Origin of the sequence: Anabaena sp. 4-3 (genome assembly GCF_001597745.1) — a bacterium.
Lineage (GTDB): Bacteria > Cyanobacteriota > Cyanobacteriia > Cyanobacteriales > Nostocaceae > Trichormus.
The window spans coordinates 57,672-115,342 of sequence record NZ_LUHJ01000026.1; the positions used below are offsets into that span (position 1 = coordinate 57,672).

Genomic DNA, 57,671 nt, shown 5'->3' on the forward strand with positions numbered 1-57,671 from the left:
TAATCAACAATCTCAAATAGTTGAGAAAGTTACAATATTTTGTATGTATTGCTAACTAGCTATCCAGAAATAAATATACTTATGCAGCTTTGCATTGGCAGAGGAATACAGTCTTGGGGAAACCCCAAGGGTAGTAACTGCCTTGATGGGAAAGCAAAAACATAGAAACTACTCAGACTACTACCTTAGTAAAAAATACTAGCCTCTAATGCCTAATTTATGTTTCCTACTTAGCAGGATACAAAGTCGAAAATGCTTGATCAAAAGTTAAAGTCTTCTGTTGCAACATTATTAACAATATATAAAGAACATAATGCTTGAATTAATCATGTTTTCGTTTGTCTACTGTAAATAAAATAGAATTTTCCTCCCGTCAAAATATAAAAAAACTTGATTTTATACGACAGAAGATATTTTCTGTCGTCGTTTTTGTGTTTAATAAAATAAAGTTTTATCTACAGCAGTTTTATGATTTTGAATCAAAAAATAATCAAGAAAATCGAAAAATAAATCATAGATTTATCGTGGAGATCGGTTATATTTGAATTGTGAGGAGAAACAAACAAGCTTCTCACGAAAAAGCAAGCAAAAACAATAAATTGTTTGCTAGAAATAAATCTCATTTTTTCAGGAGAAACCAATGATTATTTCTGATTTGAACTATTTGGAAACTGCTAATCAAGAAGTTTTCGGTGGATGGGGTGGAACTGTTGTCAATTTCGACAAAGATTTAAACACCCATATTGACACAGATATTGATTTCGATTTTGATAGCTATATCGACCAGGACTTCTACAAAGATGGACATATCAACTTCAACGTTGATGTTCATGGTAATTCAGCTACCTTAGCCGTTGACAACGAAGCTTATGGTTACGATACCCTTGTTGAAGCTATTGCTGGACAATTAACCATTGAAAATAAATTATCTAGCCAATACTTCAAGCTAGTTTCTGCTGTTGACTAATCTTTAGAAGAGCTAGTTAGTTTAAATCATAATCATATACAATTATATGTATGGTTTAAACTGCTAGTTATTTCTTCTCAAAGCCTAGGCAATTGGATTTGCATCAAAGTTGAGTGTACCTTGATGTCAAAAGTTTTCTCATAGCGAGCCAAGTTTTAGTCATCAGGTAGAAGGAATCCAAAAATGTGAGTTTTTGGATTCCTACTCAATTTTCTATTAACAGAGTAATCAGTGATGTAATTAATAATAAAAACGAATATTTTACTATTAAAATTAAAGATGTTTCATATCTGTATACTATTAATTTTCTATGTTGTAAAATAGCAATTGTTCAGATATAGGCTGATATATCTTGTGAGATATTCATGAGAGAAAAAGATTTTGATTTGATCAGCCATTAGCTGGCAGTCATTCACAATGAATATAGCTAATTATCGCCTGGCAACCAGACTTTACAGATGCTGATCACAACTTAAGTTTTACACTACAAACACAAGGTAAATCACAAAAAGCATCTGTCTGCTATCAAAAAGCTCAAAACTTAAATATCCACTAGATACCAGATTATTTTGAATGAGATAGCAAAACCTGGGTTGATATGGTTAATCAAATGCCAAAAATCCTGAGCAACTTTTCAAAATTCTCAAATACCTCAACCAGACTACTGGGTTGATAAACAGAGTAGTTATCTGTGCAAACAACAACAACAGTTCAATCATTGCAAAGATTTTAAATTGGAGGAGATATTTTATGGTTTTCATCAGAGGAACTGATCAAGATGATACTCTTTTGGGTACATCAGGTGCAGATCCGATATATGGCCTCAAGGGAAATGACAGATTAACAGGATTAGGTGGTGGCGATATCATCCGAGGAGATGAAGGTGATGACATCATCTTTGGTGATCAACCTATTGACTTAACAAGCCCTAACCCCAACTTTTTTGAAAACCCTGACGATGGCGACGATATCCTCAACGGGGGCGATGGTAATGATTTTATTTGGGCTGGGGGTGGTAACGATGTCCTCAATGGAGGTAATGGAGATGACATCCTCATTGCAGGAAGTGGTGATGACATTCTCACGGGTGGTAACGGCAACGATTTCCTTGATGGGGGTAATGGCAACGATATCCTCAATGGGGGTAGTGGCGATGACATCTTAAAAGCTGGTGATGGCGATGATATGCTGATTGGCGGCTTTGGCAACGATAAAATGGATGGGGGTAGTGGCGATGACTTACTCTCAGGCGGCTTTGGTGATGACGAAATGTACGGGGGTAGTGGCAATGATTCTCTATACGGGGGCATTGGTAATAACACCCTTGTAGGCGAAGGCGGTAATGACTTTATTACTGCTGGTAGCGGTGATGATCGAATTTTTGGCGATCGCGACTCTTTTGGATCTGCCGACGGTAATGATGAAATTTATGCTGGTGGCGGCAATGACACTGTATTTGGTGGTGGCGGTAGTGACACCATCTATGGTGGCGATGGCAATGACTACCTTGACGGTGGTGATAATATTCCTGGCTTTGCTGTCAGAGACTTGGGCAGTAACGACCAACTATTTGGGGGCAATGGTAATGATATCTTAGTTGGCGGGTTGGGTAGTGACACTCTCAATGGTGGTGGTGCTTTACCTGGTGAGTACGATGTCTTAATCGGTGGTTTATACTTCGATCTCAACGGTGATGGTCAACCAGAATCAATCTTTAGTGAAGGTAGGGCTTTCCGTCTACCTACTTCAGATACCTTTGTGGTTGGAAATAGCAATGCTAATTTCTACACTGCCGGTTCTGCTAGCATATCCGGCATTTTAGGAGGTGTTGTGATAACTGGTTTTGGCGATCGCGCTGATATTGTAGACTTCGAGAATGGTGTAGATAAAATCCAAGTCAATGACCCAAATTCTCTCAGATTTCTCACCCTCGGCGCAAATACACTGATTGGAGTTACCGTTAACAATAACTTTGAAGTGATTGCTCAAGTTGTTGGATTTAATCAACCTTTTGCAGCTAACACATTTATTACTGAACCTACAAGCACTGTATAGGTAAGTCTTCATTGCATTTTCAGTACCAAATAATTCGTAATTTGCCGTTGATAATTCCCAATTACGATGTCTTGGAATAATTGATTGATTTGGGATATAAGCTCTTCAATTCATTGAGCCAAAGATAAGAAAATCTCAATATTCCAGCACCCGAATGCGCGGTTTAGGGTAATAATTGCGTACCTGATATCTTACACCATTTTTAATCAAAGTCGGGTAGGCAATGCCCACAACTTAAAAATCTATCTTTTGAGCGAACTTTTAGCTGTGCATCGCCGCCTTGTAATTGCCCTAACCCAACTGATGAAAGATATCAGGTACTTTGATTATTGTGCCAATGAGTATTAGCAATTCTCAATTTATATTTGCTGAAAGCAGTAAAAATTTTCTGGAAATCTTTCCTTTTGAACCACAAAATTCTTTAAGACTATGACTTCAGATACTCTGTTTTTACAACCACAAAAATCTCCCCGAAATGGTGATAATTCTGTTAGTAACTTCGTCAGTGCAACAGGAAGCGGGTTCTTGTACAATTTTAAGGGAAACCCTTTAGGTACTTCTAATTCTGTAGACGCAGACAACATCATCAAAGGGGGAGTAGCAACAGCCATTACTGAATTTGACGCTACAACTGGCCAAGAAACCTCATTTAGTGTTTTTGATAGTCAGAATAATATCTTTGGCATAGACGGTGCTTTTCAAGGCAATAGTCAGATAAATCTTCAACTTGTCAACACTTTTTCTGTTGCCTCTGGAGAGTTATTTTCTTTTGATTTTTTAGCTGAATTAACACTGAGAAATCAACAAATAGAAAATCAGAATGCTCATTATAATGCAGCTAAGTCTAAACTAGGTTTCCTAGTAGTAGATATATCTAATCCTAATCGAATCCAGGTTTTAGATAGATTTCTCATTCGAGGTGAATTAGATTCAGAACGACAAAAAGGTAAACTACGTATAACCGAAAGTAATAAAGTTACCATTATTGACAGTGAAGAATTCACTGGTCTTGATAGTAATAATGGTACAGGAGTTGTGAGAGGTCAAGCTATCGGAAATTATCAGAGAAAGTTTTATTATGATACTCAAATCGCTGTAATACAAATTAATTTCAGTGACGTTAGCTTGATAGGAGACGCGTTAATTGACAACTTGGGTGAAGATGTTATCTATGGCACAATTTCCCATGATAACCTCAGAGGCACCGATGGCGCAGACAAAATGTATGGCAGCTTGGGAGATGACTTAATCAGAGGAAAAAGAGGCGATGACATCCTCGAAGGCGGCCAAGGCAATGATACTCTGTTAGGAGGTAATGGTAACGATAAACTGCATGGTAGTTGGGGTGATGATATCTTGATTGGTGGTCGTGGTAATGATGTCTTAGTTGGTGGAGAGGGAAGTGATAAATTTGTTTTTCACCGTTTTGATAGCTTGCTTAAGGGTGAGTTAGATGTCATTGAAGATTTCCAGGTTGGTAAGGATCAGATTGTTTTCCAATACTGGGGTAGTGTTAATCCTATGTCTCACGTTAACATCACTGATACTGAAAATGGAACTCTTTTCCAGTTTAATGTGGCATGGAATCAAGGAGCATTCCTAATTAAAGATGTACATTCTAGCCAAATTACACCTGACTCCATAGCATTCGCATAAGAAACGCTCACAAATTTACTTTTTGAACTCCCTACTCCCTCATCCCGACAAAATTACAAGCTTAAATCTTCTGGAACTCCCAACATAATATTAAGATTCTGGACTGCGGCACCTGATGCGCCTTTACCTAAGTTGTCGAGACGCGCCACTAATAAAGCTTCTTTGGTAGCATCGTTAGCAAAGACGAACACCTGTACAATATTGCTGTCGTTCATTGCCATTGCATCTAAAAATGTACCATCTCGCAGGAGAGTAGCATCTTGAAATGGGGCTACTTGTACAAACTTTTCACCTTGATAATAGTCTGCGATCGCCTGATGAATCACTTCACCTGATGGCGGATTTTCCAGCGTCCACAAAGGTAAAGGTATTTGTACTAACATCCCCTGTGCAAAATCTCCGACTGCGGGAACAAACAACGGTGGGGATGCTAACCCTGAATGCTGGTGCATTTCTTTAACGTGCTTATGCCCAAACTGCAAACCATAAATCCCATAGGGATAAAGAGAATTTGCTCCCGTTTGCTGTTCATGAAAGCTATCATACTTCTGGATTAAATTCTTACCACCGCCAGAGTAGCCAGACACAGCATTAATCGTGATGGGAAAATTAACAGGAATCACACCCTTAACTATCAACGGACGAATACAAGCCAGAAATCCTGTAGGATAACAACCAGGATTACTGACAAACTGGGCATGAGCAATTTTTTCTCGTTGTTCAGGGTTTAATTCTGGAAAACCATAAACCCAATCTGTTGCTGTACGATGGGCTGTACTAGCATCCAAAATTTTCACTTGATTATGAATAACTAAGCTAACAGCTTCACGGGCTGCATCATCAGGTAAACATAGAATCACAACATCGACAGCATTAATTAATTTGGCTCGTTCAGTCGTATCCTTACGCTTAGATGGCTCAATACTGACTAACTCAATGTCATCACGTTGATTGAGACGTGAGTAAATCTGTAAGCCTGTAGTTCCCGATTCGCCGTCAATGAAAATTTTAGGTTTATTCATAATCTTATCTTTAAATTTTGAAACAATAACTCTTGTACAGACGTAATTTATCGCGTCTTTACAGGTTAATTTTTGAATTTTACCTTGTGCAGTAGTTCATCTTTGATGCGGTTGAGAATTGAAGTTTCATCCAGAGTGGACAAAATCCGATTAATCACAGCTTTAGGCCCGTCTGGCCCCCATGTTGCACCATTAGCTAAATAAACTTTAGTCACTTGTCCAATTCCATAGGAAGATACACCAGCTACCCCCGCTTGGGTGAGAGCGACTGAAATATAGGGGGCGATCGCAAGTCCGGCTGTGGCTGATGCAGAGATACCAAGTAAAGTTTTTAACCCACTTAACCCCAAGTTAGCTAATAATTCACTGACACCGATACCGCCCATACTGATGGCGATTTTTTGTAGCAGTTGCACAGCACCAGCTTCAGTCATGGGGATATTATAGAGTTTAGATAAACCTAAGATTAAAGTAATATCAATCACTATACTACTCAGAATATCTACGACCGTAACCGGATTGAGAGCGATCGCTACAGCTTTAGTCATCACCGCCTTCCAAATCAACTGATTAGCGTTCTGCTCCCGAATCATCAACTTACGCTGCACCAGTTGCTCATTCACATTATCAGCATACAGCATACTGTTCAACGCCACTAAAGCCTTGCCTTCACGCTGCAAAATCTCTAAAATCTTCAGCTTCAACTCTGCCACTTGAGCCGCACCCTGACGCAACTGTAAACCCCTACTACCATCAGCACGATAGACAGCCGTCTTTACCAGTGGTGAGGCTGCGGACATAACTATTTCTAGCGGTGTGAGTAATTCCCGCACCCTTTCATCCCGGATTTTTTGGTAAATTGCCATCCGGTCAGTTTCAGGATATTGGTCTACTTTATTAAATACCAGGATAATCGGTTTACCAGCTTCCCGTAATTGAGATAAAGCTTCATGCTCCACCTTAGTCATATCACCCGCAATCACAAACAGAATCAAATCCGCCTGTTTTGCTATTTGTTCCGCTAATGCAGCGCGGGTTTCTCCATCGATTTCATCTAAACCTGGGGTGTCAATCAATTCCACCTGAGATTTACCAACAGCAGGTAAAGTCACCCTCAAAGCCCGTTCTGTTTCACCAATGGCTTCTTCGCTAATAGTCCAATTGACACTTTGAGCCGCACGGGTGACACCATGTAAAGGGCCAGTTTCAAACACTGATTGTCCCACCAAAGCATTTAACAGAGAAGACTTACCCCGTCCCACCATGCCAAAAGCCGCAATTTGAACCACCATACTGTCTAATTTTGCCAGCATAGTTTCCAAATCAGCGATTTCTGACTCTAAACCCGCTTTTTCTTGGGAACTCAGGTCAAGATTTTCCACCAAGTTACGTAATGCGGTTTGAGCTTGTTTATAGTTGAGTTCCGCTTGAATATCTTCAAAGCTAAAAATAGCATGATCTAGTTCTTCCTCCCAGTTGGGTGAGTTGCTGTGATGCGGTTCAGGCAATATGGAAGTCACCTCGCTGCGCTCCAAATTCAAAATTTAAAATAGCCTACGGCATCGCGTAGCGTCCCGTAGGGAAGGCTTACGCCTACAAAAGTCAAAATTAACAATCCCTCTTGATCCTAGTTGGTTGTGGGTCAATTCGTCATCGCCCAAAAATTCATCCCACACTGCCCTCCGGGTCAGATGTGGGGCTTCTTTTTGATTTAGCTAAGAAAGCAGCTAAACAGACGAGAATATTACTATCAGTGATTTCCCCAGTCCCTTCCATTCCCCATTCCCCATTCCTAATTGCATCGGTTGATCCGAAAAAGTAGTACAGTGAAAATTGCATCTAGTAGCGTTAGGAACTTGACTAAATCACCTGTGCGAAAAATCGTTATTGCCGGTAACTGGAAAATGTTCAAAACCCAGGCAGAATCTCTAGAGTTTTTAAAAGGGTTTCTGCCTGCATTACAGGAAACCCCTGAAGAACGGGAAGTCCTGCTGTGCGTTCCTTTCACTGATCTGAGCGTTTTGTCCCAGAATTTACACGGTAGCCGTGTACAACTAGGAGCGCAAAATGTCCATTGGGAGGAAAGTGGCGCGTACACTGGTGAAATTTCCGGCCCCATGTTAGTAGAAATTGGTGTACGTTATGTAATTGTCGGTCATAGCGAACGACGGCAATACTTCGGCGAAACCGACGAAACAGTGAATCTACGCCTGAAAGCTGCCCAAAAGTGTGGTTTAACTCCGATTTTGTGTGTAGGTGAAACTAAACAGCAAAGAGACGCTGGGGAAACTGAATCACTAATTACTAGCCAACTACATCACGGCTTGGTAGGCGTTGATCAAGATAATTTGGTGATTGCTTATGAACCAATTTGGGCAATTGGGACTGGTGACACTTGTGAAGCGACGGAAGCCAATCGAGTTATAGGCTTGATTCGCAGTCAGTTAAAAAATGTTGATGTGCCAATTCAGTATGGTGGTTCAGTAAAGCCAAATAACATTGATGAGATTATGGCGCAACCAGAAATTGATGGTGCGCTTGTGGGTGGAGCAAGTCTAGAACCTGCTAGTTTTGCTCGCATTGTCAATTATCAGTAAAGAGTCATCAGTCCTTAGCTTGAGTTTTGAGAAGGAATGACTGTTGACTATTACCTTTTGTACAGACGCGATCAATCGCGTCTCTACTATTGTTTAACTATATGGGTAGTAAACTAATTATACGCGATCGCTGTTTCGAGTGGGGACAGTGTACTTATATCATGGGTGTGTTGAATGTCACGCCTGACAGTTTTAGTGATGGTGGTGAATTTAATAGTCTGTCTGCGGCTCTCTCCCAGGCGCAAGCTTTGGTAGCGGCTGGTGCTGATATCATCGATGTCGGTGGTCAATCAACTAGACCAGGAGCAGAACAAATCAGCTTAGAGACAGAATTAAATCGGGTAGTGCCAATCATCCAGGCATTACGACCGGAAATTTCTGTACCCATATCCGTAGATACCACTAGGGCTACTGTTGCAAAAGCATCTATAGAAGCAGGTGCAGATATAATTAATGATATTTCTGGTGGGACATTTGACCCGGAAATGTTGCCGACAGTGGCGAGTTTAGATGTACCAATTGTGTTGATGCACATCCGAGGTACACCCCAGACAATGCAACAAATGACTGACTATGAGGATGTAGTTGGAGAAATTGCCAGTTTTTTAAGGCAACAGATAGCAATAGCCACGAATTTGGGTATAAATGCCGAAAAAATCATCATTGACCCTGGTATTGGTTTTGCTAAGAACTATGAGCAGAATTTAGAAATACTGCGCCGCTTGCGTTCCTTGCGATCGCTCAATTGTCCTATCTTAGTAGGAGTATCCCGCAAAAGTTTCATCGGTCGCATTTTAAATCAACCAGAGCCAAAAGCCAGAGTCTGGGGAACGGCGGCGGCGTGTTGTGCGGCGATTGTGAATGGAGCGGATATCCTCCGAGTTCACGACGTTAAAGAAATGTCTGATGTATCTCTAGTTACAGATGCACTATTTCGCGCCTCCCAATAGGTGATTTTGTCTACCAACCACTCCCTACTCCCTATTTCAACTATGCTCAGGATTTCTACTATTACCTTCAGTATTAGCTGATTCAGCAATCATTTCTTTCATCAATTCACCTGTTTTGCCAGGATCAACAAATACAACTTTGGCATTTGTGCTTTCTCCCAACTTATAGCTAGCATTGATATAATCTTGAGCTACCAAATAACGCAAAATTTCCTTACTTTCGGGATTACTCCGTAAACCTTCCGCAATTATCTGCATTGAAGTCATAGTACCTTCTGCCTTCTTAATAGCAGCTTGTCTTTCGGCTTCAGCTTCCGTAATCAAAGCCCGTTTTTTAATTTCCGCCGCTCGCTCTTCCTCCATTGACTTGCGTACACTCTCCGGTGGTGTAATTCTTTGAATATCCAACCGAGTAATATCAACACCCCAATCTGCTGTGATATGATTCAACTGGTCTAAAATTGCTTTGTCCATCTCGGCTCTAGAAACATTGGTTTCTTCTACCGTATTTTGGGCGATAACTTCCCGGAGTGTGGTTGTAGCCAGTTGATTCAACGAACCTTGCAAGTCTTCAATAGCATAAAAGCTTTTCTCAATATCTTTAATCCGCCAAAACAGCACCGCATCGACTTCTAGGTAAATGTTATCTTTAGTGATTACATTCTGCGGCTTGATGTCTATGTACTGTTCGCGTGTGGTGTCTTCCATCACCACCTGATCAACCAAAGGCACTATAAAGTTTAAGCCTGGCTTGAGTGTGCGGTGTCTTCTTCCCAAACGTTCAACTAGGGCTGCATTTCCTTCATTGATAATTTTTGTAGATGCGAAACCATAACCCATGAGTGCTAAAACTATAGCAATAATTGGCTCCATATATACTCCTAATTAGCTGTTAAGGAGATTTTAGTTGATCGGACATCCTACTACCATTTTTTAGTTGAAATTTCATGTTTTCAGGATAGCTATGGCATAGTAGAGCCTTAATTATTCGCCCTGTCAACCAGTAAAAACCACTATTCAATAAAAATTGGGGACTACAAGCATTAACTTGTATCCCCAATCACACAGTACATATAAAGTTAAAATCCGAACAATCTCAAAAGATTAACGATAATACCTAGAGGCCCAGCTACAATGTTGAGACTATCACCAGTTCTGGCAAGAGTAGAACGGTTAACTATGATCACATCATTATTGCGGAGAATAGGATTAGTTTGCTCGTTAATTCCTTGGCTCAAGTTAACTTTTACTTCCCGCTTAGTAACTGAACCGTTAGGGTTCAAACGCACCAATTCTACAGTTCCGGTACGCGCTCTAGCATCATTAAATCCACCAGCAGCGAGTAGGGCTTGGTTTAAAGAACTATTGGGTTGTAGTTCTACCGCACCAGGTCGTTTAACTTCACCCACTACACCAACTTGAATACTGGCAGGTGATAGAGTGGTAGTAGCTAATTGAGTAGCTTCTGCTGGGCTAATCTCTGTAGCTGTGGGGATAATAATCGTATCTCCATCTTGCACAATCACATCTTGATTGACATCACCACTTTGTAAAAGTTCCCAAAGATTGATATCGATAGTTTGTTCTGAACCTGTTCTTGTGGGTCGGCGTAGTTTAATATTCCGAATATCTGCTTGGGATGTGATCCCACCAGCTAATTGTAAGGCTCGTGACACATTGGGTAAACCACCACCTCCAGCCTCTGTGCCACCTGCTGCGGCGACAACATACGCGCCTGGGCGATTAACTTCACCAATTACGGCTACTGTGCGGGGTGCAGTTGGGCTAGCAGCAAAGTTAGCCGCAAATAAATTACGTGCTTCTGCAACGTTAAAGGTGGTTGCAGTTGGTACAACAACTACATCTCCATCCCGTAAGGTAATATCTTGGGCTGTATTACCTGTTTGAATTAAGTCCTTGAGATTGAGAGTAACAATTTGCTCACCACCTGCTGTTTTGCGCTTGAGCTGTACTTGGGTGACATCTGCCGCCAAGGTAACACCTTGAGCTATGGTCAGTGCAGCTAATACAGTGGGATATTGTACCCCTGGATTATTACCTGCGCCTCCTTGCAGGCTCAAAGTATAAGCTCCTGGGCGTGTTACCTCTCCAGCAACTAAGATATTAATCGGACGTGGGGATAAAAGATTGATCGAAATTTGGGGACGTTTGAGAAATCGGCGGTATTTTTCCGTAATGATATCAGCTGCCTGTTCTGTTGTTAAACCCTGAACATTAACACTGCCAATTAAAGGGAGGTTAATCGCTCCGCCTGGAGGAATTTGGTATTCACCTGTATATTCTGGTACTTCAAATACATTTACACGGATAAGATCGCCGCCTCCCAATAAGTAATTCGTATCTGGTTGTTGTGTTTGTCGAGATACTGGTTGACTACTCGGAGGTATTGTTTGTGTATTTGGGAAGACTTGCGCTTGACTGGGAGTTACAGTTTGTGAATTGGGAAATGTTGCTGGTTGATTTGGCGAAGTTGGTCGTCCCTGAGCTATGCTGGCAGATGGCACAATGAGATGAACAGCCGTTAATAAAGCCGCACCCACAGCTGGCTGGGTTGGAAATTTCAGCGAACCTGTGTTAAGCATATTTACCTTAAACTCTGAGACTATGATCGGTAAAGTATTGTCTAAACCTTTTAATCTTGACTATACTTAAGTATTTAAGTTGCCCGACCATCTAATTTTCCTTGAAAACCAATCTTTTTCGGAAGAATATTTTTTGTGGTTTTTAAATTTTTAGTAAATTTAGCTTAAAGTTTTACAGGATTAACTATAAAATAACTATTCACCTCACTGGAAAATTAAATATTTTGCTATGGGTTTTGTATTCTGAAAAAAAGTAGCAAAAAAAACTAATCTCTGCCTAATCGCTAGGTGATGACGCATGATTATTAATTAATGGTAATTGTGTAAATCCATACAAAATTCTCAAGTTAATATTTGGATTTTATACATACCGAAACTTAGTGAAGTTGTTTTTGTAGCTGTTGAATGAAAAATTCTTCTAGGGATGGACGAGATAACTGCATAGAAATAATTTTCCCGCCCATCAAGCGGAGACTGGAGAGAAAATCGTAGTAATCTTCTGGCAGTATACCGTGCCAAGATCCATCAGGCTCAAATACTAGATTAGATAGCCATTTGTTGAGAATAGCAGCATCACCACCTTCACCTTTAACGTGATATGTTTGATTGCCACCCAATAGTTCGTCAAGAGAACCCATACAAATTAATTCACCGTGAGCCAGAATGGCAATGCGATCGCAAATCTGTTCTACTTCACTGAGTATGTGACTGTTAAAAAAAATTGTTTTTCCCGCCGCTTTCAAAGATAAGATAATTTCCCGCATCCGGTAGCGTCCTAAAGGATCTAATCCAGACATCGGCTCATCCAAAAATATCAATTCTGGATCATTAATTAATGCTTGTGCCATTCCCACACGTTGTAACATTCCTTTGGAGTAGCGGCGCATTTGTTTTTTTTGGGCATCCCGTACCGATAAACCCACTAAATCCAGTAGTTCAGGAATGCGTTGACGTTGCACACTGGCAGGAATTTGGAATAACCCAGCAGCTAATTGTAAAAATTCCCAACCAGTAAGATACTCATACAAGTAAGGGTTTTCACTTAAGTAGCCAATGCGTTGCTTAACGGTGCGATCGCCTAAAGGTTTACCTAACAATAAGCCTCTGCCAGTCGTAGGGCGGATAATCCCTAGCAACAGTTTTAACAGAGTTGTTTTACCAGCACCATTAGGCCCCAGTAACCCAAAAGTTTCACCCTGATAAACCGTTAAAGAACAGCCCTTAAGGGAGACAACTTTTTGATTCATCCAAAAGCCAGTACGATAGACTTTTCGCAACTCGGAAGTAATGACTACTGCGGGTGTGTCTGGAGGAGTCTGGTGAGAATCAGGGTTGTCTGCTAAAGACTTCATCTCGGTTCAAGTAACAGATACTAATGGATAGAGTGACAGTTTAACTCAGTATTGGTTATAAGTTACCCCATAGGATAACTGCGATCGCCACCAATTTGTTAATTGTTGCAAAACTGGGGACTGGGGACAAATCAATTCAAAATTCAAAATTCAAAATTCAAAATTCAAAATTCAAGAATTCTGGGGAAAAAATCTCCTCTGCTTCCTCATCCCCCTCATCCCCCTCATCCCCCTCATCCCCCTCATCTCCCCCTACACCCCTACACCCCCACACACCTACACCCCTACACCCCTACCTCACAGCACTCCCTTAGAACTGGGAATAGTGCCAGCACGACGGGAATCTACTTCTACAGCCATGCGTACAGCCCTAGCGAATGCTTTAAACGTCGCCTCAATAATGTGATGGGAATTAATCCCGTCTAATTGGCGAATGTGCAGCGTCATTTGGCTATGGTTCACCAACGCCACAAAAAACTCCCGCACCAATTGGGTGTCATAAGTTCCTACACGCTGGGTAGGAATTTCTAAACCATAGCTGAGGTGAGGACGACCAGAAAAGTCTAATGCTACTTGTACTAAAGCTTCATCTAAAGGTGCTAAAAAATTGCCAAAACGGACAATCCCTTTTCTATCACCTAATGCTTTATGTAAAGCTTGCCCAAGGGTAATACCCACATCTTCATTTGTGTGGTGATCATCAATTTCCCAGTCGCCTGTAGCTTTGACATCCAAATCAATTAAGCCGTGGGAAGCAATTTGATGCAACATGTGATCCAAAAACGGAATACCCGTGGCTGCTTTACAGATGCCACTGCCATCTAGGTTGATAGTAACTTGCACATCAGTTTCACCAGTGGAGCGATGCACCGAGGCAATACGAGGGGCTGAAGATAAATTAATTTGGGGATAATCGCTGATTTGCATAATACTGGGGATTGGGGATTGGGGATTGGGGATTGGGGATTGGGGATTGGGTAAGAAGCTAGGGGCAGAATTTATTCAATTTTGAATTTTGAATACTTCGACAAGCTCAGTACAAGTTTTGAATTTTGAATTTATTTGCCCCATGCCCAAATTTTATTACATACCCGTAATTTCATATCCTGCATCCACGTACAGGACTTGTCCGGTGATGCCACTAGCTAAATCACTGGCTAAAAAAGCCGCAGTGTTACCTACTTCAATTTGGGTGACGGTACGACGCAAGGGGGCGACTTGTTCGACGTGATGAATCATATCTAAAATGCCACCAACGGCACTCGATGCCAAGGTGCGGATAGGCCCGGCAGAAATGGCATTGACGCGAATATTTTGGGAACCGAGTTCAGATGCTAGATAACGTACACTAGCTTCTAAACCTGCCTTAGCAACTCCCATGACGTTGTAGTTAGGAATTGCCCTGACAGCACCCAAATAGGACAGGGTGATGATACTTCCGCCCTCTGTCATTAAAGGTTTAGCTGCACCACTTAACTGTACAAGTGAATAAGTGCTGACATCTAAGGCTGTGGCAAAACCAGAGCGAGATGTTTGGCTAAAATCTCCACTTAAATCATCTTTGTTAGCAAAGGCCAGACAGTGAATCAAAATGTCTATTCTGCCCCACTTCTGGCGGATTGTCTCAAAAGTAGATTGAATCTGTTCGTCGTTTTGGACATTACAGGGTAGGAACAAACTGGGGTTGAGAGGTGCTACCAGTTCGGCTACTTTCTTCTCCATTTTGCCACGTTCATCTGGTAGGTAAGTAATGCCTAGATTGGCTCCGGCGGCGTGTAGTTGTTGAGCAATGCCCCAGGCGATAGAGCGATTATTGGCAATCCCTGTCACCAGAGCGTTTTTTCCTTTGAGATCCAGCATAGATATTTTTGATCTGATTCATGTGATGATTGATTAGTACAGCTTGACAGAAATCACTAGCCAGTCAAAGAGGTGAATTAGCTATGTTGGAAGATTTCTTCCCTTCTGCCTAGCCTGACGGCTTGCCGTCGGCTACTGCCTTCATGTATTAGGAGCATACTAGAATCTGAGGTACGTTTGTCTTTGTTTTATCCATGATTATCAAAAAAGAGTATTAGTAAGGGTGTTTGTTGGATTTAAAATAAATATTATTCCTTAAGATATTTTCAAGATTACTTAAGTTTTTTTCTAAAAAACCTGATGGTTACAGCAAGCAGAAGTATCTATCAAGAACTGCTAGCTAAAAATAGCAAAAATTAGGTATCATTATGAACAAATAACTCTGAAGTTAGCGGTTTGAGTATAGGAAAGTACAGTAAGGTTAACGGTGTCTGATTGAGTTTTCAGGTGTATTCTTAGGTAATTAGTTTTTAGTTTTTTGTTGTTCTGGCATTGGGTAGGGGAAGGGAGATGATCGTGACACAAGATAAGGCCCTAGCAAATGTTTTTCGTCAGATGGCAACTGGAGCTTTTCCGCCAGTTGTCGAAACGTTTGAACGCAATAAAACGATCTTTTTTCCGGGCGATCCTGCCGAGCGAGTTTATTTTCTTTTGAAAGGTGCTGTAAAACTGTCCAGGGTGTACGAGGCAGGAGAAGAAATTACAGTGGCACTACTGCGGGAAAATAGCGTATTTGGAGTGCTGTCTCTGCTGACGGGAAATAAGTCGGATCGGTTTTACCATGCGGTGGCATTTACACCTGTAGAATTGCTGTCAGCACCAATTGAGCAAGTGGAGCAAGCACTCAAGGAAAATCCAGAATTATCCATGTTGATGCTGCGAGGTCTGTCTTCGCGGATTTTGCAAACAGAGATGATGATTGAAACTTTAGCTCACCGAGATATGGGTTCAAGATTGGTGAGTTTTCTGTTAATTCTCTGTCGTGATTTTGGAATTCCTTGTGCAGATGGGATAACGATTGATTTGAAGTTATCCCATCAAGCGATCGCGGAAGCAATTGGTTCGACTCGCGTAACCGTCACCAGATTACTAGGGGATCTGCGTGAGAAAAAGATGATTTCAATCCACAAAAAGAAGATTACTGTGCATAAACCTGTGGCCCTGAGCAGACAGTTCACATAAAAATCAAGTGGAAACAGAGGAGGTGGCGCGTGTTATATTTCAGTTAACACCATAGTTTGGAAGTCAATCAAAAATCTTGAGTAATTTCAGCTATTGCCCACCTCCTATCCTCCACATACCTCGACTGAAAGTAGTAGGCTGTATCTGGAAACCTTTCGGTAGCTGAAGATGACCACCGGGTACATCCTAATAGCAGCAATTTTAATTTTGGGAGGAGTAATTGCCACGGTTGGCGATCGCATCGGCACCAAAGTCGGCAAAGCACGCCTGTCTCTCTTTAAGCTGCGTCCCAAAAATACGGCGGTACTAATCACTATCCTCACAGGTGTGTTAACTGCGGCGACAACTCTAGCAATTCTGTTTCTGGCTGACGAAGGACTCAGAAAGGGAGTTTTTGAATTAGAAGATATTCAAAAAGACCTTAGACAAAAACGAGAACAACTCAAAGTTGCTGAAGAACAAAAAAGTCAGGTAGAAACTGAGTTAAAGAAAGCTAATCAGCAGCTACAAACCACCATAACTGAGAAAAGACAGGCAGAAACTCAGCGAGAACAAGCTAAAAAAGAAAAAGTCATAGTGCAGCGAGATTTAGCGCAAACTCAAGCTAAACTCCAACGGACTCAAAACCAGTATCAACGGGCAATAACTGAACTCGGCAAAGTTTACAATCAAATCAAATCTCTACAAACAGCGATAGCACAACTGAGGGCAGAACGGGAACGACTGTATGCAGAAGCGAAAAGAGCCATAGAACAGCGCGATCGCGAATTAGCCAATCGTCAAGCCGCTATCGAACAACGCGATCGCGAACTATCTAACCGCCAAGCTGCCATCGAACAACGCGATCGTAAAATTTCTCAACTCGACAAACTCATTCAAAACCGCAACTTAGAAATTACCGCACGAGAACAGGTAATAGCCAAACGCGAAGCCCGTCTTAAAGAATTAGAAAGACAACAGGATTATTTAGAGCAGGAAGTCGCAAGACTAGAAAAATATTACCAATCATACCGTGACCTACGTTTAGGTAAACTGGCTTTAGTACGTGGTCAAGTGATAGCTTCTGGTGTAGTGCGGGTAAATCAAGCTAATGAGGCTCGACAAGTGATCATGCAACTGCTGCAACAAGCCAACCGCAATGCTAGCATCGAATTAGCTGAACCTGGAACCAATTCAGCCACAACAGAACTACTACGTGTGACTCCAGACAGGATTGAGCAACTAATTCAACTAATTGATGATGGTAAAGAATATGTAGTCAGAATTTTCTCGGCTGGGAATTATGTGCGGGGAGAAAAGCAAATAGAATTTTTTGCTGATACAGCCAGAAATGTTTTAGTATTCTCCGCAGGTGAGGTCTTAGCAACTACTAATGCTGATCCGAAAACAATGACCTCATATCAAATCAGACAACGATTAGATTTACTCATTTCTGCTTCCCAATTCCGCGCTCGCAATGCAGGTATTGTGGAAAGTGTACAAATAGATGGTACATTTATTCGCTTTGTTTCCCTATTAAGTCAGTTTGAACAACCATTAGAAATTAAAGCCGTAGCCGCAGAAGATACTTACACAGTCGGGCCTTTGAGAGTGAAACTGATAGTAGTTCAAAATGGCAAAGTTGTTTTAAGTACCTAATTTATTTTTAAATTTTAATTTTTTAATTAATCATGACTTTTAGTGAATTTTCCCCGACACAACCAGTGATTTTAGGCTTTGACCCTGGTAAAGATAAGTGTGGGTTAGCAATCATGGGATTAGATCGACAATTGCATTATCATCAAGTCGTTCCTTCTCAAGAGGCTGTTACCACAATAGGTGTATTATGTCAACAGTTTCCTGTTTCCTTAATGGTGATGGGAAACCAAACCACAGCCAAACGCTGGAAACAGCAATTAAATCAAGAATTGGTAGAACCATTAAATATTGTTTTAGTAGATGAGCGTTATAGTACCTTAGAAGCCCGCGATCGCTATTGGCAGATGTACCCCCCCAAAGGACTAATAAAACTACTACCGCAGGGGATGCGCCAGCCTCCACGCCCCATAGATGACATTGTGGCCATTTTACTGATCGAAAGATACTTAAATCGCCTCACCGAGCCAATCAACAGTTAACAGGGAACGGGGAACAGGGAACGGGGAACAGGGAACAGGGAACAGGGAACGGGGAACAGGGAACAGGGAACAGGGAACTCGTCTGTGTAGACACGCTATGCACGGTTTCCCGGAGGTTAGCCTGACTATCACGCTGACGCTACGCACCACACAGGCTAGAAAACCTTGGTTTTACATTAGTCCGCACAGGCAAAGCGTCAAAGCTAATACCAATTTTAAAAAAGAATGCCACAGATACACACGCCCAAACCATTGTGATATCTATCTTTCTTCATTTTGAATTTTGTAGGCGTAAGCCTTCCCTACGGGACGCTAGGCGATGCCATAGGCTATGCAAGAATTTTGAATTGGTATAACTGCTACCTATGCCAATGATCATCCATCTAACAGGGGACAAAAACAGGTGACAATGGGAAAGAGTTGAACTTTGAACCAGATGGGGAAAAGTTAGTGCTGATGTATCTAAGTGGACTATGAGCGATCGCCCTTTAAAATTATTATTAGTTGATCCAGACACCATCTTCCGTCTAGGGCTACGGGTAGCTTTAGAAGCAATTCCTGATTTGCAAGTGGTAGCAGAAGCAGCAACAGATACGGAAACTTTGCAGATACTAGCAGAAATTGGACAAAAAGACCCGCATCAAGTGAACTTGGTAGTTCTGGAATTAGGTGACAGTCGCTCGCCAGACAGTCAACAACAAGGTTTGCAACTGTGTCAACAACTCAAAGCTTTATATCCCACCCTACCCATTTTGTTACTCAGTTCTGTACAAGCACCAGGAATATTAATGGCTGCTAGGGCTTTTGGTGTCAATGGTTACTGTCCTAAAGGTACACCTATTTCTGAATTAGTCACCGCAATGGCAGCAGTAGCCAAGGGGAATTCCTATTGGTTAAAAGAAAAAGTTAGTACAGAATTAACTCCTCCCCCTCCCCCAATCTCACCACGCTTACCTTTGGCAAAGGTGCGGCAGAATTTACATTTATCAGGAATTGGTTACATTGATACTGCTCTCAAAGCAGTCACAGCACAATTACAAATTCCTGGTTTACCAATTTTAGACCGGGCAGTGCTAGCAGGACAACGGCGAGAACTCTTAACAGCACGTTGGTTGCTGAATCATTTACTCGTTTCACCCTTAGAAAGACAACAAGAACAGCTACAGGAATTCACAGCAACACCCCAACAAACATTACCTGTGATACAGCCACCTAGTGTGATTATCACCTCAGATACACAAACAAGTTTAACCTCGCCGCCGTTACTGAGTCCCAGAACACTGCAATCTAATTTATTTGCTGCTTGTATTAATAAACTGCAATTCTCTTTAAAAAACGTCTCAGATAGTCCTTTAGAAATTGATATCTTGCGCGAAGAGAAAAAACGAGAATTACTTTACCTAATTTTGCAGAGATTAGCTCAACAGCTAGATGAACTGCGTGATGCCCAAATCACAATTAATCAATTAGCAGAGTTGAGGAATGTAATTTTAAAAGATTTGTGGCAAACCACAGTTAGTGAGTTTTTTGGGAAATTCTCCCAAATGCGTGTAGGCGATCGCCACATAGAAATTGTGAATGTATTATTACAAAATCCTGCAATCATACAAGCGGCAATTCTCAATAAAATTCCGATGACTACGGAATTATGCGCTTATTTATTATTCCAAACAGATTTGCAAGTTGATAATAACTACTATCCGGCAGGTAGTTCAGAAGCCAATTCACAAGCTGAATTACTTTTAGAAAACTTATTGATTCAGGTAGCTAATGGTGTGATACAACCATTACTTAACTATTTAGCCGATGTAGAACAAATCAAGCAAAACTTTTATGACCGTAAATTGATTTCTACGCGAGAGATTGAGAGATTTAGAAATGATTTATCTTGGAAATACCGTTTAAATAGATATGTGAATGAAGCTAGAGAAATCTTTGAAAGCCGTTATCATTTATTTGTATTTGCGCCTCGTGGTATTGCCACAATATCGATTTATGCGCCTCGGAGAGAGGAATTAGCACAGTTGTCTGGTATTCCTTTAGTAGTGACATTGGTACTAGAATTTAGAGATGCGATCGCGCCTAGATTACAATCATTATTAGCTTTTTTCGGTAGTGGTATTGTCTTTGTCCTCACACAAATAGTAGGGCGTGGTTTAGGTTTAATAGGTCGTGGGATCATCCAAGGTATTGGTAGTGTATCTTTCTCAGAAAAAAACTTTAAGCGTAACAGTGAGCGTTATAAATAATTTTTAATAAACTACAAGGAGGAATGGAAGCATAACTATGTGGAAAAAATTGCGGGGTGGATTTTTGATAGGGGTTGGTTATATGCTGTCTCCCCTTTCTTGGTGGAATGATTTGTTTTTTAATCTACCAATTGCTTTGCTTTTAGGTTATCTAGTCAGTTTCATAAATCAAGATTGGTTTCTCCCCGGTACGTTAATTGGTTATTGGCTGTCTAATGTCTTAGGTATTTTAATGATGCAGTTTGGTGCAATGGATATGTTTTTAAAAACAGAGAAACGTCACCTGAAGAGAGACGTTTTAATTGGTTTAGGTAGTTCAACACTTTATACTTTAGTAGTTGGAGCTTTAGTTTACTATCATCTGTTAGAAATACCTTCCTTTCTTAATGCTTTTTGAGAACAAATTAAATTGATAACTGATAACATAAAAATTGCAATTGTCACAAAAATTCAGTCAGTTATAAGTAGAACAGCGTCAATAATTAAAGGTTCGTAGTAAGGACTAAAGTCCTTACTACGAACTCGATTTCCATAAATTTACATTACTTAAGATAGTTATATTTATTCCCATCGACTTACTTAACTGACTTACACTATGATATTCGGAATTTATTCCGAGGCAACTGATAGGCGCAAGATATCTTGATCGCTGTGCTAATTTATGCCACTTGAAAAGAATCACCTAGCATTTTTATTTCTGGTAAAGGTTCACCATTTTCTAATGCTGTTTCAATGAGCATTTCTAAAACCTCCTGAGCATTTTTCAACGCTTCTTCATAACTATCGCCATGAGTGCAAGGCTGCATTATATTGGTAAACTCAGGTAAAAAAACCACATAACATTGGTCTTCCTCTGAGCATTGAAGAATTATTGTGTATTTCATTCTTCTGTTTCCTCCCCTGCTTCGATGTTCTTTAATTGTGCCAGTGCTTCAGTTATATTTTGCACCAGTTCCTACCTTAGTATGCTAAATTTTTTATTTTTTAACGCAGAGGGGTGCGGAGGTTTTTTATTTTTAAGAGATGAATATACAAGCTTGCACTGGTTCATAAATTCCAATTGCGGCGAAAATAAAAGAAACCTTCTAGCCAGTCTTGTAAGGCTAGGTTGCTATTTAATTTTTGCTCACTCCATAATTGGGCTGTTTGTGCGATAATTTCTGAAAAGCTAGGATAAATAGCTGATAAATTTCCTAAGTTTTTGATATTAATTTTTTGGGACATTGCCAAAGCAATTAGATTAATTAATTCTCTGGATTCTGCTCCTAAAATAGCTGCTCCTAAAATTTCACCGTTACGTCGGACAATTAATTTACAAATACCTGTAGTTTTATTGGCTAATTGGGCTGCTGCTATTGATTTATAATAATGTTTTAGGACTAAAATATCTTTGCGTCCAAATTGTCGCTGTGCTTGCAGTTGAGTTAAACCAACTTGTGCCATGTTTGGCTCAGAAAATATTCCCCAAGGTATATGTTGATAGTTAACTTTTAATCTGGGTAAAAATAGTGCATTTTTGATGGCAATTCTCGCTTCATAATTAGCCAATTCAGGGAATTCATAACCACCGATTACATCACCACAAGCATAGATTCTGTGGTTAGTAGTTTGCAGTTTTTCATTGACTAGCAACCGATTTGGATACGATTTTACTTTGGCGGCGGCTAAATTTAAAGTTTCTAGATTTGGTTGCTGTCCAGTAGCCACTAAAATTTCATCAACTTCTATGGCTTTATCTCCTGCCTGAATCCATTTTTTACCATCAATTCGCCTGACTTGAGTTACTACTGTTTCTGTGAGGATACGCACCCCATCAGCTTCTAATTGTGCTTGTAGTAATTGGGAAATTTCTGGTTCAATATGAGGTAGCAGGTAAGGATATTTAATGATTAAAATTACTCTGCAACCTAGTCTCACCAAAGTTTGTGCTATTTCAATACTTTGGGGAACACCGCCAATAATTACCCAATCTTGAGGCGGTGTTGATTTTTGCAAAGTTTGCCAAATATTTGATAAAGTTAGATAGTCGGTGGCTTGTAACCCCTCAATTTTTGGAATGGCTGGACGAGAACCACTCGCTAATAAATAAGTGCGTCCCCGCAGTAAGCGTTGATTAACTGCAAATGCCAAACGGCGAGAACTTTGGAATTCACCCCTACCGACAATAACATCGACTCCTTGGGCGGCTAATACAGCCGGAGAAGTCTGTTCTTGGATAGTGGAGGCAACGCCTTGAGCATACAGCATCGCCTGTTGCCATTCTACAGATATTGGGCATTTTTGGGCAGTATCAGCCTGTGTGGTGTGAACACCAAAACCGACTAAATCACCGAAATGTTGGGCTAGGTTGCCAATTTCGCCCATAGCTTGGCGATAAATTAACCCGGTATTCACTCTAGTTTCAACTAATGCTACTTTGGCTCTGTATTGGGTGGCAGCTAAGGCGGCGTAACGTCCAGCTAGACTTCCGCCTACGATTACTATGTCGTAGTCAATGGTCATTAGTCATTAGTTATTAGTCATTAGTCATTGGGCATGGGCGTAAGCAGTCTGTAGAGACGTTGCATGCAACGTCTCTACAAGTTATTCTCCTCTCCTCAGTCCCTTCCAGTCCTCAGCACTAAGTTTAACGCTGTTATTAGGCGTTGGTTATCAGAGTTAGTGCGTACAGCTACGCGGAAGAAGCGATCGCCTAGTTCTTTAAAACTCAGGCAATCACGAATTAAAATCTGATGATGTTGGAGTAGTTGTTGTTGTAACTGCAAACTCGATTGTTCTGTTTCTACGAGTAAAAAGTTAGCCGCAGCTTGTTGGAGTGTTAATCCTGGGGTGCTGGCTAAACCTTGAAACAGTTGCTGGCGTGCAGGTGCTAGCCATTGCCAAGTTTGTTGTTGAAATTCTTCATCCTGGAGGACAGCTACAGCCGCCGCCGCCGCCAGGGTGTTGACAGGCCAAGGATCACGCCATAACTGCCATTTACGGAGGCGGTCAGGGTGAGCGATCGCATATCCTAGTCTCAGACCGGGAAGACTGTAAAATTTTGTCAGCGATCGCAACACTACCAGATTTTCATACTCCTGCACCAGCCCAATCAGGCTTTGTTCCTCATCGGGAGGTACAAAATCCATAAAAGCTTCATCCACCACCACCAAAGCAAACTGCTGCAAATAAGGCAAAACTTCCTCACGGGTAAACAGTTTACCTGTTGGGTTGTGGGGATTATTTAGCAACAAGGCGCAGTTAGTAAACAGTGCTGAGTTCTGAGTGTTGAGTAATTGCTGTAACTCAGCACCCAAAACTCGGTTCTCAGCACTCAGAAGGTTACACTCCAGAACTTGAGCGTTATACGCCGCTAGGGTGCGGTAGTAGTCGCCAAACGCTGGAGTGATTAACACGGTTGCGGCTAGTTCAGCTAATTCCTTACCTGCCAAAGTCAGTAATTCGGCTGAACCGTTGCCCGGTAGAATCCACTCAGGCGGCACTTGGTGGAAGTTCCCCAGAGCTAATCTCAGATCACTGTAATCTGGGTTGGGATAGTGCCTGAGATTTCCCATTTGCGATTGAATAGCAGCGATCGCACTGTTGGGCGGCCCCAACGGGCTGATGCTCGCAGAAAAATCCACAATAGCATCAGGAAGGCAGCCAGCTATTGCTGCTGCCCAAGCTAAATTTCCCCCATGAGCCGGTTGCCGCATTACATCCAGATTCCTAACAACAGAGTCTATGCTTTTGGGGGCGCAACTCTTTCTCTAAAGAGCTTACCAGCCGAGAAAGCAGGAACTTTGGTGGCGGGGATTTCCATCTTTTCGTTAGTTTTGGGGTTACGACCTTCACGAGCCTTACGTTCCCGTGATTCAAAGGAGCCAAATCCTACCAGCGTCACTTTATCGCCAGAGGAAACAGCTTCAATAATCGTTTCCAAAGCAGCAGTTAAAACCGCATCTGCTTGTTTTTTAGTCACGCTAGCCTTTTCAGCTACTGCATCAACCAATTCACCCTTGTTCATTTGGAACTCCTTGAGGTTTACTTGAGATTTCTTCTAGATGCACCATGTCGCATCTTCACTGAAACCTCTGTTTTGAGCAATACAAAAGTCGTCTTTGGGGAGTATTTCTACTCAAAATCGCTGTAAATCCCATCTACTCGACTTTTCAATGAATCATTCTAAGGTGAACTAGCCAGAAGTGGATAGATGAAACCGTTAATTTATATGGATTTCAGCATTTTTTTTATTTTTGGGGTCATTGTTGCACTCAAAACCACCCCAAAATTAGGAATAAATACTTATTGTCAGCATAGGGCAGGGGTGCAGGGGAGGCAAGAGAGCAAAGGGGAAAATCTCATGCCCAATAACTGTTGACTTTTGACTTGATTTGTGTATTAGTAGTGTCAATCCAGTAGGGTGCGTCAGTACGAGTAACCCTAGCCATACTAAGAAAATATTCATTCTGACGCACCCTACTAACTGAGGAGTGTCAATCTTCGATGCGATAACCTAACTCTGACAATCTGAAGCGAGAGTGTCGCCATTTGGGTTGGACTTTGACGAATAATTCGAGATAGACTTTACCAGAAATGAGTTTTTGAATTTGCTCCCTTGCTGCACTACCAATTGCTTTGAGCATTGAGCCACCTTTTCCAATTAAAATTCCTTTTTGAGAATCGCGCTCAACGTGAATAGTTGCTAGTACACGGGTGATGCTGGGTGTTTCTTCAACTTGATCAATGGCGATCGCTACAGAATGGGGAACTTCTTCACGGGTTAACAACAAAATCTGTTCGCGGATCAATTCCCCCATAATAAACCGTTCTGGCTGGTCTGTTACCAAGTCGGGCGGATAGTAGAAAGGCCCATAATCTAAATTTTCAACTAATAATGTTTGCAGTTGGGGTAATCCTGTTCCTGTCTTGGCGGAAAATTTGACTATTGGCCATTGATAAGTATTTGCTAACTCTTGATAACTCTCATCAATACTTTGATAATCTGTGGGTTGTTGATCAACTTTATTCACACCTAAAATTACTGGTGTCTGGCTGCGAGTCACTAACTCCGCAATAAAGCGATCGCCTGCACCACAAGCTACTGTTCCTTCTACCACAAACAGCACTACATCCACCGAATCAATCGCTATTTTGGCGTTTTCCACCAAAATCTCACCTAATTGATGATGGGGTTTGTGTATTCCTGGTGTATCTACAAAAATGAATTGAGCCTCTGATGTGGTGACAATTCCTCTTAAACGATTGCGCGTAGTTTGTGCTACTGGTGATGTAATCGCTATTTTTTGCCCCACTAATTGATTCATCAAGGTAGATTTACCGACATTGGGACGGCCTATAATGCCAATAAAACCAGATTTGAACTCAGGAGGTGCTTGGGGAATCGCTACATCTCCTGAAAAAGATAAAATGTCATTGTCAATGCTAGCCACTGTGAGTTCTACCGTTATAATTTATAGCTGAGATAAGTTTTTACTAAGTCACGCCACAAAATATCAATTCTTCCTGAGATTTGCGCGGAACCATCTTTGTTTAAGTTTAATCTACGACTAAATATATTTTGCTTTCCTCTCAAAAAAAATGAGATAGAAATACACCACTATCTCAAATCTTCTACCTTTGTGAGTATTGCTGTTTCAATCCTATGATGTTCTTTTAACTCCATTTAAGTGGATTGGTTCATAAAACTTGAGCAGCCAGTTCATATTTCATGAAGAATTCCTAAAACAAACTCACCTTGATTCACCGCTTGATTTGTGGCAACGTCAAATACTAATCCATCTTCACCCGCACAGATATCAATGACTGTAGGTAGTTGACTTTCTTTATTAAAACTGAGAATTTGATAGAGTCTTTCGCCGGCTTTTACTTTTGTACCTAATTCTACTCTAGATTGAATCATCCCCCCAGCGATCGCATAGTATTTTTTCCGCTTGCTACTCTGAGCAAAGTACATCTGATCAGATTTATTGGCAGCTAAATTTAAGTTAGTATTTGCCAATACACCCTTCTGTAATAAATAATTCTTCACACCTGCCACACCTTTATTTACAGAATCAGGATTCATTTGCATTCCTGCACCTAATTCTAATGTCCAAGCTTCTACATCAAATTTTACTGCTCTCCCTAATTGTTGAAAACATTCCTCTAAAGCTAGCCAGGGTTTAATAAAAGCTTCGTCAAAAGCATCTCCATCATATTTATCCAGTAAAATACCCAAATCTAATAAAAAATATTTGGCAGTTTCTTCACGTTGTCGGAAATAATAAACATAGTCTAAACCTTGATTATTAGAGCTATGTAAATCAATTAAGTAATCTGCATCAAGACACAGGGATTGGAGTTGATACCGAAAAATCTCAGTGTAAGGTACACTACTAGGAGAATTGATTTCAGCTAAATTTTGCGCGAATTGTTGTTTAATGATAGTTAAGTAATTCTGGCGAATTGTTTCTAAACTCTCATGCAAATGAGATTTAGCAAATTCTAATAAACCATTGGCTGCTTTTTCATAATCCCAAAAAATCCGATTCCAGTCTTTAAATTCATAAGCACAATGTCGCCCTGGCGAAAAATGTTGAGCGCGTTCATTAGTCCCCATCGGGTTACACACGGGAACTAACCAGATTTCTCCTAATAAATCAGTGTCTTCAATTGACGATAAAAACTCAATTAGTTGATGAATAACTGCATTACCAGCAATTTCTGCACCGTGTAAATTCGATTGAATGTAAACCTTTTTACCAGGGTTAACACTGATGAATTTGTATACTTGTAAAAACAGGCGATCGCCTGAAGCCATTTGACGCAGTGGAATAGTAGAAATCACAGGAAGCATAAGAGGCTACTGGGAAAAGTTGAGGGAGCAGAGGCAATAGAGGAAGTAGCATATTAGTAGGGTGCGCCAGATATCAAAAATACGTTTATTGACAGCATTTAAACAGTCTGACGCACCCTACAAGACATTTGTCATGTCACACTTGCGTAAGTCCTCTCCAATATCAAAATTATTCGTTAGTATTGTTTCGGATTTATTGGTGGTGGAGTGTTAATTACTGTGTGGCGTAAATATATTGTGATTGCTCCTGTGAGTGTGAGCATAATTTTTCTAGCTACTGGTTGTATGGAAGATAAAGCTTCTCAGTGTCAACGACTAATTCAAGTCGTGAATGCGGGTAATGCTTTAATAGATTATAATAAAGGTCAACAAGTAACAACAAGTTTACAATTATCTAAGGATTTAGTAGCAATCACACAATCTTTAAGAGAACTCAACTTATCAGATCCTAATTTAAAAGAGATTCAAAGCGGATTTAAGAACGTTTTCCAAAATCTCAGTCAAGCGATCGCCAAAGCATCAAATGCCCTAGGTGACGCTAAAGCAGCCGAAGCATCACCATCTGGTAGAGAAACATTACAAAAAGCCAGAAAAGAAATTGAAACCGTACTCACAGGAGCCGCTACAACTGCTGGTAAGGAGTCTGATGTACTCGTCAAACGACTGAATCAGTATTGTACTCAGCCAGAATAATTGAGGGTGATCTGTGCCAAAATTCTGGAATCCAACCTAACCAGATTGTAACTTATTTTATCGCTAGGAACAGAGCAAGATTGAGACAAATATCTATTTGAAGTTCTTGGTAGGAGAATTGACTACTAAGAACTTCTTTTTCTTAAAGATTATTTATCAAGTAAAAATATAGATATATTGCCATTAAAAAGTTATGACAGCAGAATTAATAACCAAAATTTTGCAGGTTTTAAGTAGAAACATGAGGTGGATGACTTGGAATCTATTTCTAGCTTTTATACCTTTAGCTTTAAGTGTTTGGCTGTTTCGCACTAGACGCGGACGCTCTTGGGTATGGTGGTTAGGATTGTTAGTTTTCTATGCCTTCTTACCAAATGCTCCGTATTTATTAACTGATGTTATTCACTTAATTCATGACATCCGGACAATTCAATCTGTGTGGATAATTACCTTGGTACTAATTCCTGTGTATTTACTGGTGATTTTGGCTGGATTTGAAGCTTATGTCATATCTTTAATTAATCTTGGTTACTACTTACACCGCATTGGTAAAACTCAATGGATTTTATGGATTGAGTTAATTACTCATGCTCTTTGTGCTATCGGTATTTATTGGGGTCGTTTTTTACGTTTCAACAGTTGGGATTTTATTACTCAACCAGATGCTTTACTAACTACAGGTGTAGAAGAACTGTTAGGAAAACAACCTTTAATAATTATCGCGGTCACGTTTGTTGTACTTCTAGTTTTATACTGGATGATGAAACGAGTAACCCTAGGCTTGGTGATGCCAAAAAATACAATAAGGGGAATAAACTCAGATTAAACTGATACTAATACACCCAATATAGGTTAAAAGTAAAAATTAACAGCTAATATGGCAGTCTTGTAGAGTGCGTCAGACTGCTTAAATGCTGTCAATAAACTTATGCTTGATATCTGACGCACCCTACTAATGTCTTTATCCGCGTTTATCTGCGTCCATCTGCGTTCAATTAGCTTGATATTTGCTTCTATCCAGGGTCAAATTAAACTGTTAATCATGCTCAAAATCATGATGAATTGTCACTGTTGACATAAAATCACTGGACTTACCATTTTTAATCGCATCAAAAGTACCTTTGATAGTGCCAGCGATGGGAACAGCAACCAGCGCACCCAGTAAATTTGCTATTTCATATCCCATCAAAATAGCCACAAAAATCCAGATGGGATTCAAGCCGATAAAGTTGCCCAGTAACTTGGGAGACAATAGGTTATCTTTTATCTGTTGCATGAGAATGGCAGCGATCGCAACTTGAACAGCTAACCACCAATTTTGTAATAGCACTAAAAGGGTGACAGTCCCAATACCCAGAGTAGCCCCAATAAAGGGAATAAGCTCAGAGATGCCAATGAGTACAGCAAACAATAAAGCAAAGGGTACTCTAAGAATTAAAAAAATGGGTGTCAGCACTACAACCATGAATAGTGCTAATAATATCTGACTGAGGAAGAAGTTTTGGAAATTTAGCTGTAAAGATTTAGTCAGGGGGATACCGATATTAGCAGGTAGGAGATTGATTAAACCATACCAGACGCGATCGCCATACAACAGCATATAAAATGCCAACACCACCACCAAGACAAAATTCAGCAATCCTGAGAGCAAAGTTCCCGCTAACCCGACTGCACCCCCAGCTAACTGCTGAACTACATTCTGAATACTGGCATTGATTTGATTACTCAATACCCTCAAATCAATAGGTAAGCGTCGTTGTTTTGCAAACGCTTCCAACTGCACCAAGTTTTCTTGACTACTACTTAACCAATCAGGAATTTTATTTAATAGTTGAATAGTTTGGTCAATCACCATTGGTACTAGAGTCACACCCAAAATGCTAAAAAGAGTTAAAGTAAAAAGTAAAACGATAATTACAGCTTGGGTACGACTGATTCTCGCCCGTTCAAAGAATTTCACAGGATAATTCAATAAAAAAGCTAAAATCGCCGCACAACTCAAAATAGTAATCGGGTGCTGAAAGTAACTAAACAGAACAGATAACAGCCAAACATTCAGAGCGACGATAGGGCCGCTCAGACCATAAAATAATAAACGTTGAAGGGATGGCGAACGGCGCATCTGACGCAATCGCTTTTTATTACTCCTATAGTTAATAGTCAAGAGTCAATAGTCAACAGTGATTTTCCTAGGCTCTAGTATTACCTCGCCAGGCTCCTGCCTTCTTTGATAACATATTTGACATTAAGGAAACAAATGACAATGGACAGAACCATAGCCGACCTTCGCAAAGACTATACCTTGCAAGGTTTGAGCGAAACCGAGGTTAATCCTAATCCTTTTATACAATTTAAACAGTGGTTTGATCAGGCATTATCAGCCCAACTTCCCGAACCCAATGCTATGACTATTGCCACAACTACACCAGATGGGAGTCCTTCGGCTAGAATGGTGCTGCTCAAAGATTTTGATGAGAGGGGTTTTGTTTTCTTCACCAACTATAACAGCCGCAAAGGACAAGAACTAGCGGAAAATCCCCAAGCAGCTTTGGTTTTTTGGTGGGCAGAATTGGAACGTCAAGTCAGAATTGTCGGGCGTGTAGAGAAAACTTCTGAGGCGGAATCAGATCAGTATTTTTACAGTCGTCCGGCTAACAGTCGTTTGGGTGCGTGGGCTTCTGATCAAAGTGCAGTTATCGCTAGCCGAGAAGTTTTAGAACAGCAGATGCAGGAATTGCAGAGTAAATATGAAAATCAGGAGATTCCCCGCCCACCCCATTGGGGAGGTTTGCGGGTGATCCCCACAGAAATTGAGTTTTGGCAAGGACGCTCTAGTAGATTACACGATCGCTTACTTTATACTCGTTTAGATGATAATAGCTGGAAAATTCAGCGTTTATCACCGTAATTCTACAGACGCGATTCCTCGCGTCTTTACTCAGTTTTAGGCGCAAACTGTAATTTGGGATCAGGCATAAAAGTATATCTGAGATATATGCCACCCCAAACCAACAAAATAATTAATAAGCCACCAATTCCTAAAGGACTAGGTAGCCAAAATACCACTTCTATGTGGTTGAGTTCACCGGGTTGGAGTTGCCAGACTAATTGATTACCTTGTTTCTCTGGTACGATGGCATTTTCTGTGACTGGTATGTTTTTAGCACCCCAAGGAGTGTTTAACCCAAATTCTAAATTGAGAATAGAACCAGCATCAGCTAAAACATTACCTTTGCTAGAAATTAAGGTAAGCGATCGCAAGTCTAAATCATAAATTAATTTGTTGCGTACTACTAATAAAAAATTGTTTTGGAACAAGAGAAAGTTTGACTCAATTTTGGGTAATTCCGAGTTATATTCTGCTGGTTCACCTTTAGTCTTTTGCTGATGATTAGAATTAAAGAACTCATTAAATTTAGTTTGTAATTCCTGACCATTAGTAAAAGGAATTGTTACCACAATTTCCTCGTTAGAAATACGCTTAGTCTTACCTTCTAATCTGCGAGCGCGTTTTTCTATACTATTTAACCATTCATATACATAATCACCGCTAAAGCTGGTCAGCCTTTCTCCTATTTTGATATGCTGTACGAATTCACCACTATTAGAGTTGTGAAAATTCACCCCTACATCATAATTTACACAACCAGATAATAGCAGCGATATTAACAAGATAAATGGCATAATCTTGCGACCATACAATTTTACTAACATTAATTGCAATGGTCTAATTAACGCCATTAACCATCTTGTCAACATAGAATAATTCATGAAATATGCTCCTCAGAGAAAAATCAATATTCTAGTCATTGTTGACACAAGCCCAACAAATATTAGTTTTGAATTTTGAATTTTGTAGCTTGCTTCTCTTACGAGACGCTACCGCGCTCGCGCAGCGTATCCGTAGGATTCACCCGTAGGGTATTTTGAATTTTATAGTCCTTGCCAAACCAAGTAAGAAATCGTCAAACCAATGGCAACTAACGCCGCCCAGATAAAGCGATTGTCTTTAGTATTAACCTGACTCAAATCAACAAATTCAACTTCAGCAGGTTTGCGGGCGGGAGATTTGCGGGGTTTGGCGGCTATACGGATTTTGGCTTCGTTATCAGAGAGTGCAGCTAAATCAGGAATTTCCGTCATCCAATTACTGGGACGTTTTAGCTTTGGTGCTTGCAGAATGTAAACTAATCTGCGGGCTTGCTCACGAGTCTCTGAGTGGGGATGACGACGGAGTTGTTGACATAGTGCGATCGCATCTTCTGTACGTCCAGATGCTTCATAGGCTGTCACTAACCATATATCAACTTCGCCACCCAAACGGGAGTTACGCTCTAATAAAGCCCTTGCTTTTTCGAGATTTTCGACAGATTCACGATATTTGCCATTTTCAAAGGCGATTTTACCTGCTTGATATCTCGTTCTAGCTAATTCTAAACTTTCTGTACTCACCACTGTTTACTCACCAATCAGCACTGCTTTCATTTTGCCAAGGCTGTGAATGTTGTTGATATCTTTCTTGGGGACTGGGGACAAATCAATTCAAAATTCAAAATTCAAAATTCAAAATTAAAGAATTCTGGGGAAAAATCTCCCCACCCTCCCCTACCTCCCCTACTCCCTCATCCTCCTCATCTCCCCCATCTCCCTCATCCTCCTCATCTCCCCTAACCGGAAGTAATCTGAGAACCGAGAATCATTGTCCCGATACCGATATCTGTGAAGATTTCCAGTAATAGGGCGTGGGGAATACGTCCGTCGATGATGTGGGCTGCACGTACTCCTTGAGCAAGCGATCGCACACAACAATTGACTTTGGGAATCATTCCGCCACTGACTATCCCATTAGAAATTAACTCCCGCGCTTCCCGAATATCTACTTTGGGTATTAAAGTGGAAGGGTCTTTATAATCTTTTAAAATACCTCTGGTGTCGGTCAATAAAATTAACTTTTCTGCCCCTAAAGCGGCGGCAATTTCTCCGGCTACTGTATCGGCGTTAATGTTATAAGCTTGTCCCGTTTCATCGGCTGCAACGCTAGAAACTACAGGAATATAGCCATGAATAGCCAGAGTTTCGAGAATTTTGATATTAACATTACTGACTTCTCCTACAAAGCCAATACCTTCTTGACCTTGGGGACGGGCAGTAATTAAGTTCCCATCTTTACCACACAGCCCGACAGCCAAACCACCAGCTTGGTTAATTAAGGCAACAATTTCCTTATTAACTCTACCTACCAGCACCATTTCCACAACATCCATTGTGGGTGTATCTGTGACACGTAAACCATTCTTAAATTGTGGTTCGATGCCCAGTTTATCTAACCAACTGTTAATTTCTGGGCCGCCACCGTGGACTAAGATTGGTCGTAAGCCAACGCAGGATAAAAAGACAATATCGCGGATAACTTTGTCTTTGAGGGTGCTGTCTTTCATAGCAGCACCACCATATTTAACAACAACAGTGCGACCGGCGAATTGTTGAATATAAGGTAGTGCTTCACTTAGCACTCGTACCCGCGTCGCTTCAGTTTGCCTGATGTAATCAGTATCGTTGACCATCATGAACAGAGGTTGAGACTTACATACTTATGCAGTCAGTGTAGAAGACTTTTCCACCCGCCACAATCTTTGATTACATATCTTCTTTTTGACTCTTGAGTGGGGACTGGGGACTGTTGACTGTTGACTAATAACTAATGACTAATGACTAATGACTATTTCAACACACTGGGAATAGCCGCCATTACTTTGTCAGCAATTTGTTCTGGTTTTTCTCCCGCAACCACAGAGATTCGTAAATCTGCTTGGGCGTAAAGTGGTGTGCGTTGTTCGAGGAGCGATCGCAGTTTACCTTGAGGATCAGCATCTTGCAATAATGGTCTTGTGTTATCCTCAGCTAAACGGGTATAAAGTAACTCCACAGGTACATCTAGCCAGACAATTAAACCGTGATGCAAGTAACTCCAGTTTTCGCGCCGCAGCACAATACCCCCACCTGTAGCGACAGTCAGCTTAGTATAGGCGCAAATTTGCGCTAACACATCACTTTCTAACTGACGAAATGCTGCTTCGCCTTCTTCCGCAAATAACTGATTAATAGATTTTTTCCCGGCTTGGACAATTACATCATCGGTATCCACAAACCCATAACCTAATTGTTTTGCTAGTAATTGCCCTACTGTGGTTTTACCAGATCCCATCATCCCAATTAGGTATAGGTTAACTCCTTGCAACAAACTACTCACTCTACTTTCAAACTCCGTTTTTAGACGACTTTCTTCGGCTTGGTTTTGGTGTTGTGTTGTCCCAGGTGACTGCATAAATCAGCAGTCTTCTATTTCAACACATAAAATTTTCCTATAAAAATTTTCCTATATTAGTTACTTAGTTGTATACTCCATCAATGCTGATGTTTGAAAGAACTTGCCAGCTTGCTTGGTAATAAATCTATTACTTCTGAGATTCATCTGTGTGAGAGTTTGGACTAGCATCCTAGTGTATTATTTCTGCTGATATTTGAGCTAATATCCCCTCTAGGGTAGGTGAAAGGGGTAGCGATCGCCAAATACCATAATCAAATTCTTCTGGAATCTTTTGTCTAACTTCGCACAAAAGGCTGTTTTTCCAATCCCACCCATGCCCAAGATTAACAATAGGCGACTGTTTAATTTTTGCGATTTCTGTTTTCCCTGAAAACGTCTAATATCAATAGCTACAATCCCATTCCTCAAAGTAGCTAGTATATTTATCTGTTGTTTATGTATTTAATGTCACTTAGGCAATAGATTAATAATTTTCTGTGTAAGTCAGAAGTAATCAAGAATCAATTTTTTTCTCTTTAATTTCCTAACTTTTGTGAGTTGACGTAGTAGAGATTAATTGGTTATGGTTAGACTTAATGGAAAATTCATACAACTTGTTGGAAACTTTAAGCGTAAACTTGCCGTCAACCACAACTAGGATAACTCTAACCTGAGTAGCGCGGTTTTTTAGTGCAAATTACGCAGTTTGATACAGCACGATATGACGATTGTCAACTTTAGTTATGGCAAACTCTATCAATAAATGATTGCATCTCAAGGTGTGAAAAATGACTCAATTTCTCAAACTCTTAAAAAATTTGGTGACTTGGAAGGTTGAGGCATAAATAATACTGCATATCTTACGGTCGTTAGACCAGATTAATTTAATGTGGTGTGTAATGAGGCATCAACCATGACTCGAATTCGTGACGTTGTGCAACAAGCTTTAGTAACTGGCTATCTAACGATAGAAGCCGAAAATCAACTACGGCATCTGTTAACTACTCAGTATGACCTAGAAGATTTTAACGCCTTTATGAATTTGCAAGAAGCTGCTATGAACGGTATAGTCAAGCAAGAATCTCGCGAACGCTGCGGCATTGCATAAGTCTAGCTTTATTTGGAAGATTGATCATCTTCCCAATCATCATCTTCAAAAAATCCCCAGTCATCATCATCGGCTACATCATCAGCTACATCTTTGGCTGGTTGTTGATAGGGGGGAATAATCACTCGGTAATCAGCATCATAGACTGATTCTGTCTTACCTGCGGCAGTATTTTTTGGCTCACGGTAACTATAAGAATAAAAAGAGCCAGACTGAGAACCACTTTTGGGCTGTTGTGGGCGTTCGTAGGTAGCAGAATCTTGAAATGACTGAGCTTGAGAACTGGGTTGAGGTGCTTTCGGTGGCTGTTCTGCCACATCCCAATCATCGTCTTGATGATTAGGGGTTTCCCAATCATCAAACTCGTTATTAGTGGCGTACTCCGTTTGACTAGCTGCCTGTGAAGAATTGGATGGCGGACGTGTAAATTCTGGTTGGCGGCTAGCGGTAGTACGTCGAGAATTGGTAGTTGATTTCCAGGGGCTTTGGCGTGGTGTTCCCCCAAAATAATTAGATAAATTAAACAAGCTGGTGATTAATAAAGATGTGCCAGCACCAGCAGCTGTGCTAAACAAAATCCACATCGCCAGGGGTATCGGCTGGCTACGCATACCTAGAAATACTAGGGATAAAACAGGCGACCAATTTTGGACTAACAAAAGTGTTAGTCCTCCCATGATTGCGATTAAAAGAATTAAACGAATTAAAGTCATAAGTAAGGGAAGCAGGGGAGCCGAGGGAGCCGAGGGAGCCGAGGGAGCCGAGGAAGCAGGGGAGAAGAACTTTTACCTAGTCAACCGTCCCCCATTTTGAATTTTGAATTGATCTGTCCCTACTCCCTCTTTCATATTTACTTTTACCTTTTTACTTACTTCCCTGCCAGCGTTGAATGGGTATGCAATCAATATCCAGTTGATCTAAAGTGCGAGCCACTACAAAATCAACTAAGTCCTCGATAGTTTGAGGATGGTGATACCAAGCCGGTATGGCGGGTACAACCCGGACTCCGGCTTCTGCTAAGGTAGTTAAGTTCCGTAGGTGAATTAGGCTAAAAGGAGTTTCGCGGGGGACGATGACTAACTTGCGTCCTTCTTTGATTTGGACATCGGCAGCCCGTTCTAATAAGTCGGAACTCAAGCCTCCTGCTAACTTTGCCACGGTACTCATACTACAAGGAATCACAATCATCCCCAAGGTACGAAAAGAACCACTGGCGATATTTGCTCCCACATCACTCCAAGGATGACAGCGCAGTTTACCTGCAAGGGGAACTTCAGCTTGTTCTCGCCAGAATTGTTCTTGTGTGGTTGGTTCTGATGGCATCCGAGTTTCCTGTTCGGCTTGCCAAACCATGTATGTTGATTTAGAGGCTACTAATTCAATTTCATAGTCTGCCGCCAGCAGATATTTCAAGGCACGAACGGCGTAAATCAGTCCAGATGCTCCTGATACGCCGATAATTAAGGGTTTGTTATGATTTGTCACCGTTGCTTAATAAAAATTTACTCATCTTCAGCATAAGGTTCTAAATCATCTGGTTCAAGTTCGTTTCTGAGGTAGATATCCGCCGTGTCACCATTGACACCACCCATACCTAAACCTTTGGCTAAACCATCATTACCTACGGTGACTAAATCTATTTGCTGGCGATAGTAATCGACACTTTTGACTTGGACAGCGACGCGATCGCCTAATCTATAAGAAGCGCGATTTTTCCGGCCAAACAGTGCTTGTTGTCTAGCGCGGTACTCATACCAATCATCTTTGAGGGAACTAACGTGTACTAATCCTTCTACCCGTAAAGGTACGCCAGGACTACCTGCGGTTTCGGACTCGGTGATTGGTACTTCAATTTCCACAAAGAAACCGTAGGATTGTACGCCAGTAATCACACCTTGGAACACTTGCCCAATGCGTTGTTTCATTAATTGGGCTTTTTGTAGTCCGGCTAAATCGGCTTCGGCTTCTTGAACTTCTTTTTCCCTATCGTTGATTTGGACAATTACCCTTGTTAATTCGCTTTGTAGTTCCTGTTGTAATTCTGGCGGCAGGACGTTCCAGTTAATTTCCTCGTGGCTAGAGGAGTGACGCAGGTTTACCCGTTCTTTCACACGGGTATTACGGCGATCGCGTCCGTGTTCTAGTAGCTGATAGTACACTCTTTGCATCAGTAAATCTGGATAGCGTCGCAAGGGAGCAGTACAGTGGATGTATTGCGGTAGTGCTAAACCAAAGTGATTACCCTTGGTAGTGCTGTAAACTGCTGGCTTGAGGGTATCTTGCAACAGATAAGTCAACACTTGCTCTGAGGGAGATTCAGCAAACGCCCGGATCAGGTGTTGATAATCTAAAGGTTCAATTTCTACTTCTGATTCTAGTCCTAGTTCTACACCCAAGTTAATCGCTAACTTCAACATTTCCTGCACATCTTCTGCATCCGGTGTACCTTGTGTGCGCCAGATTGCCGGAATGCCTAAAGCACTCAAATGTTGTGCCATCAGTTGATTCGCCAAGAGTACGAATTCTGTAAATAGCGATCGCACCGGGGAATCATCCATAACTACCGCCCCCAAAATTCCTTCATCAAAATAGGGGTTTTGAGTTGAGGGTAAATTTAACTGCAAGCTACCACGGGCAAGGCGGGTTTTTCTCACAGTCTTAGAAATGCTGTACAAATTATGTAGTAGTTCAATTACCTCTGGGGATTCTTTGATGACTTCTCCTTCCAGAATTGCTTCGGCTTGTTCTTGGGTGACGGATGTATCTACATGGATAACGCTGGGTTGAATTTCCCAGTCTAAAACCTCACCTGACTGAGAAGAGAAAGTCATTAAAAACGAAATTGCCAAGCGATCGCTATTCGGCACTAATGAACAGCGTTCAGCTACAGCATCCGGTAACATAGGTAATACTAAGTCACCCAAATAAACTGATCTACCACGTTTAATCGCCTCTCTGTCTAAAGCTTCATCAGGTTGCACATAATGAGAGACATCAGCGATGTGAAAACCTAACTGCCAATTGCCGGAAACGGTTCTGGTTAAACTGAAAGCATTTTCTACTACATGAGGATCATTATTTACTTCTGTGAGCGTAATAGTAAATAAATTACGTAAATCTAGTTTGTTTTTCAGGTCTGCTTTCAGTAACTTTTTGGGTAACTTTGATGCTGCTTCTAATATTGACTCTGAGAAAGTCCGGGACAAATCATGTTTACAGGTAACTAAATCTATATCAGCTGCGGCTTCGGCATCGCTGCCGAGGATTTGCACGACTCTCCCTAGGGGCGGATATTGGGCTAGAGGATAGCGTAGCACTTCTACATGGGCCAGGTGATCGAGGGCTTCCTCTAACTTCATGCCATTAACTAAAAGTTTCAGTTCAAACAGCAGACGATCATCTAAGGGAACAGCACGGAAACCCCCTTCTACCTGTTTAATCCGTGCTAGTAAAGTATGATTGGCACGTTCTAAAATTAACTTGACTTCGCCTTCGGGAGAACGGCGACGACTACCTTCTTTGAGAACTCGGACTAAAACGCGATCGCCATTCCAGGCATTACTTAAATGACTTTCCCGAATATAAATATCCTCTGCCCCTTCGACATCTTGGATAGCAAAGCAAAAGCCTTTACTCGAACAACGTAGCTTGGCTTCAATCAGTCCTTCTTCTGTAATGCGGCGATACTTACCCCGTTCCTTCACCAACAGCCCGATTTTCTCCAATACCTCCAAAGTAATGTGGAGTTTTTCTAAACTATCTTCATCCTCGCATCCTAGTTTCTTTTCCAAAACTTTGCGAGCTACCAATTTATCATCGGTGAAATTGGCAAGGAGTGTAGCGATTGAAAATTCCATGCAGTGAACCGACCTTTGGTCAAAACGTCATTGTTTGTTGAATCTGGTACTGTGTTGTACACCCTCACGGCCTACAGTATATTAGCTGGAAACGAAATACCCTAAGTCAGGGTTCCCGAAGTTCCAGTCAAAGAAGCTAGCCCACCCTAGCGGGAAGATGCTTGTGAACCAGACGCTCTTGCTAGCTTGCTTCTCCGGAGGAGTACATCCGTTACGAACTTCTCACTGCACGACAATTTCAGAGTTAACCTGCGTTGGAGTCCCTTTACCTCACCAAACTCATAGATTACGCCTGATGCCAATTGTTTTCACAATAGTAATCACGCCAATGGCTTTGATTTCTGGGTGGGGAGAACTCTCCACATTACCCAAAAAAGCGGTACATCGTGAAAAACACAGGTGTTTGATTGTCTAGCTTCAAGGTACTTTTACGCCATCAGACTCTGATTTTTTACTAGGAGAAACTGCCGAATCAACCCATTTGCCCATACGTAGAATCAGTAACAATTGGGTGGCAGCTTAACAAGCAGTGAGGGCGAACCTTATCTCCATTATTGTAGATTTAGAGCGCACTTCGAGAAAATAGTTCTGAAGAGCGAATTGGGTAAATAGTATAGCATTAATAGTCACGCCACTGAGAGTTAATCTACCAAAGCGCGAAATTAGTCTTGTCAAAAGCTACTGCTAAAATTGGGACATCCGAGACAGATGATCATCTGCTTTTCTCCCCAAAATTTCCGGTGGTAGTCATAGGTAAAAATAACTATGCAACACCAGGGCCTAGGGTGCTTTGCTTTATCGCTAGCAATTTTTATAGGGTGGGTATTGTTCTTAGCTAAATTTTGAATTACTTCACACCCCTGATTCTTTAGATTTATATTGGTGGCAAGATGATGTTGGCTCAATTCCAGAGCTTGTATCCCAACGGCAGTTTAATTGCTGAATTAGTGCAAATTTTTCAAGGTAAATATGTCGTCAGGGCAAGTGTTATCATTGAAGGTGTCACCCGTGCGACGGGTATGGCAGCAGCTGAAACCATAGAAGCAGCAGAAGACCAAGCCAGAACTAGAGCATTGATGGTGTTGGGAATGACAAACACCCCCCAAACATCCGTAACCGGGACTGCTCAAGGGGTATCTCCAATACAGGTGAATTCTGTTGTCAATCAGCCTGGCTATGCTACGCCTCAAGACAGTAATTTTGGTAGTAATCAATGGTCAAAGACGAGCGATCGCACTCAAGATACCATCAACCGCTTTTCCCCTACAACTCATGCAGGTAGCCATAGCATAAATGACACCCCAAGTCAAGAATTTAGTCCCAGTTTACCTGCGACTAGCTACCAAGAACCAGAATATGATCCTGCCAGCGAAGACCTGCAAATGATGTCAGCTAGAGAGCTAGATACTGCTTCCTCTGTTGATGTCACAGCTAGTAATGTCACACCCTTTACACCCCGTAGCTACAATACCCCAGAAAACGTGACTAATTTACCCAGCCCAGGCAAGAAAAAGAAAAAAGCTGAACCTGTAGATTTATCTGATGTCATAGCCAAAACCGATGTCGAACTGCAACGCCTAGGCTGGACACCAGAACAGGGTAGAGAGTATTTAATTAAAACCTACGGTAAACGAGGGCGGACTTTACTTACAGAGGAAGAACTGCACAGTTTCCTCAAATACCTAGAATCTCAGCCTGATCCCATCGCCGGGTTTTAAATTAGTCAATTCCCCTCCTTACTGACAGGGAGGGGTTAAGGATAAAGTGATTATTGACTTACAACTGCTACAGGACGACTACCTGCTGAGTGACGGTCAATCACTTGGTCAATTAAGCCGTATTCTTTGGCTTCATCTGGCGACATAAAGAAATCACGTTCTGTGTCTTCGGCAATGCGCTCAATGGGCTGACCTGTGTGTTCGGCCAAATAATCATTTAACCGTTGTTTGTGGTATAAAATTTCTCGCGCCTGAATTTCGATGTCAGTAGCTTGACCTTGTGCGCCGCCTAAAGGTTGGTGGATCATAATCCGCGAATGGGGTAAACTCATCCGCTTGCCTTTAGTACCAGCACTGAGGAGAAATGCTCCCATACTGGCAGCTAATCCGGTGCAGATGGTACAAACATCAGGGCGAATCTGTTTCATGGTATCAAAAATACCCATGCCAGCAGTCACAGAACCACCAGGAGAATTTATATACAAATAAATATCTTTTTCTGGGTCTTCAGCATCCAAAAACAGTAATTGGGCAACTATCAAGTTAGCCAAATTACTGTCAACTTGTTGACCCAAAAAGATAATCCGCTCACGCAACAGGCGAGAGTAAATATCAAAAGCGCGTTCACCGCGACCCGATTGTTCAATGACGATAGGAATAGTCATGCAGCGTGCTTGTAGCTATTTTGAATACTATTTTATCGAGGACAACACCTTTCTGGGTGGGAATAGGCCATAGGGAATAGGGAATAGAGGAAAAATCAGACCTGACTATGGGGTGTTGAGCCGCCTCATCCCAAGCTGAGGTCATTTCTTCTATGGTTTGGTAGATGCCAAAAATCCTGATTGGCACTTTTTATAGTGAGAGTACGTCTAAAGAATTGACTATGCTGGTTATTTCTCACAAATCCGATAAACCCAGAGTACGAGGTGTAGTTAAATTCGCCAATCTCACTAGCAATGCTATCAACTGAGGGAGACCTGCCATGCCAAAAAGACTTGTGCAAGCCACCATCATAACTTTCTTACTTTATATTATTGCAGGACTCAGCCCCAATACGAGACTGCAAACCAGGGCGGGTTCACCCTCAACGGAAACGCCAGCACAAATCATTAGTATGTTGTTGCGTTCTCGCAATTAACCACGCTCACCAACAAGTTAAAACAACTTTTTCCACCCGACTCCTCACTCCCTCCTTACTTAATGTGTTTCTTAGGAGATATATATTCAGACATTGAGGTAAACACTGACAACAGGTAAACTGGGCTAAGAAGGCAACTACCGAATCTCAGCTATGACTAATCGCCTTGCTCACGCTCAGAGTCTTTACTTACGCAAACACGCCGAAAACCCGATTGACTGGTGGCCTTGGTGTGATGAAGCTCTTGCAACTGCAAAGGCAGAAAATAAACCGATTTTTCTGTCTATTGGTTATTCCAGTTGTCACTGGTGTACTGTGATGGAAGGTGAGGCTTTTTCTGACTTGGCTGTAGCTGAGTATATGAATGCTAATTTTTTGCCTATCAAGGTAGATAGGGAAGAAAGACCAGATATTGATAGCATTTATATGCAAGCTTTGCAGATGATGAGTGGTCAAGGTGGCTGGCCTTTAAATGTGTTTCTGTCACCAGAAGATTTAGTACCGTTCTATGCTGGGACTTACTTTCCTTTAGAACCACGCTACAACCGTCCTGGTTTTTTGCAAGTGCTGGAAGCTTTGCGCCGCTATTATGATACAGAAAAAGAAGATTTACGCGATCGCAAGGCTGTAATTCTGCAATCTCTCCTCACTGCTGCGGCTTTACAAACTGACGCTACACAAGCAGCACAAGCACAGGAATTACTGCGACGCGGTTGGGAAACTAGCACGGGAATTATTACCCCTAATCAGTATGGTAATAGTTTTCCGATGATTCCCTACACAGAATTAGCTCTGCGGGGAACTAGATTTAATTTCTCATCTCCCTATAATAGTCAGGAAATTTGCACTCAGCGCGGGCTAGATTTAGCTTTGGGCGGCATTTATGACCATGTAGCCGGAGGTTTCCATCGCTACACGGTTGACCCTACGTGGACAGTCCCGCACTTTGAAAAGATGCTCTATGATAATGGTCAGATTGTCGAGTTTCTGGCGAATTTGTGGAGCGCGGGAATACAAGAACCGGCATTTACTAGGGCTGTAGCTGGTACTATCGAATGGCTACAACGGGAAATGACAGCACCACAAGGTTATTTCTATGCGGCTCAAGATGCTGATAGTTTTAGTAATCCTGGGGAAACTGAACCGGAGGAAGGAGCTTTTTACGTTTGGAGTTACACTGAGCTAGAAGCATTATTAGCACCGACAGAATTAGCAGAATTACAACAGGAGTTTACTGTTACTGCTAATGGTAACTTTGAAGGTAAGAATGTTTTGCAAAGACGTAATCGAGGGCTGTTAAGTACAACTGTCGAAACGGCCTTAGATAAATTGTTTACGGCTCGTTATGGTACTGCACCTGATGCTTTAGAAACTTTTCCCCCAGCGCGTGATAATCAAGAAGCTAAAACTCTGAATTGGCCGGGACGCATTCCTTCAGTTACAGACACTAAGATGATTGTAGCTTGGAATAGTTTGATGATTTCGGGGTTGGCAAGGGCTGCGGCAGTGTTCCAAGAACCGTTGTATTTTGAGATGGCAACACGGGCAGCGAATTTTATTTTAGAGCATCAGTTTGTGAATGGACGATTCCATCGACTAAATTATGAATGTAAGCCGAGCATTATCGCACAGTCTGAAGATTATGCGCTGTTTATTAAGGCTTTGTTAGATTTACAGACTTGTGTTCCTGAGCAGAGGTTTTGGTTAGAAAAGGCGATCGCTCTACAAACTGAGTTTAATGAATTTCTCTGGAGTGTAGAATTAGGCGGTTATTTTAATACAGCTAGTGATGCAAGTCAAGATTTAATCGTGCGGGAACGTAGCTATGCTGATAATGCTACACCATCAGCCAACGGAGTGGCGATCGCTAACTTAGTGCGTCTAGCATTGCTCACGGACGACCTGCATTATCTCGATTTAGCCGAACAAGGTTTAAAGGCTTTTAATAGTGTAATGCAACAAGCACCCCAAGCTTGTCCCAGTTTATTCACGGCGTTAGATTGGTATCATAACTGTACTTTAATTCGTAGTACCACGGAGCAAATCAAGCTTTTAATACCGAAATATCTACCAACGGCTGTGTTTAGTGTGGTATCTAATTTACCAGCAGGTAGTGTTGGTTTAGTTTGTCAAGGTTTAAAATGTCTTGCTCCCTCTGAAAGTATCGAGCAAATGTTAGAGCAAGTGCAGCAGAGTCAAAATAGAGGTTAGTTGATGCAGATGAAAAATACTCTCACTGCTATTGTTTTAGCAGGTGGTAAAAGTTCTCGGATGGGTGAGGATAAAGCTTTGCTGACCTGGGAAGGTGTACCATTATTGCAGAGGGTGTGTAGTGTAGCGGCGAGTTGTGCTGAGACTGTTTATGTAGTCACACCTTGGCCAGAACGCTATCAACACTTAGACTTATCCCATAGCCAATTTATTCCAGAAGTCCCTATCACCTCATCCCAGGGGCCTTTAGTTGGTTTTGCTCAAGGTTTGACACAAGTACAAACTGAGTGGGTGTTGCTACTAGCTTGTGATTTACCGAAATTGCGGGTTGAGGTGTTGCAAGCTTGGGCGGCTGAATTGGATAATGTAGAAGATGAGGCGATCGCAACTTTAACTCAACACTCAAAAGGCTGGGAACCCTTGTGTGGTTTTTATCGCCGTCGCTGTTTAGCGCAACTATTAGAGTTTATCAATCAAGGCGGGCGATCGTTCCAACAGTGGCTTCAGCATTATCCTGTACACATTTTACCCTTACCAGCACCGTCTATACTGTTTAATTGCAACACCCCAGAAGATTGGGCTTTGCTCACAGATTAAAAATCAAACTTTCTCCTCACGACAGATAAATGTAAAAATTTTTACCTTTATAAATTTTAAATACAGTATGTTTTGTTATCTATCAAACATTACTTACTCACGCTATTCCTGTATATTAAATACAGCTTTTCTCAAAAACCTTGTATACATAAAGGCGAGTAGCACAGTCATCTGATTTTCGGGGATTTTGACTGATGTGCTTACTCGCTTTTTTTTACAAATATGTTTTCGTAGTAATATAGCGTTTTCTAGTCTAATGAAGTACCAACTTATCTGCGTTTATCTGCGTCCATCTGCGTTTAATTCTGACTAACTGTACCTTACTTGAATGCGAATAGTTATAGGAATCATATTTGATTTCTGAAAAAAACTCAGTACACCTCTGTTCCCTGTTCCCTGTTCCCTGTTCCCTACCTACACAAATAATTTTATTAATCAAATCGGATTCCTATATATAGTATTCTTGATGTCATCTCATGCAACCTAAAAATTTGCTAGTTGCGTCACTCCTGTTTCAATATTGCTTACAATTAAAATAAACACGAAAGAATTTTAATATGCTTCGTCGTTGGATATCATCAGCCTTAGCAATTTTATTGAGCATAATTATTAGTGCTTGTGCAACTGCAACTACTCAACAGTCATCAGCACCAATTACTAATAATACTGAAATATCTCAACCAGTTTCTCAGCAATTACCAACAGTCAAAGCCAAAAGAGTTGTTACTCTCTCATCTTTGGCTACAGATATTATCTATCAACTGGATAAAACAAAACTTGTAGGTATTAGTGGTAGTACATTATTTAAAAATGACTCACGCTTCCAGAACATTCCGCGTGTCAGTGAAGGTCAAACTCCGCCCAATTTAGAAAAAATTGTAGCACTCAAACCAGATTTAGTCATTGGTGCAGCAGGATTTTCTAACCCAGCAATTGAACGACTCCAACAATTAGGAATTCCTACTTTATTAACGCAAGTGAATACTTGGGAATCTTTAACAGCACTGACTAAACAACTAGCCCAATTAATTGATGCTAATCCTCAGCCTTTATTAGACCGTTACCAAAGTTTTTTACCAGATAAGGTTAACCAGAGTCCTTCTACTTTAGTTCTGGTGAGTATACAACCAATTTTAGCACCAAATAAAAACAGTTGGGCAGGAGATTTATTAGAGAAATTTCAAGCGAAAAATTTAGCAGCAGAATTACAAGGTAAAAGTCCAATTGCGGGTTATGTCACACTTTCGCCGGAGAAAGTTGTAGCAGCAAATCCTGATGTGATTCTAGTAATTAGTCCGCCTTCTGGTGGTTCAGAAACAGGAGTGTTAGATAGTTTTAAAAAAGAAGCTTTTTGGCAAAAACTGCAAGCGACTAAAAATAATCGTGTCTATGTTTTTAATTATTACGGTTTAGTGAATCCTGGTAGTATAGATGCGATTGAAAAGGCTTGTCAGCAGCTTAAACAAGATTTGCAATTAACCAGTTTGTAGTAAGGACTTTAGTCCTTACAATTAAAATAAGGGCTAGAGCCGCTTACTACGAACTACATAATTTTTAATCTTTGGTTTGTAGTAAGGACTTTAGTCCTTGCAATTGAAAGAAGGGCTAAAGCCCTTACTACGAACTAAATCATTCACTGTTTTTGATTAACTAAGCTATTTTTCTCAGGTTTGCTAAAACCACCAGTTAAGCTACGGAAATACAAGCCTCCTACAGTGAGTAAAAATATCAGATATCCTACTGCTTGTATCAGGTAAAGATGTTCTCTATAGCCAAATAAAGATTTGAGAATTATGCCAGGGAACTGTCGATCTGGTAAGATTTTGTCAGTGTTCCAGACCATTGGCCCTAAAATGCAAGAATGAATTTTGGTAAAGTGTTCGTAATAAAAACACAGACTTTCTGAAGCGCGACTGCTGAGTGCTAGGTTAGCTACAGCATCATCAAAATGTTTTAACGCTGAAACTACTAAGCCGGCGACAATCAAAACCAATAATACACCCATGACTTGGAAGAATTGGCGAATATTGATTTTGACACCTAATTTAAATAAGAGTACACCTATGGCTGCGGCTGAGGCTAAACCTGCAAGTGCGCCGACTGTAGGTATTAGTCCTTGTTGAAAGTTGGCGGCGATAAATAAGACTGTTTCAAAGCCTTCACGCACAACAGCTACTAAGATTAAACTAAAGACTCCCCAACCAGCATGAGAATTTTTTCCTAAAGCTTCGTTGACTGCGCCTTCCACTTGGGCTTTCATGGATTTAGCTTGCTTTGTCATCCAGATTAGCATCCAACTGAGCATGGCGATCGCTAACACACTAAACACACCCTCTAGCATTGGCTCAACTACAGAGGTGTATTGTGGGTTTGCTGCTCCTATGGCTGTAATTAACCAACTGAATAGTACACCGATGAGCGCACTGACCACAATCCCCACGCCAATACCAGCATATACCCAAATGTTGAGGCGGGATTGTTGAGCTTTTTTCAACAGTGCTAACACAATACCCACCACTAAAGCAGCTTCTACTCCTTCGCGGAGTGTAATTACAAATGTTGGTAGAGCCGTGCTAAAGTTCATTATGATTTAGTCATTAGTCATTGGTCATTAGTTGTTAGTCCATAGTTTTTAGTAAACAGTAGTTGACTATGGACTATGGACTATTTAGTGTTAGCTGAAGTCGCGTAACATCTTTTTCAGTTCGAGGTTATGCAATTCTTCTTGCCCGATCATTGTACGGGCAAATTCTTCTAAATAAATACTAGCATCGGCAACAGTCTCTAAGAGATTTTTATACATTTCCAATGCTTTTCTTTCGTGGTTTAAGCTTTCTTCCAAGATATCTTTCACAGAATGCTTAAAGGTTTCTTCCATTGGGGCGATTCTTAAGGTAGGATGTCCATCTAATCCTGTAAGAATTTCGCCTACTTGTTGAGCATGAAGTAAAGATTCGCTGGCCTGAGCTTTGAAAAAGGCTACAATGGGAATGCGATTAGGGCCTGTTACCATCAGGGAATAGTGGGTGTAGCGCACTACTCCGGCGAGTTCAAATTCCATGATGGCGTTTAATAAGTCGATGGTCTTTTGTTGGTCAAGCTCTTGCATTTGTCGTTAGTTACAATTACGAAGGGAGTGTTATGAGTAAGGATTTACTGGTGTACTTGGAAAAAGTATCTTACTGCTTACTCATTTTAAACGTCTTAGTTTGTAGCTGATGGTACTTGACAATACTATCTTTGTGCTTGGCTGTTAGATTGAGCAATGACTTTTTGAGAATTCACTTCAATAGTCTTCACTAGCTGAGTCACTTCGTCCGGTGTTTTTACGGGTTCAGCATCAAATTCATAAATGGTTGCGCTACCATTGCTGATTGGGCGGATTCCATTTGTCTCCTTTGCTCAGGGTGACGTTATTGGGCATGGAATTTAACCACGGTAATTAAATTGCAAATTATTTGCAACTATCGAATTGTATGTTATAGGAGTTAGGAGTTATTGTCAATGATTGTCAAGTGGTGGGTTTTGAGAGGTTAAACGCGGAGGTACGCGGAGGAAACGCGGAGGTACGCGGAGGGTTTTTCGTCGATTGCTTACGTGAATACATTTAGGTTAAAGTATTTATTTATAGTAGTAATTGAGAAGATTATGGGTAGATATTTTCTGGGGTGATTTTCTCTGGAGTTCCTGTAAGCTCTACAAGAGGTTTTAGAGATGAAAGTCTCAAAAGCTCTTGGTAAGCTTTAATGCAGTGGTTTTAGTTAAGTTCTGATTCTGGATATGAGGAATTGTCTGGAATTTTTAATTTTTCCTGGTGAGTTGTTGTCTCTGGAGGTTGCTGGGTTAAACTATTTTTTTGAACTAATTTTTTTGAGGTATAAAGTGTGCTGAGAATGGTTCTCACTTCAAAACCTGTGTCGCTCATCCTGATGGGAGTGTTGAGTTTTTATATGGTTGTGAGCGCGTCTGCTCCTGCCTATGCTATGCACGTTATGGAGGGTTATTTGCCAGCAGGATGGGCGGTGTTTTGGTGGGTGGTGGCTTTACCGTTTATACTTTTGGGTGTGCGATCGCTCTCTCGCATTACTCAGGCTAATCCAGAGTTAAAGTTACTTTTAGCTTTGGCAGGGGCTTTTACTTTTGTTTTATCGGCGTTAAAATTACCTTCGGTAACAGGTAGTTGTTCTCATCCGACTGGTACGGGTTTGGGTGCTGTGTTATTTGGCCCTTTGGCTATGTCGGTTTTGGGTACGCTGGTTTTAGTGTTTCAAGCTTTATTATTGGCTCATGGTGGTTTAACAACTTTGGGAGCAAATGCTTTTTCGATGGCGATCGCTGGCCCTTTTGCGGCTTACTGGATCTATCATTTAACAATGCAGTTCACTGGTAAGCAAAAAATCGCTATATTTTTAGCCGCAGCTTTAGCAAATTTGCTCACCTATCTGATTACTTCTGTACAACTTGCTTTGGCTTTCCCCGCACCCGTGGGGGGATTTGTCGCTTCATTTTCTAAGTTTGCCGGAATTTTTGCAATTACACAAGTACCCTTAGCTATTAGTGAAGGATTGTTAACTGTGTTGGTGTGGAATTGGTTACAATCCTATAGTCCTCAAGAATTAGAATTATTGCAATTAATTAGACGGGAATCTCAAACCCATGAATCAATCTAAGTCAGGAATCAGTAATTGGTTATTATTGCTAGGAGTTATTATTTTATCAGTCACGCCTTTAATATTTTTAAAAGGTGCAGAATTTGCGGGTGCTGATGGACAAGCTGAAGAGGTAATTGGGGAAATTAAACCTGATTATCAACCTTGGTTTAAACCTTTATTTGAACCCCCAAGCGGTGAAGTCGAAAGTTTATTATTTAGCTCACAAGCTGCTTTAGGTGCGGGAATTATCGGTTATGCAATTGGTTTATATAAGGGACGTTCCCAGCAGCAAAGGAATAAGGAATGAGCCTGCAAATCGATACACTGGCTTATACTAATAAATTACGGCGATTAGCACCAGTGCAAAAATTACTGTTTGCGATCGCCTTACTGATTATATCAAATTTGGCTCATCCACCTGTGCAGATTTTAATCGCTGTTTGGATGAGCGTTTGGACAATTTTTTACGCAGGTATTCCCGCTAAAATCTATTTAAAATTAGTCTATATTCCGATAGTCTTCTGGTTAACCAGTTTACCCGCTTTAGTAATTAATGGTGTGCATATTCACCAGTTCAATTTAATTCAAGGTGATACTATTACAGGTTTAGATATTGGTGGTTATTACTTATATATTAGCAAGCAGGGAATTGAGCAAGCAGGGAGTATTTTAACGCGAGCGATCGCAGCTATTTCTTGCTTCTATTTTATCATGTTAACCATCCCCTTTACTGACTTATTACAAATTTTAAAACGTGTAGGTTTACCGATACTAATCACAGACTTACTATTACTCATGTATCGGTTTATTTTCGTCCTATTAAATACAGCATCAGAGTTATGGATAGCTCAACAATCTCGTAGTGGCTACCGTACATTTAGCCTGAGCATAAAGAGTTTATCATTGTTAATTGGGCAGTTATTCCAACGCACTCTCGAAAAATATCGTCAAGTTTCTCTTAGTTTAGAATCGCGTGGGTTTAACGGTGAGTTTCAAGTTTGGCATTCCTATCGTTATCATCTCTCTAGAAGGTACGCAATAGAAGCTATTCTGGGATGTTTACTATTATTAGAATTAGAATTTAAAATTGCTGTTTTATAACAGTATTTCTGAAAAATTATGCAGCAATCATTACTAGAATTCCTTGATGTACAATATAGTTATCCTGGTACACACAAAGCAGCATTGCAAAGAATGACGCTGCGAATACCATCAGGAAAAAAATGTGCATTAATTGGAAGAAATGGTTGCGGTAAAACTACACTATTTTTATTAGCTAACGGTCTATATAAACCCCAAAAAGGTATAATATCTTGGCAAGGTCAGCCTTTACAATATGACCGTCGTTATCTGATGAATTTACGGCAAAAAATCGGGCTAATCTTTCAAAACCCCGAACAACAGTTAGTAGCTTCTACCGTTGAAGAAGATATTTCCTATGGTTTATGTAATTTAGGCTTGCCAAAAGCGGAAATTCAACAACGAGTTGAACAAGCTTTGAGAGAATTTGAACTAACTGAATTAGCTGATAAACCTGTACATCATCTGAGTTTAGGACAGAAAAAGCGAGTTTCTTTAGCTGATGTCATGGTGTTAAATCCAGAATTATTATTATTAGATGAACCAACCGCTTATCTAGATAAACCCCAAACTCGTAATTTAATAGCCAGCTTGCAAAAAATTCACGCATCCGGTACAACTATCCTCATGGCTAGCCATGATTTAGACTTTGTTTATAGCTGGGCAGACTGGATTTTTGTGATGGATGAAGGCAAATTAGTTTTAGAAGGACAACCACAGGATTTATTTGCCCAGAAAGATATTTTAGAACAGTTACAATTAGGTTTACCTCTGATTTACGATATATTATTTTCTGAAAATAAAACTCAAGAAGAGTTAAGTTTAGAAAAGTTACGCCAAAAAATATTAAATATGTTGCTTTAGTTCTTTTGTTCATCCATAGCGTCAAATCCAGATCCCCGACTTCTCAAAGAAGTCGGGGATCTATCTTATTTTGTAGTGAAATCAATAAAAGTTAACAACTTGCTAAATAAGTACATTATTTGATGTGTATTTTATTGCGAATATTCCCTGAGTATCAGGCTAAAATCCCCCAATAGGGCATTGAAAACAAATGAGAAATATTGTTTTTTATAAGTTTGATGCCTAAAATTGCACAGTTTTAATAAAGGGCAGATTATGCACATACCTGATGGATTTGTTTCTGTACCCGTGGCTGGGGCTACTGGTTTAGCCAGTGCTTTAGCATTGTTTGTGGCGTGTGAGCGATCGCAAGAAGCCTTTGGTATTCGTCGCGCCCCGTTACTGGGTTTAACTACCGCCTTCATCTTTGCGGCGCAAATGATTAATTTTCCGGTTGCGGGTGGTACAAGTGGTCACTTGCTGGGAGGAACGTTAGCAGCAATTATTTTGGGTAGTCCTTGGGCTGGTATGCTTTGTATGGCCACAGTCTTCATCATCCAAGCTGTATTGTTTGCCGATGGTGGGATCACCGCTTTGGGAGCTAATATTTTAAATGCGGCAGTAATTAACGTTTGGGTAGGCTGGATATTAACCCAAACTTTACAAAGGTTATTCGGTGGTTCTAAAGGACGCTTACCTTTAGCTGCGGGAATTGCTGCGGGTGTCAGCGTCGTCGTAGCATCTATAGCTTGTGCGATCGAATTACTGCTTTCGGGAACTGCTTCCATAGCCGTTTTACCAGCAATGGCTGGTGTTCATATCTTGATAGGTGTAGGTGAAGGCTTAATTACTGGCGGTGTGTTGACTTACCTAGCCAAAGCACGCCCAGATTTACTACCAGGGGAACAGGAAGAAATGCGTGGCTGGTTAGTACCTGTAGTTAGCATTGTCTTAGTAGCTGGGTTACTATCATTGGTAGCTTCAGCTTGGCCTGATGGTTTAGAAAGAGTAGCCGAAGACTTAGGTTTTATCGACTTAGCCGAACAGGTGCGGGTAACAGTACCAACACCCTTAGCAGACTACGGAATTGAAGGTTTAGGTGTGATTGGTACAAGTATCGCTGGGCTTGTAGGTGCGGCGATTTGCTTCGCTGTCGCCTTTGGCATCGCCAAAATCGTCAGTCCGAAGAGTGCTTAATCTGGGGACTGGGGATTGGGGACTGGGGATTGGGGACTGGGGAAGACAATGGAGAAATTATTGAAGAGTCAACAATCAACAGTCAACAGTCAACCGTCAACAATCAACAATTTTGAATTTTGAATTTTGAATTTTGAATTTTGACGTATGGTTTTAGCGTTACGTTTGCATCTATCTCTAGTGATTGTTGTCGGCACAGCTTTATTAAAGCATCATGCTTGGTATTGGCTGGCTGTATATGGTGCGATCGCTTGTCTGTGGTTGGCATTTTTACGCCCACCACTGCGTCAAATGGGAGGATTACTCGGTACAGAATTAATTTTCTTGTCTTTAGTCGCCTTACCCTTGGGTTGGGAACGAGCCAGTTTTCTGTTAGTTCGTTCTCTGGTTTGTCTCGTCGTCATGAATAGTTTTCTCTTAACTCTACCCCCTCACAGTTTTGGTATTGCGCTCAAAAGTTTACCTGTACCAACAGCTATCAAAGAAAATTTATTGCTAGCTGGGCAATACATCGAAATATTACTGTCGGAAGTCAAACGGATGCAGCGTAGCGCGCAATTACGAGGACTCAATGGTGTATCTGGCTGGTTACGCTACGCCAGTGTAGCGATGATTGGGAGTTTGTATATTCGCAGTTTGGAAAGGGCGGAACGTGTCTATGGTGCAATGGTGATTCGCGGTTATAACGGACAATTGCCCATAGATGCGACATTCCGAGCCAAAGAACGTTTTACTCTGCTGATGGCTTGGGCGATCGCTATCTGTTTTACCCTCAGTTCCTATTGGCACAATGCAGTCTTCATATAGAGTTGTGAATCTTGAAATCTTTAACTTCTCACCCCCACACATCTACCCGTCACCCCCACGCCGCAGTAGTTGAGGTGAAAAACTTAGTTTATGCTTATCCTCACCAAGCACCTGTATTACAAGATATTTCTTTTAGTTTAAATCCAGGCGATCGCGTGGCGTTAATGGGTGCAACTGGTTCTGGTAAAAGCACCTTGCTAGAAAATCTCATTGGTTTAAAACAGCCGCAATCAGGCAAAATTTTCATTAATGACATTCCCCTAGAAACCAAAACCTTACCCGAAATTCGGCGATACATTGGCTTTAGCTTTCAAGATGCTAACGACCAATTATTTATGCCCACCATCTTAGAAGATATTACCTTCGGGCCGCGTAATTACGGTGTACCAACCGCCATAGCCAGCGATCGCGCCCGTCAATTATTAGCAGATTTTGGTCTAGCAGCCTACGCCAATCGTTCCGCCCACGAATTATCCGGGGGACAAAGACGACTAGCCGCCCTCGCCGCTATTTTGGCACTCGAACCGACAATTTTGATTTTAGATGAGCCAACCACTGGACTAGACCCAGCATGGCGGCGACATCTGGCGCAAGTATTATTAAATTTACCAGTGCAAGTCATCTTAATTGCTTCCCATGAACTACATTGGTTGGGAAAAGTGACTCAACGGGCTTTGGTACTCTCTGGCGGTAGCATCGCCATTGACAGTGAAATTCAGCCACTTTTACAAGACGGGGACACTTTAGAACAGTTAGGTTTACCCATAGGTTGGTGATGATAGCGAATTGCAACCAGATAGACTACAGATTTATCCGCGTTTATCTGCGTTTATCTGCGTTCAATTATTTTTTATCTTCGCTGAATAAAACTATAAAACTTGTAGGCGTAAGCCTATGCGTGAATTGCCCACAGCCTGATAATCTCTTAACTGAGAGTTGAAATCTGGGAAATTTATGTACAACGCACCAGCTACCAGTACCGCCCAAGCAATTAAATTGTTAGTTGTCGATATAGATGGCACAATTTCGGGAGAGTCGAACACTGTTAGTCAAGCTGTCAAAGAAGCGATCGCCGCCGCCAAAGCTCAAGGTATTGCAGTGGCGATCGCCACTGGTAGAATGTATCGCTCGGCTTTACGCTTTCATCAAGAGTTAAATTGTACTCTGCCGTTAATGGCTTATCAGGGTGCGTGGATTCAAGACCCCGCTACTCAAAAAGTTTATCAACATTTAGCTGTATCTAGAGAAGTGGCTCACCAGCTACTAGATTATTTTGAACAGCCGACGCTGCGATCGCTGCTTTCTATCCATTTCTACATCAATGATCAGTTGTATGTGCGGGAAGTCACCCCGGAAACCCAAGCCTATGCTGTTCGTTCTGGCATTACACCCATTGCTGTCGGAGATTTACGCCAAACCCTCTCCTCTGCTCAACCCACAAAGATTTTAGCCCTTTGTGACGATACAACTATCATTCAAAATTTAATGGGGAATTTGCGCCGCCAGTACACCCCGGCGGAATTGTATATGACAACCTCCGTTGCTACTTTCTTAGAAGCTGCCAATCCGGTTGTCAATAAAGGTAATGCTGTCCGTTACTTGGCAGAAGAAATATTAGGCTTACAAAGTCACAATGTCATGACTATTGGGGATAACTTCAATGATGTAGAAATGCTGGAGTATGCCGGGGTTGGTGTAGCGATGGGAAATGCTCCAGAACAGGTGCAAGCGATCGCGGATTGGGTAGCTCCTAGTGTAGAACTTGATGGTGTAGCCACAGCCATCGAAAAATTTCTACTTTCTTAAATACCCGAAAATCAGAAAGAACACCGACGACTGGCCGTGTTTCGTCTCGGTGTTCTCGCTGGTTCGCTCCTCACACACCTGATAATATAGCCGAGGGTCATAAATCAGTCAAGACCTAGTTATAAAAGTTTTTATTGTCTGGCTCAGAAACACTACTGAACAAAGGTCAAAAGCTGTAAAACTCGATTTGGCGGGTATGATTGCAAAAGCAGAAACTAGAGTGAGCAAAACCCAGCACAGAATTTTCACTTCTGGCTAGAGTTATGCAATTAGCTGTATCTAAAGTTATAGTTCCACAGGTGCAACAGAACCCAATTTGTTGACTAACAAAAACCTGAAAACTAACTGAGTAATAATCAACAATCCCAGTCGCGCTTGGGTTAACTCTGGTAAAGAAGTTTTCACTTCCCCCCAAATGCGACACCGACACCAAAAATCCTCAAAAGCTTGACTCAAATCCAGCCCTACTTTTTCCCAGTTGATTTTATCCCCATTGTCAGGAAACTCTAACTCATCTACGGTTTTGACTAATTCCACAATTAAACTACTCTCCGCCGGATGATTCAGGCGAAGTTTAGCTTCATGATTCAGCCAAGGAATAGATTCTGTTGTCAGCAGACTTAAGAGTGGCTGATTATCGCTATAATCTGACGAAGGTGTTTTGAGTTGAATTAATCCTTCCCGGTGAGCCAGCCAAAGGAGCGAACAACAGCGTGCATGAGCATATTGTATAGCAAATAAGCGAGCAGGACTGTGAAGTTTTACACTTAGCTGCGTTCCTGGCGGTGAAGAGTAGAGGTAGCTTTTGCCAACTGCAAAACTTTGCAACCAAGTTGCTAAAAAAGAGTCACGTAATTCTAAATGAATCCAACCTGGAGGCACAATCCCCACAGACAAAGTTTCACCACAGATATCGCATAGGTGGCTAACAATGGCTTGAGCTATCTCCAAAGCGTCTTGATTATGAGATTTTGACAATCGTAGAGCCACCCCTGAAATATACAGAACTCGATGAATATCTCTACCTTGATGTAGAGGGATTTTTCCATCTTTTATCTGTAGGGTTTCCCTATGATGACTGTAAACATCAAGTGCCGTTAGTAAATAACCATATACTAACTGCTTAGGTGCAGTGTTTTTACTGAGAAATAAGTGATTATACACTTAGTTTAGATGAAAAGCACGGTTGCGGTAATTACTTGGGTATATGTCATCTAACATAGGATATAATATTACTCTAAAAGGAGAAAAATGAGACAAGCATAAAATTTCATAAATATTCGATGAATAATATGTAAACTTTACTACCAACATTGTACAGTAGGAAGTATAACAAATATAGTAGGGCGCAAATTGCTCTCTACTTTTTGGATGGCTGACGCTGTTAGGCGTTAAGCCTACTTCAAAAAAAACACAAAGACACTCCTTGCACCTTTTATGTCGTCTTTGTCTTCAGCCGAACGCTCTTTGTTACCTATGCAATCTCCATCTTCCTTTTCTGAGGCATCACGCCCTTTTCTCACCTGGCAACGCATTCTTGACTGGGCGCAAGAACACTATCGCTGCCGCACCTTTAGCAAAGATGAGCGCATCCCAGCCCGGCCTGGTTTGCTGTATTTGGTGCAGAGGGGTGCGATTCGCATGGTAGGAACCGCCCAGGTTAGTGCTACTGCGAGTCAGCTAACATCTCGACGCATCAACAGAACCCCCGAAGAAGCATTCTTGGGTTTTGTGGGAGCCGGACAGCCCTTTGAAATCGTGGCGCAGTCACCATTCACGCTGCAAGCTTATGCTCATGTTGATCAAACAGCCGTGCTATGGATGTACTGGCATGATTTAGACAACTGGCCTCATTTTCGTCGGGAAGTAATGGATGCCTTCAGATACCAGCACCAGCGTAAACTTTTGTGGCTCAGTGCTTTGGGTCAACGGCGTACAATTGACCGACTCTTAGGATTCCTCACTTTGTTAATTGAGGAATATGGAGAGCCAGCCATGAGCGAAACCGATCCCGATGTGATTCGTGGTTATTGTTTGCCTTTCCCCCTTACCCATGCTCAAATCGGTAGCGCGATTGGTTCAACTCGTGTCACCGTCACCCGTTTAATGGGTAAATTACGTCAACGTGGCTTAATTCTCACCCAAGGGGATAATTTGATTTGCTTGCCAGCAGAGTCAATTAATAGAGCCAGCTAAAGCATCATTG

Annotated in this window: 54 protein-coding genes; 28 read left to right on the forward strand and 26 right to left on the reverse strand. The window is 41.3% G+C overall.

All coding sequences use genetic code 11. The features are described 5' to 3' along the window. Nucleotides 1-640: 640 nt before the first annotated feature. The 3 genes from A3775_RS06820 to A3775_RS06830 all read left to right on the forward strand — a co-directional run bounded on the left by A3775_RS06820 (nucleotide 641) and on the right by A3775_RS06830 (nucleotide 4,678). A complete protein-coding gene (locus A3775_RS06820) occupies nucleotides 641-967 on the forward strand; it encodes a hypothetical protein (RefSeq protein ID WP_066379671.1) in 327 nt (108 codons plus the stop codon). A 750-nt stretch (nucleotides 968-1,717) separates the two neighbouring features. Next, complete coding sequence (locus A3775_RS24075; protein WP_066379669.1) at nucleotides 1,718-3,022, forward strand: calcium-binding protein; 1,305 nt, start codon at nucleotides 1,718-1,720, stop codon at nucleotides 3,020-3,022. Between the two features lie 429 nt (nucleotides 3,023-3,451). Then, entirely contained in the window at nucleotides 3,452-4,678 is a 1,227-nt protein-coding gene (locus tag A3775_RS06830) for a calcium-binding protein (RefSeq protein WP_066379664.1), read from the forward strand. A 53-nt stretch (nucleotides 4,679-4,731) separates the two neighbouring features. Here the strand turns inward: A3775_RS06830 and argC are convergent, their stop codons facing one another. After that, on the reverse strand, nucleotides 4,732-5,700 hold the full coding sequence (gene argC / locus A3775_RS06835; protein ID WP_066379662.1) for an N-acetyl-gamma-glutamyl-phosphate reductase: 969 nt from the start codon (nucleotides 5,698-5,700) through the stop codon (nucleotides 4,732-4,734). Between the two features lie 65 nt (nucleotides 5,701-5,765). Further along, the gene (locus A3775_RS06840; protein ID WP_066380065.1) at nucleotides 5,766-7,220 is read right to left on the reverse strand and encodes a GTP-binding protein; all 1,455 of its coding nucleotides are present in this window, start codon (nucleotides 7,218-7,220) and stop codon (nucleotides 5,766-5,768) included. A gap of 351 nt (nucleotides 7,221-7,571) precedes the next feature. On the opposite strand from A3775_RS06840, the gene tpiA reads away from it, so the two are divergent. Both tpiA and folP read left to right on the forward strand, forming a co-directional pair. Continuing rightward, nucleotides 7,572-8,297, forward strand: coding sequence for a triose-phosphate isomerase (gene tpiA, locus A3775_RS06845; RefSeq protein ID WP_082803703.1), 726 nt, complete (start codon nucleotides 7,572-7,574; stop codon nucleotides 8,295-8,297). Nucleotides 8,298-8,398: 101 nt separating this feature from the next. Continuing rightward, complete coding sequence (gene folP, locus A3775_RS06850; protein ID WP_082803690.1) at nucleotides 8,399-9,247, forward strand: dihydropteroate synthase; 849 nt, start codon at nucleotides 8,399-8,401, stop codon at nucleotides 9,245-9,247. Between the two features lie 36 nt (nucleotides 9,248-9,283). On the opposite strand, the gene A3775_RS06855 is transcribed toward folP, so the two are convergent. The 5 genes from A3775_RS06855 to fabI all read right to left on the reverse strand — a co-directional run bounded on the left by A3775_RS06855 (nucleotide 9,284) and on the right by fabI (nucleotide 15,062). Next, nucleotides 9,284-10,120, reverse strand: coding sequence for an SPFH domain-containing protein (locus A3775_RS06855; protein ID WP_066379643.1), 837 nt, complete (start codon nucleotides 10,118-10,120; stop codon nucleotides 9,284-9,286). A 206-nt stretch (nucleotides 10,121-10,326) separates the two neighbouring features. Continuing rightward, complete coding sequence (locus A3775_RS06860) at nucleotides 10,327-11,850, reverse strand: polysaccharide biosynthesis/export family protein (protein WP_066379641.1); 1,524 nt, start codon at nucleotides 11,848-11,850, stop codon at nucleotides 10,327-10,329. Nucleotides 11,851-12,227: 377 nt separating this feature from the next. Beyond that, complete coding sequence (locus A3775_RS06865) at nucleotides 12,228-13,202, reverse strand: ABC transporter ATP-binding protein (protein ID WP_066379638.1); 975 nt, start codon at nucleotides 13,200-13,202, stop codon at nucleotides 12,228-12,230. A 297-nt stretch (nucleotides 13,203-13,499) separates the two neighbouring features. Continuing rightward, nucleotides 13,500-14,129 (reverse strand): imidazoleglycerol-phosphate dehydratase HisB, encoded by a 630-nt coding sequence (hisB, locus tag A3775_RS06870; RefSeq protein ID WP_066378196.1) that lies wholly within the window; start codon nucleotides 14,127-14,129, stop codon nucleotides 13,500-13,502. A 156-nt stretch (nucleotides 14,130-14,285) separates the two neighbouring features. Further along, a complete protein-coding gene (gene fabI / locus A3775_RS06875) occupies nucleotides 14,286-15,062 on the reverse strand; it encodes an enoyl-ACP reductase FabI (protein ID WP_066378194.1) in 777 nt (258 codons plus the stop codon). A 510-nt stretch (nucleotides 15,063-15,572) separates the two neighbouring features. Between fabI and ntcA the strand changes: the two genes are divergently transcribed. The 5 genes from ntcA to A3775_RS06900 all read left to right on the forward strand — a co-directional run bounded on the left by ntcA (nucleotide 15,573) and on the right by A3775_RS06900 (nucleotide 21,007). Then, nucleotides 15,573-16,244, forward strand: coding sequence for a global nitrogen regulator NtcA (ntcA, locus tag A3775_RS06880; RefSeq protein ID WP_066378192.1), 672 nt, complete (start codon nucleotides 15,573-15,575; stop codon nucleotides 16,242-16,244). A gap of 168 nt (nucleotides 16,245-16,412) precedes the next feature. Continuing rightward, complete coding sequence (locus tag A3775_RS06885; protein WP_066378190.1) at nucleotides 16,413-17,882, forward strand: DUF3084 domain-containing protein; 1,470 nt, start codon at nucleotides 16,413-16,415, stop codon at nucleotides 17,880-17,882. Nucleotides 17,883-17,914: 32 nt separating this feature from the next. Further along, the gene (locus tag A3775_RS06890) at nucleotides 17,915-18,361 is read left to right on the forward strand and encodes a pre-16S rRNA-processing nuclease YqgF (RefSeq protein ID WP_066424339.1); all 447 of its coding nucleotides are present in this window, start codon (nucleotides 17,915-17,917) and stop codon (nucleotides 18,359-18,361) included. 473 nt (nucleotides 18,362-18,834) lie between these two features. Then, entirely contained in the window at nucleotides 18,835-20,610 is a 1,776-nt protein-coding gene (locus A3775_RS06895) for a DUF3685 domain-containing protein (RefSeq protein WP_066424340.1), read from the forward strand. A 37-nt stretch (nucleotides 20,611-20,647) separates the two neighbouring features. After that, nucleotides 20,648-21,007: a hypothetical protein gene (locus A3775_RS06900; RefSeq protein ID WP_066378178.1), complete on the forward strand. Its 360-nt coding sequence runs from the start codon at nucleotides 20,648-20,650 to the stop codon at nucleotides 21,005-21,007. Nucleotides 21,008-21,269: 262 nt separating this feature from the next. Here A3775_RS06900 and A3775_RS06905 read toward each other — a convergent pair whose 3' ends face one another. From A3775_RS06905 to A3775_RS06930, 6 genes are all read right to left on the reverse strand, one after another. Further along, the gene (locus A3775_RS06905; RefSeq protein WP_066378176.1) at nucleotides 21,270-21,494 is read right to left on the reverse strand and encodes a type II toxin-antitoxin system HicB family antitoxin; all 225 of its coding nucleotides are present in this window, start codon (nucleotides 21,492-21,494) and stop codon (nucleotides 21,270-21,272) included. A 163-nt stretch (nucleotides 21,495-21,657) separates the two neighbouring features. Further along, the gene (locus A3775_RS06910; RefSeq protein WP_066378173.1) at nucleotides 21,658-23,112 is read right to left on the reverse strand and encodes an NAD(P)/FAD-dependent oxidoreductase; all 1,455 of its coding nucleotides are present in this window, start codon (nucleotides 23,110-23,112) and stop codon (nucleotides 21,658-21,660) included. Nucleotides 23,113-23,207: 95 nt separating this feature from the next. Beyond that, nucleotides 23,208-24,305, reverse strand: a complete 1,098-nt coding sequence (gene cobD / locus A3775_RS06915) for a threonine-phosphate decarboxylase CobD (protein WP_066378169.1) — start codon at nucleotides 24,303-24,305, stop codon at nucleotides 23,208-23,210. Between the two features lie 26 nt (nucleotides 24,306-24,331). Continuing rightward, nucleotides 24,332-24,616: an HU family DNA-binding protein gene (locus A3775_RS06920; RefSeq protein ID WP_066378166.1), complete on the reverse strand. Its 285-nt coding sequence runs from the start codon at nucleotides 24,614-24,616 to the stop codon at nucleotides 24,332-24,334. Between the two features lie 469 nt (nucleotides 24,617-25,085). Continuing rightward, the gene (gene era, locus A3775_RS06925; RefSeq protein ID WP_066378164.1) at nucleotides 25,086-26,042 is read right to left on the reverse strand and encodes a GTPase Era; all 957 of its coding nucleotides are present in this window, start codon (nucleotides 26,040-26,042) and stop codon (nucleotides 25,086-25,088) included. Nucleotides 26,043-26,311: 269 nt separating this feature from the next. Continuing rightward, nucleotides 26,312-27,448: a succinylglutamate desuccinylase/aspartoacylase family protein gene (locus A3775_RS06930; RefSeq protein WP_066378162.1), complete on the reverse strand. Its 1,137-nt coding sequence runs from the start codon at nucleotides 27,446-27,448 to the stop codon at nucleotides 26,312-26,314. A 213-nt stretch (nucleotides 27,449-27,661) separates the two neighbouring features. Between A3775_RS06930 and A3775_RS06935 the strand changes: the two genes are divergently transcribed. Continuing rightward, nucleotides 27,662-28,141 (forward strand): hypothetical protein, encoded by a 480-nt coding sequence (locus A3775_RS06935; RefSeq protein WP_066378233.1) that lies wholly within the window; start codon nucleotides 27,662-27,664, stop codon nucleotides 28,139-28,141. Nucleotides 28,142-28,334: 193 nt separating this feature from the next. Beyond that, complete coding sequence (locus A3775_RS06940; RefSeq protein ID WP_066378159.1) at nucleotides 28,335-28,967, forward strand: DUF1361 domain-containing protein; 633 nt, start codon at nucleotides 28,335-28,337, stop codon at nucleotides 28,965-28,967. Nucleotides 28,968-29,177: 210 nt separating this feature from the next. Here A3775_RS06940 and A3775_RS06945 read toward each other — a convergent pair whose 3' ends face one another. Further along, nucleotides 29,178-30,263, reverse strand: a complete 1,086-nt coding sequence (locus A3775_RS06945; RefSeq protein WP_066378156.1) for an AI-2E family transporter — start codon at nucleotides 30,261-30,263, stop codon at nucleotides 29,178-29,180. Between the two features lie 141 nt (nucleotides 30,264-30,404). Here A3775_RS06945 and pdxH point away from each other — a divergent pair, with 141 nt between their 5' ends. Next, nucleotides 30,405-31,049, forward strand: a complete 645-nt coding sequence (pdxH, locus tag A3775_RS06950; RefSeq protein ID WP_066378154.1) for a pyridoxamine 5'-phosphate oxidase — start codon at nucleotides 30,405-30,407, stop codon at nucleotides 31,047-31,049. Between the two features lie 26 nt (nucleotides 31,050-31,075). Here the strand turns inward: pdxH and A3775_RS06955 are convergent, their stop codons facing one another. From A3775_RS06955 to A3775_RS06970, 4 genes are all read right to left on the reverse strand, one after another. Next, nucleotides 31,076-31,855, reverse strand: a complete 780-nt coding sequence (locus tag A3775_RS06955) for a DUF3153 domain-containing protein (protein ID WP_369817212.1) — start codon at nucleotides 31,853-31,855, stop codon at nucleotides 31,076-31,078. A gap of 219 nt (nucleotides 31,856-32,074) precedes the next feature. Continuing rightward, nucleotides 32,075-32,593, reverse strand: a complete 519-nt coding sequence (locus A3775_RS06960; protein ID WP_066378230.1) for a hypothetical protein — start codon at nucleotides 32,591-32,593, stop codon at nucleotides 32,075-32,077. Between the two features lie 215 nt (nucleotides 32,594-32,808). After that, on the reverse strand, nucleotides 32,809-33,708 hold the full coding sequence (gene argB / locus A3775_RS06965; RefSeq protein WP_066378152.1) for an acetylglutamate kinase: 900 nt from the start codon (nucleotides 33,706-33,708) through the stop codon (nucleotides 32,809-32,811). Nucleotides 33,709-33,860: 152 nt separating this feature from the next. Continuing rightward, nucleotides 33,861-34,391, reverse strand: coding sequence for a shikimate kinase (locus tag A3775_RS06970; RefSeq protein ID WP_066378227.1), 531 nt, complete (start codon nucleotides 34,389-34,391; stop codon nucleotides 33,861-33,863). Between the two features lie 970 nt (nucleotides 34,392-35,361). Between A3775_RS06970 and A3775_RS06975 the strand changes: the two genes are divergently transcribed. After that, nucleotides 35,362-35,556 (forward strand): hypothetical protein, encoded by a 195-nt coding sequence (locus A3775_RS06975; RefSeq protein WP_066378145.1) that lies wholly within the window; start codon nucleotides 35,362-35,364, stop codon nucleotides 35,554-35,556. Nucleotides 35,557-35,564: 8 nt separating this feature from the next. Here the strand turns inward: A3775_RS06975 and A3775_RS06980 are convergent, their stop codons facing one another. From A3775_RS06980 to A3775_RS06990, 3 genes are all read right to left on the reverse strand, one after another. Next, the gene (locus tag A3775_RS06980; protein ID WP_066378142.1) at nucleotides 35,565-36,269 is read right to left on the reverse strand and encodes a hypothetical protein; all 705 of its coding nucleotides are present in this window, start codon (nucleotides 36,267-36,269) and stop codon (nucleotides 35,565-35,567) included. A gap of 151 nt (nucleotides 36,270-36,420) precedes the next feature. After that, complete coding sequence (locus A3775_RS06985; protein WP_066378138.1) at nucleotides 36,421-37,041, reverse strand: flavin prenyltransferase UbiX; 621 nt, start codon at nucleotides 37,039-37,041, stop codon at nucleotides 36,421-36,423. Nucleotides 37,042-37,058: 17 nt separating this feature from the next. Beyond that, nucleotides 37,059-39,413 (reverse strand): ribonuclease R family protein, encoded by a 2,355-nt coding sequence (locus A3775_RS06990; RefSeq protein WP_066378135.1) that lies wholly within the window; start codon nucleotides 39,411-39,413, stop codon nucleotides 37,059-37,061. A gap of 893 nt (nucleotides 39,414-40,306) precedes the next feature. Here A3775_RS06990 and A3775_RS06995 point away from each other — a divergent pair. Continuing rightward, nucleotides 40,307-41,131 (forward strand): hypothetical protein, encoded by an 825-nt coding sequence (locus A3775_RS06995; RefSeq protein WP_066378132.1) that lies wholly within the window; start codon nucleotides 40,307-40,309, stop codon nucleotides 41,129-41,131. A gap of 50 nt (nucleotides 41,132-41,181) precedes the next feature. Here A3775_RS06995 and clpP read toward each other — a convergent pair whose 3' ends face one another. Next, entirely contained in the window at nucleotides 41,182-41,796 is a 615-nt protein-coding gene (gene clpP, locus A3775_RS07000) for an ATP-dependent Clp endopeptidase proteolytic subunit ClpP (protein ID WP_066378128.1), read from the reverse strand. After that, nucleotides 41,774-41,983, reverse strand: a complete 210-nt coding sequence (locus tag A3775_RS24585; RefSeq protein WP_197480104.1) for a hypothetical protein — start codon at nucleotides 41,981-41,983, stop codon at nucleotides 41,774-41,776. The genes clpP and A3775_RS24585 overlap by 23 nt, the downstream gene beginning before the upstream one ends. Before the next feature lie 133 nt (nucleotides 41,984-42,116). Here A3775_RS24585 and A3775_RS24590 point away from each other — a divergent pair, with 133 nt between their 5' ends. From A3775_RS24590 to A3775_RS07015, 4 genes are all read left to right on the forward strand, one after another. After that, entirely contained in the window at nucleotides 42,117-42,272 is a 156-nt protein-coding gene (locus A3775_RS24590) for a hypothetical protein (RefSeq protein ID WP_197480105.1), read from the forward strand. A 153-nt stretch (nucleotides 42,273-42,425) separates the two neighbouring features. Further along, nucleotides 42,426-44,483 (forward strand): thioredoxin domain-containing protein, encoded by a 2,058-nt coding sequence (locus A3775_RS07005; RefSeq protein ID WP_066424342.1) that lies wholly within the window; start codon nucleotides 42,426-42,428, stop codon nucleotides 44,481-44,483. 9 nt (nucleotides 44,484-44,492) lie between these two features. Beyond that, nucleotides 44,493-45,080 (forward strand): molybdenum cofactor guanylyltransferase, encoded by a 588-nt coding sequence (locus A3775_RS07010; RefSeq protein WP_066424549.1) that lies wholly within the window; start codon nucleotides 44,493-44,495, stop codon nucleotides 45,078-45,080. A gap of 557 nt (nucleotides 45,081-45,637) precedes the next feature. After that, nucleotides 45,638-46,570 (forward strand): ABC transporter substrate-binding protein, encoded by a 933-nt coding sequence (locus A3775_RS07015; RefSeq protein WP_066424343.1) that lies wholly within the window; start codon nucleotides 45,638-45,640, stop codon nucleotides 46,568-46,570. A gap of 143 nt (nucleotides 46,571-46,713) precedes the next feature. Here A3775_RS07015 and A3775_RS07020 read toward each other — a convergent pair whose 3' ends face one another. Both A3775_RS07020 and A3775_RS07025 read right to left on the reverse strand, forming a co-directional pair. After that, on the reverse strand, nucleotides 46,714-47,664 hold the full coding sequence (locus A3775_RS07020; RefSeq protein WP_066424344.1) for an FTR1 family protein: 951 nt from the start codon (nucleotides 47,662-47,664) through the stop codon (nucleotides 46,714-46,716). A 90-nt stretch (nucleotides 47,665-47,754) separates the two neighbouring features. Further along, complete coding sequence (locus A3775_RS07025) at nucleotides 47,755-48,189, reverse strand: bacterioferritin (RefSeq protein WP_066378110.1); 435 nt, start codon at nucleotides 48,187-48,189, stop codon at nucleotides 47,755-47,757. Nucleotides 48,190-48,973: 784 nt separating this feature from the next. Between A3775_RS07025 and A3775_RS07030 the strand changes: the two genes are divergently transcribed. The 8 genes from A3775_RS07030 (at nucleotide 48,974) to A3775_RS07065 (ending at nucleotide 55,465) form a co-directional block, all read left to right on the forward strand. Next, nucleotides 48,974-49,750 (forward strand): energy-coupling factor ABC transporter permease, encoded by a 777-nt coding sequence (locus A3775_RS07030; RefSeq protein WP_197480106.1) that lies wholly within the window; start codon nucleotides 48,974-48,976, stop codon nucleotides 49,748-49,750. Beyond that, nucleotides 49,737-50,039, forward strand: a complete 303-nt coding sequence (locus tag A3775_RS07035; RefSeq protein WP_066378107.1) for an energy-coupling factor ABC transporter substrate-binding protein — start codon at nucleotides 49,737-49,739, stop codon at nucleotides 50,037-50,039. The genes A3775_RS07030 and A3775_RS07035 overlap by 14 nt, the downstream gene beginning before the upstream one ends. Then, the gene (cbiQ, locus tag A3775_RS07040) at nucleotides 50,036-50,833 is read left to right on the forward strand and encodes a cobalt ECF transporter T component CbiQ (RefSeq protein WP_066424347.1); all 798 of its coding nucleotides are present in this window, start codon (nucleotides 50,036-50,038) and stop codon (nucleotides 50,831-50,833) included. The genes A3775_RS07035 and cbiQ overlap by 4 nt, the downstream gene beginning before the upstream one ends. A gap of 18 nt (nucleotides 50,834-50,851) precedes the next feature. Beyond that, entirely contained in the window at nucleotides 50,852-51,676 is an 825-nt protein-coding gene (locus tag A3775_RS07045) for an energy-coupling factor ABC transporter ATP-binding protein (RefSeq protein ID WP_066378100.1), read from the forward strand. A 255-nt stretch (nucleotides 51,677-51,931) separates the two neighbouring features. Next, nucleotides 51,932-52,852 carry an energy-coupling factor ABC transporter permease gene (locus tag A3775_RS07050; protein ID WP_066424349.1) on the forward strand — a complete coding sequence of 307 codons (921 nt, stop codon included), beginning with the start codon at nucleotides 51,932-51,934 and terminating at the stop codon, nucleotides 52,850-52,852. Nucleotides 52,853-52,999: 147 nt separating this feature from the next. Continuing rightward, a complete protein-coding gene (locus tag A3775_RS07055) occupies nucleotides 53,000-53,659 on the forward strand; it encodes an energy-coupling factor transporter transmembrane protein EcfT (RefSeq protein WP_066378095.1) in 660 nt (219 codons plus the stop codon). 11 nt (nucleotides 53,660-53,670) lie between these two features. Continuing rightward, nucleotides 53,671-54,435: an energy-coupling factor ABC transporter ATP-binding protein gene (locus A3775_RS07060; protein ID WP_066378093.1), complete on the forward strand. Its 765-nt coding sequence runs from the start codon at nucleotides 53,671-53,673 to the stop codon at nucleotides 54,433-54,435. Nucleotides 54,436-54,613: 178 nt separating this feature from the next. Continuing rightward, nucleotides 54,614-55,465 (forward strand): Cof-type HAD-IIB family hydrolase, encoded by an 852-nt coding sequence (locus A3775_RS07065; RefSeq protein WP_066378091.1) that lies wholly within the window; start codon nucleotides 54,614-54,616, stop codon nucleotides 55,463-55,465. Nucleotides 55,466-55,750: 285 nt separating this feature from the next. Here A3775_RS07065 and A3775_RS07070 read toward each other — a convergent pair whose 3' ends face one another. Further along, nucleotides 55,751-56,629 (reverse strand): glutamate acetyltransferase, encoded by an 879-nt coding sequence (locus A3775_RS07070; RefSeq protein ID WP_066378082.1) that lies wholly within the window; start codon nucleotides 56,627-56,629, stop codon nucleotides 55,751-55,753. 273 nt (nucleotides 56,630-56,902) lie between these two features. On the opposite strand from A3775_RS07070, the gene A3775_RS07075 reads away from it, so the two are divergent. Beyond that, on the forward strand, nucleotides 56,903-57,661 hold the full coding sequence (locus tag A3775_RS07075) for a Crp/Fnr family transcriptional regulator (protein WP_015137174.1): 759 nt from the start codon (nucleotides 56,903-56,905) through the stop codon (nucleotides 57,659-57,661). The last annotated feature ends 10 nt before the right edge of the window (nucleotides 57,662-57,671 follow it).

Coding starts and splice junctions, on each gene's coding strand:
- A3775_RS06820 (WP_066379671.1), top strand. CDS start 641: ATGATTATTTCTGATTTGAACTATTTGGAAACTGCTAATCAAGAAGTT.
- A3775_RS24075 (WP_066379669.1), top strand. CDS start 1,718: ATGGTTTTCATCAGAGGAACTGATCAAGATGATACTCTTTTGGGTACA.
- A3775_RS06830 (WP_066379664.1), top strand. CDS start 3,452: ATGACTTCAGATACTCTGTTTTTACAACCACAAAAATCTCCCCGAAAT.
- argC (WP_066379662.1), bottom strand. CDS start 5,700: ATGAATAAACCTAAAATTTTCATTGACGGCGAATCGGGAACTACAGGC.
- folP (WP_082803690.1), top strand. CDS start 8,399: ATGGGTAGTAAACTAATTATACGCGATCGCTGTTTCGAGTGGGGACAG.
- A3775_RS06855 (WP_066379643.1), bottom strand. CDS start 10,120: ATGGAGCCAATTATTGCTATAGTTTTAGCACTCATGGGTTATGGTTTC.
- A3775_RS06860 (WP_066379641.1), bottom strand. CDS start 11,850: ATGCTTAACACAGGTTCGCTGAAATTTCCAACCCAGCCAGCTGTGGGT.
- A3775_RS06865 (WP_066379638.1), bottom strand. CDS start 13,202: ATGAAGTCTTTAGCAGACAACCCTGATTCTCACCAGACTCCTCCAGAC.
- hisB (WP_066378196.1), bottom strand. CDS start 14,129: ATGCAAATCAGCGATTATCCCCAAATTAATTTATCTTCAGCCCCTCGT.
- fabI (WP_066378194.1), bottom strand. CDS start 15,062: ATGCTGGATCTCAAAGGAAAAAACGCTCTGGTGACAGGGATTGCCAAT.
- ntcA (WP_066378192.1), top strand. CDS start 15,573: ATGATCGTGACACAAGATAAGGCCCTAGCAAATGTTTTTCGTCAGATG.
- A3775_RS06885 (WP_066378190.1), top strand. CDS start 16,413: ATGACCACCGGGTACATCCTAATAGCAGCAATTTTAATTTTGGGAGGA.
- A3775_RS06890 (WP_066424339.1), top strand. CDS start 17,915: ATGACTTTTAGTGAATTTTCCCCGACACAACCAGTGATTTTAGGCTTT.
- A3775_RS06895 (WP_066424340.1), top strand. CDS start 18,835: ATGAGCGATCGCCCTTTAAAATTATTATTAGTTGATCCAGACACCATC.
- A3775_RS06900 (WP_066378178.1), top strand. CDS start 20,648: ATGTGGAAAAAATTGCGGGGTGGATTTTTGATAGGGGTTGGTTATATG.
- A3775_RS06905 (WP_066378176.1), bottom strand. CDS start 21,494: ATGAAATACACAATAATTCTTCAATGCTCAGAGGAAGACCAATGTTAT.
- A3775_RS06910 (WP_066378173.1), bottom strand. CDS start 23,112: ATGACCATTGACTACGACATAGTAATCGTAGGCGGAAGTCTAGCTGGA.
- cobD (WP_066378169.1), bottom strand. CDS start 24,305: ATGCGGCAACCGGCTCATGGGGGAAATTTAGCTTGGGCAGCAGCAATA.
- A3775_RS06920 (WP_066378166.1), bottom strand. CDS start 24,616: ATGAACAAGGGTGAATTGGTTGATGCAGTAGCTGAAAAGGCTAGCGTG.
- A3775_RS06930 (WP_066378162.1), bottom strand. CDS start 27,448: ATGCTTCCTGTGATTTCTACTATTCCACTGCGTCAAATGGCTTCAGGC.
- A3775_RS06940 (WP_066378159.1), top strand. CDS start 28,335: ATGACAGCAGAATTAATAACCAAAATTTTGCAGGTTTTAAGTAGAAAC.
- A3775_RS06945 (WP_066378156.1), bottom strand. CDS start 30,263: ATGCGCCGTTCGCCATCCCTTCAACGTTTATTATTTTATGGTCTGAGC.
- pdxH (WP_066378154.1), top strand. CDS start 30,405: ATGGACAGAACCATAGCCGACCTTCGCAAAGACTATACCTTGCAAGGT.
- A3775_RS06955 (WP_369817212.1), bottom strand. CDS start 31,855: ATGTTAGTAAAATTGTATGGTCGCAAGATTATGCCATTTATCTTGTTA.
- argB (WP_066378152.1), bottom strand. CDS start 33,708: ATGATGGTCAACGATACTGATTACATCAGGCAAACTGAAGCGACGCGG.
- A3775_RS06975 (WP_066378145.1), top strand. CDS start 35,362: ATGACTCGAATTCGTGACGTTGTGCAACAAGCTTTAGTAACTGGCTAT.
- A3775_RS06980 (WP_066378142.1), bottom strand. CDS start 36,269: ATGACTTTAATTCGTTTAATTCTTTTAATCGCAATCATGGGAGGACTA.
- A3775_RS06990 (WP_066378135.1), bottom strand. CDS start 39,413: ATGGAATTTTCAATCGCTACACTCCTTGCCAATTTCACCGATGATAAA.
- A3775_RS06995 (WP_066378132.1), top strand. CDS start 40,307: ATGTTGGCTCAATTCCAGAGCTTGTATCCCAACGGCAGTTTAATTGCT.
- clpP (WP_066378128.1), bottom strand. CDS start 41,796: ATGACTATTCCTATCGTCATTGAACAATCGGGTCGCGGTGAACGCGCT.
- A3775_RS24590 (WP_197480105.1), top strand. CDS start 42,117: ATGCCAAAAAGACTTGTGCAAGCCACCATCATAACTTTCTTACTTTAT.
- A3775_RS07005 (WP_066424342.1), top strand. CDS start 42,426: ATGACTAATCGCCTTGCTCACGCTCAGAGTCTTTACTTACGCAAACAC.
- A3775_RS07010 (WP_066424549.1), top strand. CDS start 44,493: ATGAAAAATACTCTCACTGCTATTGTTTTAGCAGGTGGTAAAAGTTCT.
- A3775_RS07015 (WP_066424343.1), top strand. CDS start 45,638: ATGCTTCGTCGTTGGATATCATCAGCCTTAGCAATTTTATTGAGCATA.
- A3775_RS07020 (WP_066424344.1), bottom strand. CDS start 47,664: ATGAACTTTAGCACGGCTCTACCAACATTTGTAATTACACTCCGCGAA.
- A3775_RS07025 (WP_066378110.1), bottom strand. CDS start 48,189: ATGCAAGAGCTTGACCAACAAAAGACCATCGACTTATTAAACGCCATC.
- A3775_RS07030 (WP_197480106.1), top strand. CDS start 48,974: ATGGTTCTCACTTCAAAACCTGTGTCGCTCATCCTGATGGGAGTGTTG.
- A3775_RS07035 (WP_066378107.1), top strand. CDS start 49,737: ATGAATCAATCTAAGTCAGGAATCAGTAATTGGTTATTATTGCTAGGA.
- cbiQ (WP_066424347.1), top strand. CDS start 50,036: ATGAGCCTGCAAATCGATACACTGGCTTATACTAATAAATTACGGCGA.
- A3775_RS07045 (WP_066378100.1), top strand. CDS start 50,852: ATGCAGCAATCATTACTAGAATTCCTTGATGTACAATATAGTTATCCT.
- A3775_RS07050 (WP_066424349.1), top strand. CDS start 51,932: ATGCACATACCTGATGGATTTGTTTCTGTACCCGTGGCTGGGGCTACT.
- A3775_RS07055 (WP_066378095.1), top strand. CDS start 53,000: ATGGTTTTAGCGTTACGTTTGCATCTATCTCTAGTGATTGTTGTCGGC.
- A3775_RS07065 (WP_066378091.1), top strand. CDS start 54,614: ATGTACAACGCACCAGCTACCAGTACCGCCCAAGCAATTAAATTGTTA.
- A3775_RS07075 (WP_015137174.1), top strand. CDS start 56,903: ATGTCGTCTTTGTCTTCAGCCGAACGCTCTTTGTTACCTATGCAATCT.